The organism is Mesorhizobium sp. M1A.T.Ca.IN.004.03.1.1, assembly GCF_003997555.1.
GTDB lineage: Bacteria > Pseudomonadota > Alphaproteobacteria > Rhizobiales > Rhizobiaceae > Mesorhizobium.
Window position 1 is genome coordinate 464978 of record NZ_RZTV01000001.1, and the last position, 57671, is coordinate 522648.

45 protein-coding genes and 4 pseudogenes (1 of these 49 cut by a window edge) are annotated in these 57671 nt (G+C 63.9%); 19 read left to right on the plus strand and 30 right to left on the minus strand.

Going from position 1 to position 57671, the window contains the following annotated elements:
- Both EOD29_RS35770 and EOD29_RS02205 read right to left on the minus strand, forming a co-directional pair.
- Positions 1-2042, minus strand: a pseudogene (locus tag EOD29_RS35770) (translocation/assembly module TamB); the annotation flags it as partial.
- Positions 2042-3970 (minus strand): autotransporter assembly complex family protein, encoded by a 1929-nt coding sequence (locus tag EOD29_RS02205; RefSeq protein ID WP_127245823.1) that lies wholly within the window; start codon positions 3968-3970, stop codon positions 2042-2044. The pseudogene EOD29_RS35770 and the gene EOD29_RS02205, both read right to left, overlap by 1 nt.
- Positions 3971-4248: 278 nt before the next feature.
- On the opposite strand from EOD29_RS02205, the gene EOD29_RS02210 reads away from it, so the two are divergent.
- From EOD29_RS02210 to EOD29_RS02255, 10 genes are all read left to right on the plus strand, one after another.
- On the plus strand, positions 4249-9729 hold the full coding sequence (locus EOD29_RS02210; RefSeq protein ID WP_127245824.1) for an alpha-2-macroglobulin family protein: 5481 nt from the start codon (positions 4249-4251) through the stop codon (positions 9727-9729).
- A 163-nt stretch (positions 9730-9892) separates the two neighbouring features.
- On the plus strand, positions 9893-11983 hold the full coding sequence (gene pbpC / locus EOD29_RS02215; RefSeq protein WP_127245825.1) for a penicillin-binding protein 1C: 2091 nt from the start codon (positions 9893-9895) through the stop codon (positions 11981-11983).
- A 100-nt stretch (positions 11984-12083) separates the two neighbouring features.
- On the plus strand, positions 12084-12782 hold the full coding sequence (locus tag EOD29_RS02220; RefSeq protein WP_164763697.1) for a M15 family metallopeptidase: 699 nt from the start codon (positions 12084-12086) through the stop codon (positions 12780-12782).
- Positions 12783-12982: 200 nt separating this feature from the next.
- On the plus strand, positions 12983-14011 hold the full coding sequence (locus tag EOD29_RS02225; RefSeq protein ID WP_127245827.1) for a sulfate ABC transporter substrate-binding protein: 1029 nt from the start codon (positions 12983-12985) through the stop codon (positions 14009-14011).
- Positions 14012-14120: 109 nt separating this feature from the next.
- Positions 14121-14972, plus strand: a complete 852-nt coding sequence (cysT, locus tag EOD29_RS02230; protein ID WP_066990552.1) for a sulfate ABC transporter permease subunit CysT — start codon at positions 14121-14123, stop codon at positions 14970-14972.
- On the plus strand, positions 14965-15849 hold the full coding sequence (gene cysW / locus EOD29_RS02235; protein ID WP_067328919.1) for a sulfate ABC transporter permease subunit CysW: 885 nt from the start codon (positions 14965-14967) through the stop codon (positions 15847-15849). The genes cysT and cysW overlap by 8 nt, the downstream gene beginning before the upstream one ends.
- Positions 15850-15901: 52 nt before the next feature.
- A complete protein-coding gene (locus EOD29_RS02240) occupies positions 15902-16942 on the plus strand; it encodes a sulfate/molybdate ABC transporter ATP-binding protein (protein ID WP_095831663.1) in 1041 nt (346 codons plus the stop codon).
- A 201-nt stretch (positions 16943-17143) separates the two neighbouring features.
- Positions 17144-18133, plus strand: coding sequence for a sulfate ABC transporter substrate-binding protein (locus EOD29_RS02245; RefSeq protein WP_095824962.1), 990 nt, complete (start codon positions 17144-17146; stop codon positions 18131-18133).
- Between the two features lie 256 nt (positions 18134-18389).
- Positions 18390-18839, plus strand: a complete 450-nt coding sequence (locus EOD29_RS02250; RefSeq protein WP_127245828.1) for an Rrf2 family transcriptional regulator — start codon at positions 18390-18392, stop codon at positions 18837-18839.
- A gap of 95 nt (positions 18840-18934) precedes the next feature.
- A complete protein-coding gene (locus EOD29_RS02255; protein ID WP_127214000.1) occupies positions 18935-20086 on the plus strand; it encodes a hypothetical protein in 1152 nt (383 codons plus the stop codon).
- An 83-nt stretch (positions 20087-20169) separates the two neighbouring features.
- On the opposite strand, the gene EOD29_RS02260 is transcribed toward EOD29_RS02255, so the two are convergent.
- The 10 genes from EOD29_RS02260 to EOD29_RS02305 form a co-directional block, all read right to left on the minus strand.
- Entirely contained in the window at positions 20170-20652 is a 483-nt protein-coding gene (locus EOD29_RS02260) for a gluconokinase (RefSeq protein WP_127246128.1), read from the minus strand.
- Between the two features lie 80 nt (positions 20653-20732).
- Positions 20733-21719, minus strand: a complete 987-nt coding sequence (locus EOD29_RS02265) for an ABC transporter permease (RefSeq protein WP_095802329.1) — start codon at positions 21717-21719, stop codon at positions 20733-20735.
- Entirely contained in the window at positions 21716-22696 is a 981-nt protein-coding gene (locus EOD29_RS02270) for an ABC transporter permease (RefSeq protein WP_066990536.1), read from the minus strand. The genes EOD29_RS02265 and EOD29_RS02270 overlap by 4 nt, the downstream gene beginning before the upstream one ends.
- Positions 22693-24240 (minus strand): sugar ABC transporter ATP-binding protein, encoded by a 1548-nt coding sequence (locus EOD29_RS02275; RefSeq protein WP_127245829.1) that lies wholly within the window; start codon positions 24238-24240, stop codon positions 22693-22695. Before EOD29_RS02275 ends, EOD29_RS02270 begins: the two co-directional genes overlap by 4 nt.
- Before the next feature lie 75 nt (positions 24241-24315).
- Positions 24316-25440 (minus strand): sugar ABC transporter substrate-binding protein, encoded by a 1125-nt coding sequence (locus EOD29_RS02280; RefSeq protein WP_066990529.1) that lies wholly within the window; start codon positions 25438-25440, stop codon positions 24316-24318.
- Positions 25441-25735: 295 nt separating this feature from the next.
- Complete coding sequence (locus tag EOD29_RS02285; protein ID WP_067328901.1) at positions 25736-26764, minus strand: LacI family DNA-binding transcriptional regulator; 1029 nt, start codon at positions 26762-26764, stop codon at positions 25736-25738.
- 192 nt (positions 26765-26956) lie between these two features.
- A complete protein-coding gene (locus EOD29_RS02290; RefSeq protein ID WP_066990523.1) occupies positions 26957-27739 on the minus strand; it encodes an ATP-binding cassette domain-containing protein in 783 nt (260 codons plus the stop codon).
- A complete protein-coding gene (locus tag EOD29_RS02295; RefSeq protein ID WP_127245830.1) occupies positions 27732-29981 on the minus strand; it encodes an ABC transporter permease in 2250 nt (749 codons plus the stop codon). The genes EOD29_RS02290 and EOD29_RS02295 overlap by 8 nt, the downstream gene beginning before the upstream one ends.
- A gap of 81 nt (positions 29982-30062) precedes the next feature.
- Positions 30063-31145 (minus strand): substrate-binding domain-containing protein, encoded by a 1083-nt coding sequence (locus EOD29_RS02300; RefSeq protein WP_095802325.1) that lies wholly within the window; start codon positions 31143-31145, stop codon positions 30063-30065.
- Between the two features lie 235 nt (positions 31146-31380).
- Entirely contained in the window at positions 31381-32613 is a 1233-nt protein-coding gene (locus EOD29_RS02305) for an MFS transporter (RefSeq protein ID WP_245475185.1), read from the minus strand.
- 193 nt (positions 32614-32806) lie between these two features.
- On the opposite strand from EOD29_RS02305, the gene EOD29_RS02310 reads away from it, so the two are divergent.
- The gene (locus EOD29_RS02310; RefSeq protein ID WP_066992279.1) at positions 32807-33094 is read left to right on the plus strand and encodes a DUF3175 domain-containing protein; all 288 of its coding nucleotides are present in this window, start codon (positions 32807-32809) and stop codon (positions 33092-33094) included.
- A 46-nt stretch (positions 33095-33140) separates the two neighbouring features.
- On the opposite strand, the gene EOD29_RS02315 is transcribed toward EOD29_RS02310, so the two are convergent.
- Positions 33141-33917 (minus strand): FadR/GntR family transcriptional regulator, encoded by a 777-nt coding sequence (locus EOD29_RS02315; protein WP_095779401.1) that lies wholly within the window; start codon positions 33915-33917, stop codon positions 33141-33143.
- A 101-nt stretch (positions 33918-34018) separates the two neighbouring features.
- Entirely contained in the window at positions 34019-34915 is an 897-nt protein-coding gene (locus tag EOD29_RS02320) for an NAD(P)-dependent oxidoreductase (RefSeq protein WP_095783976.1), read from the minus strand.
- Between the two features lie 156 nt (positions 34916-35071).
- Between EOD29_RS02320 and EOD29_RS02325 the strand changes: the two genes are divergently transcribed.
- Positions 35072-36010, plus strand: a complete 939-nt coding sequence (locus EOD29_RS02325) for an NAD(P)-dependent oxidoreductase (RefSeq protein WP_095784042.1) — start codon at positions 35072-35074, stop codon at positions 36008-36010.
- Positions 36011-36028: 18 nt separating this feature from the next.
- On the opposite strand, the gene EOD29_RS02330 is transcribed toward EOD29_RS02325, so the two are convergent.
- Together EOD29_RS02330 and EOD29_RS02335 are read right to left on the minus strand one after the other, a co-directional pair.
- Entirely contained in the window at positions 36029-36796 is a 768-nt protein-coding gene (locus tag EOD29_RS02330) for a FadR/GntR family transcriptional regulator (protein WP_067328889.1), read from the minus strand.
- Positions 36797-36966: 170 nt separating this feature from the next.
- Entirely contained in the window at positions 36967-37956 is a 990-nt protein-coding gene (locus tag EOD29_RS02335) for a sugar-binding protein (RefSeq protein WP_127245831.1), read from the minus strand.
- Positions 37957-38407: 451 nt separating this feature from the next.
- Here EOD29_RS02335 and EOD29_RS02340 point away from each other — a divergent pair, with 451 nt between their 5' ends.
- Both EOD29_RS02340 and EOD29_RS02345 read left to right on the plus strand, forming a co-directional pair.
- The gene (locus tag EOD29_RS02340) at positions 38408-39151 is read left to right on the plus strand and encodes an ATP-binding cassette domain-containing protein (RefSeq protein WP_066992363.1); all 744 of its coding nucleotides are present in this window, start codon (positions 38408-38410) and stop codon (positions 39149-39151) included.
- 41 nt (positions 39152-39192) lie between these two features.
- A complete protein-coding gene (locus EOD29_RS02345) occupies positions 39193-40191 on the plus strand; it encodes an ABC transporter permease (protein ID WP_066992267.1) in 999 nt (332 codons plus the stop codon).
- Between the two features lie 123 nt (positions 40192-40314).
- On the opposite strand, the pseudogene EOD29_RS36975 reads toward EOD29_RS02345, so the two are convergent.
- Positions 40315-40416 (minus strand): annotated as a pseudogene (locus EOD29_RS36975) (amidohydrolase); the annotation flags it as partial.
- A 5-nt stretch (positions 40417-40421) separates the two neighbouring features.
- Positions 40422-41867, minus strand: a complete 1446-nt coding sequence (locus EOD29_RS02355; protein ID WP_127246130.1) for an MFS transporter — start codon at positions 41865-41867, stop codon at positions 40422-40424.
- A 111-nt stretch (positions 41868-41978) separates the two neighbouring features.
- On the opposite strand from EOD29_RS02355, the gene EOD29_RS02360 reads away from it, so the two are divergent.
- The 3 genes from EOD29_RS02360 to EOD29_RS02370 all read left to right on the plus strand — a co-directional run bounded on the left by EOD29_RS02360 (position 41979) and on the right by EOD29_RS02370 (position 45666).
- Positions 41979-42980 (plus strand): ornithine cyclodeaminase family protein, encoded by a 1002-nt coding sequence (locus EOD29_RS02360; protein ID WP_127216175.1) that lies wholly within the window; start codon positions 41979-41981, stop codon positions 42978-42980.
- Positions 42977-44482 carry a histidine ammonia-lyase gene (gene hutH, locus EOD29_RS02365; RefSeq protein WP_095802323.1) on the plus strand — a complete coding sequence of 502 codons (1506 nt, stop codon included), beginning with the start codon at positions 42977-42979 and terminating at the stop codon, positions 44480-44482. Before EOD29_RS02360 ends, hutH begins: the two co-directional genes overlap by 4 nt.
- A 194-nt stretch (positions 44483-44676) precedes the next feature.
- Complete coding sequence (locus EOD29_RS02370; RefSeq protein ID WP_127216177.1) at positions 44677-45666, plus strand: glycosyltransferase; 990 nt, start codon at positions 44677-44679, stop codon at positions 45664-45666.
- A gap of 102 nt (positions 45667-45768) precedes the next feature.
- Here the strand turns inward: EOD29_RS02370 and EOD29_RS38005 are convergent.
- From EOD29_RS38005 to EOD29_RS02430, 12 genes and pseudogenes are all read right to left on the minus strand, one after another.
- Positions 45769-45906, minus strand: a pseudogene (locus EOD29_RS38005) (3-methyl-2-oxobutanoate hydroxymethyltransferase); the annotation flags it as partial.
- Positions 45907-45909: 3 nt separating this feature from the next.
- Positions 45910-46224 (minus strand): MocE family 2Fe-2S type ferredoxin, encoded by a 315-nt coding sequence (locus EOD29_RS02380; protein ID WP_095824968.1) that lies wholly within the window; start codon positions 46222-46224, stop codon positions 45910-45912.
- Positions 46225-46270: 46 nt separating this feature from the next.
- Positions 46271-47364: pseudogene (locus EOD29_RS02385) on the minus strand (fatty acid desaturase family protein).
- Between the two features lie 5 nt (positions 47365-47369).
- Positions 47370-48284, minus strand: coding sequence for a sugar phosphate isomerase/epimerase (locus EOD29_RS02390; protein WP_095824970.1), 915 nt, complete (start codon positions 48282-48284; stop codon positions 47370-47372).
- 26 nt (positions 48285-48310) lie between these two features.
- Complete coding sequence (locus EOD29_RS02395) at positions 48311-49423, minus strand: Gfo/Idh/MocA family oxidoreductase (RefSeq protein ID WP_095824971.1); 1113 nt, start codon at positions 49421-49423, stop codon at positions 48311-48313.
- 94 nt (positions 49424-49517) lie between these two features.
- Positions 49518-50582: an ABC transporter ATP-binding protein gene (locus tag EOD29_RS02400; protein WP_067328874.1), complete on the minus strand. Its 1065-nt coding sequence runs from the start codon at positions 50580-50582 to the stop codon at positions 49518-49520.
- Positions 50582-51370 (minus strand): ABC transporter permease, encoded by a 789-nt coding sequence (locus tag EOD29_RS02405; RefSeq protein WP_127245832.1) that lies wholly within the window; start codon positions 51368-51370, stop codon positions 50582-50584. Before EOD29_RS02405 ends, EOD29_RS02400 begins: the two co-directional genes overlap by 1 nt.
- On the minus strand, positions 51370-52239 hold the full coding sequence (locus tag EOD29_RS02410) for an ABC transporter permease (RefSeq protein WP_127217374.1): 870 nt from the start codon (positions 52237-52239) through the stop codon (positions 51370-51372). Before EOD29_RS02410 ends, EOD29_RS02405 begins: the two co-directional genes overlap by 1 nt.
- Positions 52240-52267: 28 nt before the next feature.
- The gene (locus EOD29_RS02415) at positions 52268-53332 is read right to left on the minus strand and encodes an ABC transporter substrate-binding protein (RefSeq protein ID WP_095802315.1); all 1065 of its coding nucleotides are present in this window, start codon (positions 53330-53332) and stop codon (positions 52268-52270) included.
- Positions 53333-53370: 38 nt separating this feature from the next.
- Positions 53371-54345: a PfkB family carbohydrate kinase gene (locus tag EOD29_RS02420; RefSeq protein WP_127245833.1), complete on the minus strand. Its 975-nt coding sequence runs from the start codon at positions 54343-54345 to the stop codon at positions 53371-53373.
- A complete protein-coding gene (locus tag EOD29_RS02425; protein WP_127245834.1) occupies positions 54342-55373 on the minus strand; it encodes an ADP-ribosylglycohydrolase family protein in 1032 nt (343 codons plus the stop codon). The genes EOD29_RS02420 and EOD29_RS02425 overlap by 4 nt, the downstream gene beginning before the upstream one ends.
- 2 nt (positions 55374-55375) lie before the next feature.
- Positions 55376-56101, minus strand: a complete 726-nt coding sequence (locus EOD29_RS02430; RefSeq protein ID WP_066992221.1) for a GntR family transcriptional regulator — start codon at positions 56099-56101, stop codon at positions 55376-55378.
- Between the two features lie 194 nt (positions 56102-56295).
- Here EOD29_RS02430 and EOD29_RS02435 point away from each other — a divergent pair, with 194 nt between their 5' ends.
- Positions 56296-57153: a CoA transferase subunit A gene (locus EOD29_RS02435; RefSeq protein WP_095824977.1), complete on the plus strand. Its 858-nt coding sequence runs from the start codon at positions 56296-56298 to the stop codon at positions 57151-57153.
- On the plus strand, positions 57150-57671 hold the 5' portion of the coding sequence (locus tag EOD29_RS02440) for a CoA-transferase subunit beta (protein ID WP_127245835.1). The gene runs 279 nt beyond the window's last position; only the first 522 of its 801 coding nucleotides appear in the window; its start codon is at positions 57150-57152; its stop codon lies off the right edge, out of view. The genes EOD29_RS02435 and EOD29_RS02440 overlap by 4 nt, the downstream gene beginning before the upstream one ends.

The window sequence follows — 57671 nt, forward strand, 5'->3', positions numbered from 1 at the left end:
GGAACGGCCAGCGTCAGCGTGCCAACCGGCAGGAACTGGTCGTCGAGCGCGAGGTCGCCCGAAACCTTGTTGTCGCCGAGTGCAAGGCTGAGGCCCCTGATCGCGCGCTTGCCGGCGGCGGACACCAACGACGCCTCGATGTCGAGCGGCTGTTCCTCGACGCTGCCCGTCAGCGAGATATCGGCCGAGGGGTTGGCGATGTCGGCTTTGCCCTTCGCCGAGAGCTTGATGTCCTTCACCGTGCGGCCGGCCGCCGTCAGGCTGGCGCTGTCGGCCGACACCGAGAAATCCGGCGCCCAGCGCGGACCGCTGGCGGTTAGCGCGAAATTGACCCCGCCGGCAAGCGGCGTGCCCGCCAGCGACGACAGCGCCGATACATCGCCCAGCGTTCCCTTGACGTTTGCCTTGATATCCGAGCCTTGCGCGCTGGCGGTGCCGCTGGCGCTGAGCGAGCCGGAGGTGAGTTCCAGCTCGTTGGCCGCGAAAGCGCCTTCCGGATCGCGGGTCGCGGTAGCCGAGAATTTCACCCGTTCGCCAAGCAGCGAGCTGATCTGCGGCGGCAGCGCCTTCGATACGGCGTCGGCGTTCATCTTCAGCGTCATCGACAGGTCGGCGAGCGAGACGCCGGCGGTCAGCGCTGCATTGAGCGCATCGCTGCGCAACGTGCCCTGGTCGACGGTGACGGTGTCGCGGCTGATCGAACCGGCGAGATCGGCGGCTAGCTTGCCCGTCACCAGCGGCGCCAGGGTCGCCACGTCGGTCTTCAGGCCGGCGGCCGCGAGCTTGACATTGACCGGCCCGGTGCGGGTCGCGACGTCGAAGCCGTCGGAATGGACCTGTCCCGTCACATTGTTGAGCTGCGTGCCGCCGACGGCGATCGAGGCCAAGGAGGTGCCGATGTCGACTATCGGCGCCTTGCCGTCGCCAAAGGCGCGTGCGGTCGCCTTCTCGACCGCGACCAGGATCGGCACCGCGCTGGTGCCGACGTCGATGGTGACGGGCTTGTCCTTGGCGGAGAGCTCGACGGCAAGATCGCTGGCGCCCTTCGGGTCGACATTGCCGGTGGCCGTGCCGTGCACGGCGCCGCTCTCTACAATTGCGCGCTCGATATCGATCCCGCCTGTCGTGGTCGCCGTCCCGGCCACGTCGAAATTCGTCTTGCCGGCAAACAGCGACTTGAACTTCTCCGGCAGGAAGCGCTCGAATTCGCCGTCGCCTTTGGCCTCGATATAGTGGCCCCTGTCGCTCAACTGATGGCGGCCGGTGAGCTGGGCGACGATCTGACGGTCGACAACGAACGTGCCGATGCCGTTCCAATTGGCGAGCGGCCCCGTGCCGGAGACGACGATATCAACGGGGGGCGCATCGGGGAGCTTGAGCATATTGGCGATGATGCCGCCGGCCGGCTCCGACGCCTTGAGATCGAGGTCGAGCTTGTTGTCGGCCGGCGCGAAACGGACCTTGGCGTCGACATTGCCCTGCTTGCCGTCGCGGCGGGCGACTTTGAGCACCGTGTCGATCGCCAGCGGCGATGGATCGGCCTTGAGCGAACCCTTGGCGGCAAGTTCGGCAATGCCGCTGCCGGCGAGCTCTTGCCCGAGCGCGATCTCCGGCAGCTCGATCTCTTTGACGTCGATCGAGACCGGCAGACTGTTCGATGCGCCTTGCGACGGCTGTTGGCCGGCTCGTGGCAGCCGCGCCAACTCGATGCGCTCGGCTTCGATGCGATCGGCGCTGAAGTTGCGCGACAAAAGCGCCGTCGGCGACCAGTCGAGCGCCACCTTGCGCGCCACCAGCCAGGGCCCCGTGCGATCCTCCAGCACGACATGATCGAGCCTGAGCTGACCGGACCAGATGCCTTCGATACCGCTGACGGTGATCTTGCGGTCCTCGGTCGAGGCCAGCTTCGAGATCAGACCGGCGAGATTCTGACGACCGCCTTCGGTGCCGGTCAGCACGGCGAGGGCGCCGATCGCCACCACCAGCAGCAGGAGCAGCGCGTAAAGGCAGATACGAAGGATGCGCCAGAATATCCTCATCATCAGAACGCCTGACCGATGCCGGCATAGAGGCCGAAATGCGGATCGCCCGGATCGCGATTGAGCGGCACGGCGGCGTCGATGCGCAGCGGCCCGAATGGCGTAAGATAGCGCAGACCGACGCCGGCGCCGACCTTGACGTCGGAGAAATCGGGGAAGGATTTGATCGAGACCGTGCCGGCATCGACGAACGGAACGATGCCGATCGTGTCGGTGACGGCCATGCGCATCTCGACCGAGGTCTCGAACAGGGACAGGCCGCCGATCGGCTGGCCGTCGATGTCCTTCGGGCCGATACCTTGATAGGCATAGCCGCGCACCGAGCCGCCGCCCCCGGAATAGAAGCGCCTGTCGGCCGGAACATTCTGCAGCCCGGTGCCAACGATCGAGCCGAGCGTGGCGCGTTCGGCGAGGACGAATCTGCTCGCCGTATCGAGCGACTGGTAAGCCGAGCCTTCGCCCTTCAACTTGAGGAATGTCGCGCCGTTCAGAATGTCGTAGCTCGGCTCGGCATAGGCGAGCGCCCGGAAACCCCTGGTCGGGTTGAGCTTGTTGTCGCGGCTGTCATAGACATATTGCAGCGGAATGCTGGCGATCAGATAGGTGTGCTTGCCGAAGGCGTCGGTGATCCTCGAGTAGTCGAGGTCGAATTCAGCCGAGACCCGCTGCCTCTTGTCGAGGTCGTAGGAGACTCCAACGTCGCCCTTGACCGAGAAATGGTCATAGGCGTCGGGGTGCTCCAACACGGTCTTGACGCCGGTGAAGAACTTGGATGTCGGCCCGAGCACCCCCGGCTTCTCGAACATGATGCCGGCATTGTAGTTGAGCGCGGAAATGCTGTTGCTGCCGATGCCGCTGATGGAGCCGTCGATGCGCAGCTTCTCTGCCTGGCCGAACAGGTTGCGGTGGCCCCAATAGCCTTCGAGCCCCAGTCCTTCCGTGTTCGAAAACGTGCCGCCGACGCCGAAAAAGCGCGGCTTGCGCTCGCTCACCTGGACGTCGATCGGAATGTTGCCTTGGGCGTCGAGGCTCTCGCCCTCCTTGATGGTCACGCTGTTGAAGACTTCGAGCCCGAGCAGCCGATCGCGGGCATCGTCAATCTCTTGCGGCGAATATTGCTGGCCCCGCTTTAGGTCGGTCATGTATTCGGTGAAGTCGCGATCGACCTTTTCGGTACCCTCGACGGTGGTGTCGCCATAGCCGGCGACCGGGCCGGCTGCGACCGTCAGTGTCACGTCGAGCGTCGAGGTGTCATGGTCTGCGACGATCTCGCGATCCGTCACCTGGGCTAGCGGTCTGCCCTCTTCCTTGAGCGCTCGCACGATCGCCGCTTCGGCCTTGAGCACGGCACCCGAACTGGCGTCGCCGCCCGCGATCAGGCCGAAATCGGCGCTCGCCAGGCCGGCCGCGTCGCCTTTCAGTCTGATGTCGCCGAGGGTGAATTTCGGCCCGGCGGCGATGCTGACGACCACCGGAATGGGCTGCGGCCCCTTGAATTCGGCGTCCGGCGGCAGTTCGTCGATGGACTTGCCCTCTATGGTGATGGTGACCACGCCCTCGTAGCGGGCGTCGGCATAAAGGGCGGCAACCAGTTGCTCGCGGTCGCTGCGCGCCTTGGCCATCAAGCCGAGCGACCCTGATACCGGATGCTCCTCGTCATTTTTGAGCGCCGAGGCATCTTCCAGCTTCTTGACCAGATCCTTGTCGGCATCGGGAGCGTCCATGGTCACCGAATAGCGCAGCGGATCGACGATGTCGGCATCCTCGTCCTTGGACGAGCCCCAAAGCTTGATGCCGAAAATCTCGAAAGCAGCCGCCGGCCGCGCTTCGCCGGCGAGCATGGCCGCGCAGACGAGCGCCAAAAGCAGGGCGCGCGGAAGCCCGCGCCCTGGCGCGATCCCTCCTGACATCTGCGTTTCATACGCCGGCATTACGCTAACCTAGACGACAAAACTAAAATTGGAATGAAGTTCTGAAACGCTCGTAAAGGGGCCACAATCCAATTGTCTGAAATAGACCGGGCTTGGAATTCACACCTTTTGCGCCTTCGCAAGAAAGCGTGAACCCTTGTCCCATGGAGGTTCTGTCGAAATACCGGCCTGTGGCCGGCATGGAAACCGTTGGCGGGTTGAAAACCTGCCGCGTTCGGCGTTGACAAGCCTGTTTGATGCTTGATCATGCCCGGACGCTGCAATGTCGGGAGGGTGATATGGCAATGCGCGCGGCTCGTGGTTTCTCGTTCCTCATTCTTCTGTTCTTTGCCTTGAGCGGGGCCGCGCAAGCGGCCGAAGCCCGGCGAATCGTGACGACTGACAATTCCGACTATTTCGGTTTCGACCTCAGGTCCGACCAGAATGTCAGCCTCGACCAATGCAAGACCACATGCCTCGGCGATCCCGCCTGCCGCGCCTTCACCTACAACACCAAGGCCAAATGGTGCTTTCTCAAATCCGACTACAATCAGCTGAAACCCTTCAGCGGCGCCGTCGCCGGCAAAGTCGCAAACATCGATGGCGACCCCGATATCGGCGCGCCGCCTCCACTTGCCTTCTTCCCCAACTGGATGGCCGATCAGGCCCAGCAGTTCCGCAACAAGCTGACCGATCCGGCCTATGACAAGCCGACCGAAGGGCTGGCCGCACTTCAAGCCGCGGCCGAGCAGGCAGCGCTGACCGGCGACCATCGCCTGGCCATGCAGAAATACCAGGCGGCGCTGTCTGTCCTGCCCGACGACGGCGCGCTCTGGCTGGCGCTGGCGCGCGAGACGCTCGGCGTGCAGCCGGCTTCCAACACCTCCGAACCCTCTACCCTGCCGGCAAACGTCACCTCGGCCGCCTTCAACGCCTATAAGCTGGTGCGCACGGCAAAGACCCGCGCCGAGGCGCTGGCGCTGCTTGCCGCCGGCCTCGACAAGCGCGACCTTTTCCGGCCGGCCATTCAGGCCTATGAGGCGAGCCTTGCGCTGGTGAACTCGCCAGCCGTGCAGGCCGACTACGCCGACCTCAAGGCACGCAAGGGTTTCCGGGTCATCGACCATTCCGTCGATGCCGATTCCTCTTCGCCGCGCATCTGCGCCCAGTTCTCCGAGGACTTGGTGAAGACCGGCGTCGACTATTCGCAGTTCGTCACCGTCGACAATGCCGCTCCCAAGGCTGTCGAAGCCAAGGACAAGCAGATCTGCGTCGAAGGGCTTGAACATGGCCAGCACTATGACGTGACCTTCCGCGCCGGTCTGCCGGCCGCCATCGGCGAGACGATTGCCGCTCCGGTCGTGCTGTCGATCTATGTCCAGGACCGCGCCCCGTCCGCCCGCTTCACCGGCGACAGCTTCGTGCTGCCGGCCGGCGCCCGCCGCGGCATTCCGGTCGTCACCGTCAACATGAGCGCCGCCAAGATGAAGCTCTACCGCATCGGCGACCGATCGCTGGCGCAGCTTCTGTCCGGCTACCAGTTCCTGCATCAGCTCGACGGCTACGACATTTCCACCATTTCCGACCAGATGGGCGAGCCGGTCTGGGAAGGCACGCTCGACATCGCCAACGACCTCAACAAGGAGGTCACCACCTCCTTCCCGGTCGACAAAGCGATCCCGCAGCGCAAGCCCGGCGTCTATGTGCTGACCGCCCAGCCGGTCGACGACAAGAGCGACGATTATGGTTCGCGCGCCACCCAGTGGTTCGTCGTTTCCGACATCGGTCTGTCCACTTATACCGGCCAGGACGGTCTCAACGTCTTTGCCCGCTCGCTGGGCTCTGCCAAGCCGATTGCCGGCGCCGAACTGACGCTGCTTGCCAAGAACAATGAAATCCTCGGCACGGCGACGTCCGACGCCGAGGGCCATGCCGTTTTCAACCCCGGCCTGACGCGCGGCGAAGGCGGCATGGTGCCGGCGGTGCTGATGGCCAAGCAGGGCGACAACGACTTCGTCTTCCTCGACATGGGCCGCGCCGGTTTCGATCTGTCGGACCGCGGCGTTGCCGGGCGTGCCGCGCCCGGCGCACTCGACGTCTATGCCTGGACCGAGCGCGGCATCTACCGCGCCGGCGAAGACGTCCATGTCGCCGCCCTTGCGCGCGACGGCGCCGCCAAGGCGGTCGAGAACCTGCCGCTGACCTTCATCTTCACCCGACCCGATGGCGTCGAGAACCGCCGTATCGTCAGCGACGGCGCTTCCGCCGGCGCCCATGCCGTCGATCTGTCGCTCGAGCCTAACGCCATGCGCGGCACCTGGTCGGTGTCGATCTACACCGATCCCAAGCAGGCACCGGTCGCCAGCCATATGTTCCTGGTCGAAGACTTCGTGCCGGATCGCATCGAGTTCGACTTGACGGCCGACAAGAAGGAAATCGCGCAGGGCGAGACCGCCAATGTCAGCGTCGACGGCCGCTTCCTCTATGGCGCGCCGGCCGCCGGCCTCGCGCTTGAAGGCGAGATGACGCTGTCGACCACGGACAGCTGGGATCGGTTCAAGGACTTCATCTTCGGTCTCGCCGACGAGCAGTCGGCCGAACCTTCGGTGACGCCTTTGGCCAACCTTCCCCTCGTCGGCGACGACGGCAAGGCGACCTTCCCGGTCTCGATCGACCAACTGCCCTCCACGACCAAGCTGATCAACGCCAAGGTCACAGTCCGCATGCGCGAAGCCGGCGGCCGTGCCGTCGAGCGCTCGCTCGACATCGCCGTCCATCCGGAAAAGGAGATGATCGGCATCCGCCCGGATTTCGAAGGCGGCGAGGTGCCGCAAGGCGGAACGGCGAAATTCAGCATCATCGCCGTCGATCCGAACGGCAAACGCGAGGAGCTGAAGGGCGCGCAGTGGTCGCTGGTCAAGGTCGAGCGCAATTACCAGTGGTACCGTTCGAACAATTCCTGGAACTATGAAGCGGTGAACCTCACCAAGGCCGTCGCCAACGGCCAGATCGACCTGAAAGCCGACGGCGAGGCGACCGTGTCGCTTCCTGTCGACTGGGGCCGCTACCGGCTCGAGGTCGAGACGGCCGACCCCGATGGCCCGGCGACCAGCTATGAGTTCGACGCCGGCTGGTACGTCGCCTCGACCACTACCGAAACACCGGACGGCCTGGAGATCGCTCTCGACAAGGACACTTACGCCGCCGGCGAGGTGGCCAAGCTCAAGGTGTCGCCGCATTTTGCCGGCGAACTCCTGGTCACCATCGGCGCCGAGAAGCTGTTGAAGACCGTCACCGCTTCGGTGCCGACCGGCGGCAGCACCGTCGACATCCCGGTCGGCAACGACTGGGGAGCCGGCGCCTATGTCACGGCGACTTTGTTCCGGCCCGGCGATGCGCAGGAATCGCGCATGCCGGCCCGCGCAATCGGCGTCAAATGGCTGACCGTCGATCCGGGTTCGAAAAAGCTCACTGTTGCGCTTACGCCGCCTGAAAAGACGGCCCCGCGCCAGCAGCTGTCGATCCCGGTCGCCGTCAGCGGCGCGCAAGCCGGCAGCAAGGCCTATGTCATGGTCGCCGCCGTCGATGTCGGCATCCTCAATCTCACCAACTACAAGGCGCCCGATCCGGAGGACTGGTTCTTCGGCCAGCGCATGCTGGGTCTGGAAATCCGCGACCTTTATGGCCGCCTGATCGACGGTTCGCTCGGCACCACCGGCAAATTGCGGACCGGCGGCGACGGCGCCAACATGCAGTCGCAGGGCAGCCCGCCGACCGAGAAGCTGGTCGCCTTCTTCTCCGGCCCGGTCGAGCTCGATGCCAACGGCAAGGCGCGGATCGATTTCGACATCCCGCAGTTCAACGGCACCGTGCGCGTCATGGCCGTCGCCTGGACCAAAGAGGCCGTCGGCCATGCTCAAACCGACGTCATCGTGCGCGATCCGGTGGTGATCACCGCCGGCCTGCCGCGCTTCCTGGCGCCTGGCGATGCCGCGACCATGCGTCTCGACATCGCCGACACCGACGGCCCTGCCGGCGACTACAAGCTGTCGGTCACCACGACCGGCGATCTCTCGACCGGCGACAAGCCCCTGCCCGAGAAGCTGACGCTTAGCCAGGGCAAGCGGCAATCGCTCTCATTTCCGCTGATCGCGCAGACGGCGGGCGACGCTTTGATCACCGTCAAGCTCGCGCATGACGGCGGAACCGAGGTCGAGCAGACGCTCTACCTGCCGGTGCGCCCGGCGCAGCTCCCGGTCACCAACCGCATGGTGGTCGACCTGAAACCCAATGGCGGCGCCTTGCGCGTCGACAAGGAGCTGCTCGCCGCAAGCGTGCTCGACGGTGCTTCGGTCAGCGTCGGCGTCTCACAGGCAGCCGCCTTCGACGTGCCTTCGCTCTTGATGACGCTCGATCGCTACCCCTATGGCTGCGCCGAGCAGACAACCAGCCGTGCCTTGCCGCTGCTCTATGTCAACGACATGGCAAAAAGCATCGGCATGGAGAGCGATCCGGACCTGCATGGTCGCATCCAAGATGCCGTCTACAAGGTGCTGAGCTACCAGGCATCAAGCGGCAGCTTCGGCCTCTGGGGCCCGGGATCCGGCGATCTCTGGCTCGATGCTTATGTCACGGAGTTCCTGACCCGGGCACGCGAGCAGAAATACGACGTGCCGGCTCAGGCGATGAACCAGGCGCTGAACAACCTGCAGAACTCGCTTGGGTATGACCAGGACGTCCAGGATCGCGGCAGCGAGATCGCCTACGCGCTCTATGTGCTCGCCCGCAACAAGAAGGCCTCGATCGGCGATCTGCGCTACTATTCGGACACGCAGCTCGAGTCCTTCTCGAGCCCGATGGCTGTCGCCCAACTGGCCGCGAGCCTGGCGCTCTATGGCGACACCCAGCGTTCGGAGGCGACTTTCCAGACGGCCTTGCGGCTGGCGCAGGCAAGCACCGAATACGACTATTATCGCTCCGATTATGGCTCGCCCCTGCGTGACGGCGCGGCGATGCTTGCGCTGGCCGCGGAATCGAAGCCGGTGCCGAGCATCGTGCCGCAGCTGATCAGGCTGGTGGCGCGTGAACGCGCCGACGCCCGCTGGACGAGCACGCAGGACGAATCCTGGATGCTCCTTGCGGCAAGGGCGCTGAAGGAAGGCAACAATTCGATCACGCTTTCCGTCAACGGCGCGCCGCATACCGGCGGCTATTCCGATCGGGTTGCCGGCAACGATCTTGTCGACAGCCCGCTCACCATCGCCAACACCGGCACCACGGCGCTACAGGCCGTCGTCACCGCGGTGGCGGCACCCGTCGAGCCGCTGCCGGCCGGCGGCGACGGCTTCACCATCGATCGTACCTACTACAGGCTCGACGGCACCGAGGCGAACATCACCGAGGCCAGGCAGAACGAACGCTATGTGGTCGTGCTCAAGGTCTATGAGCAGAACAAATGGCCCTCGCGCCTGCTGATCACCGATCTGTTGCCGGCCGGCTTCGAGATCGACAATCCGAGCCTGGTGTCCAGCGCTCAGTTGTCGAACTTCTCCTGGCTGGCGCAGACCGACGCCGCGCATCTGGAGTTCCGTGACGACCGCTTCGTCGCCGCCTTCAATCCCAACGAAGGCGACGGCGACCGCAACATCACGCTGGCCTATGTCGTGCGCGCCGTGACGCCCGGCACCTATGCCCATCCGGCGGCGACGGTGGAGGACATGTACCGGCCGCAATATTCGGCCCGCACCGCCTCCGGCATGATGGAGGTCAAGGCGGAGTAAGTATTCCGACGCTGGCGATCACAAACATGGCGATAGCGCTGCCCCTCATCCGCCTGCCGGCACCTTCTTCCCGTGAAAGACGGGGAGAAGGGACAAGCTCCAGCGCTGACGCCCCCCTCTCCCCGTCTTTCACGGGAAGAGGGTCAGGGTGAGGGGCAGCACCATGCTCTCCAAAAGATTTTTGCGGCGCGCTGCCATAACGGCAGCTTCCTCCGCCGCCTGTCTTGCCCTTTCCGTCGCCGCTCTCTGGCAGCTCGACCGCGCCTTCCCGTCGCCACTGCCGGCGGCGCTGACGGTCTCCGCCGAAGTGCAGGACCGCGACGGCGAACTCTTGCGCGCCTTCGCCACACCGGACGGCTACTGGCGGCTTGGGACCCGGCTCGACCAGGTCGACAAGCAGTTCGTCGACATGCTGGTCGCCTATGAAGACAAGCGCTTCTGGGACCACCGCGGCGTAGACATGCTGGCGCTTTGTCGCGCCGCTGGGCAGTTCGCCACCAGCGGCCACATCGTTTCCGGCGGCTCGACGCTCTCGATGCAGCTTGCCCGTCTGATCGAGCCGCGCGACAGCCGCAGCCTCGCCTCCAAGGCGAGGCAAATCCTGCGCGCCATCCAGATCGAGCGGCGTTTGTCCAAGCGCGAAATCCTCGAGCGCTACCTGACACTGGCGCCCTATGGCGGCAACCTGGAAGGCGTGCGCGCCGCCTCGCTCGCCTATTTCGGCAAGGAGCCGAAGCGGCTGACCGTATCGGAAGCAGCCCTTCTGGTCGCGCTGCCGCAGTTGCCGGAAAAGCGCCGGCCCGACCGCAACCTCGACATCGCGCATGCCGCGCGCGACCGCGTGCTCACCCGCATGGTCTCGGCCGGTCTGCTCAACGAACGGGAGGCAGCGCGCGCCGCGCTCGACCACGTCTCCGGCCTGCGCCGCAAGCTGCCGGCATTGGCCGCGCATGCTTCCTACGCCATGCTGCCCAAGGCTGAACCCGGCAAGCCGCTGCAACTCACCATCCGCCGCAGTGTTCAGCAAGGGCTGGAGCAGGTGGCGAAAGAGGCCGCCAGGAAGCTCGGCCCACGACTTTCCGTCGCCATGGTGCTGGCCGATGCGCGCACCGGCGACATACTCGGCGAGGTCGGCTCGGCCGATTTCTTCGACGCCAGCCGCTCCGGCTGGATCGACATGACCAAGATCGTCCGCTCGCCTGGCTCGACGCTGAAGCCATTCATCTATGGGCTTGCCTTCGAGCAAGGCCTGGTGGCGCAGGAGACGATCATCGAGGACAGCCCCGCCGACTTTGGCGGCTACCGGCCGAAGAATTTCGACATGGGCTACCAGGGCGACGTCAGCATCAGGCAGGCGCTGCAGCTGTCGCTCAACGTGCCGGCGATCCGGGTGCTGGACGCGGTTGGTCCCGCACGGCTCACGGCGCGCTTCCGCCAGGCCGGCGTCAACCTGGTCCTGCCGCTCAACGAGGCGCCCGGGCTGGCGATCGGCCTCGGCGGCGCCGGGGTGACTTTGCGCGACCTAGTGCAGCTGTATACCGGCCTCGCCAATGGCGGCAAGATGCACGCGCTGCATGACGGCACCGAGCCCGCCGATGCCGAGCGCATCACCGCCACTATCCTCGACGACCAGGCCGCCTGGCAGATCGACGACATCCTGTCCGGCGTGAAGCCGCCCGAAGGTGCGGCCCAGCGCGGCATCGCCTACAAGACCGGCACATCTTACGGCTATCGCGATGCCTGGTCGGTTGGCTTCGACGGCCGCTATGTGCTTGGCGTCTGGGTCGGCCGTGCCGACGCCGGCCCGGTACCTGGCCTCTCCGGCTATGTTTCGGCCGCGCCCATTCTCTTCGAAGGCTTTGTCCGCTCGGGTTTGGCCAGCGTGCCGCTGCCCGGCCGGCCGCCGGGTCTCTTCAATCCCAAACGCGAAGAATTGCCGGTGACGCTCGCCCGCTTCGGCGCCGGCTCCGACGGGCTGGTGCAGGCAACGCCGACTGAACCGGCGCCCACCATCGTCTTCCCGCCGGACGGGGCTCGCGTCGACCTCGGCACCAATTCGGCGGACGCTTCGCCGCTTGTGCTGAAGCTGCAGGGCGGCCGCGCGCCCTTCCGCTGGCTTGCCAACGGCAAGCCGCTCGCGGGCATCGACCGCCGCCGCACCGCGACCTGGCAGCCCGACGGCACCGGCTATTCGACGCTCACCGTTATCGACGCCGCCGGGCGCGCGGCCAGCGTGAAGGTTTTCGTTGAATAGAAGCGGGCAAGCGATTCGGCGCGTTGCGCCTTTCAAGGATCGAAAGGCACTTCTCTCGAGGCTTATTGCGAAGCACACCCGTCCTTCAGCGGGAGCAGCTATAATCCTCCCGGCACTGGCTCTCCTGGCTGCCTTCTCCGCCCACGCCGACCCCCTGCCCGCCGGATTCGTCCGGCTCGCCGATGTCGATCCGACCATTCGCCAGGACATCCGCTATGCCGGGCTGGGAAACTTCCTGCAGCGCGAGGTCGACGGCTACGAAGCGCCGGTCTGCATCCTGACCGCGCCGGCGGCGAAGGCGCTGTCCGGCGTCCAGAAAGCAATGACGGCCGAGGGCCTCACGCTGATCGTCTTCGACTGTTACCGCCCGGCACGCGCCGTCGCCGACATGGTCAGATGGACAAGGCAAGGCGGCCCGCCCGATCCGCAATGGTATCCGAAGGTCGAGCGCGGCGACCTCATCGCCGAGGGCTATGTCGGCGAACTGTCCAGCCGCTCGCGGGGCTCGACCGTTGACCTCGCCGTCGCTGAGCTTGACAAGACAAGCCCGGCTCATTCCGCTTGCGGCGCGACTGACGCCCGCACGCTCGACTTCGGCACCGGATTCGACTGTTTCGATTCGGCGAGCGAGACGGCCCACCGCCCGCTGCCCCTCCAAGCGACGGCAAACCGCACGATGCTGCTTTCGGCCATGCGCGCCGCCGGCTTCCGCAACTATGCGCGCGAATGGTGGCATTTCACCCTCGCCGACGAGCCGTTCCCAAAGCAGCGCTTCGATTTTCCGGTGACCGCCGACTAGGGCACAGGACTTGCCCGGATCGCGGCCGGTTCTAATTAGGCCCGCTGACGAGGAACCACGCTGCTGGCAAGTGAGGAAGATATTTCCTCGACTGGCCGCCCCTCGGCGAAAAATTGCTGCAAGAAGATGAAAAAGGCAACATTGAGTGCATCTAATTTCTATAAATTCGCTAGAGTTCGGGCCGTTCAACGGAGGCGGAAATGACCAACCCTCATTTCGGGAAACTGCTCGGCGCGCTGGTCGCCACATCTGTCCAGTTCGGCTCGCTCGGTTTCGCATTTGCCGATACGACCATTCTGAATGTGTCCTACGACCCGACACGTGAGCTCTACAAAGCCTATGACGAGGCCTTCGCCGCGCACTGGAAGGCGGAGACCGGGGAAACCGTTACCATCCAACAGTCGCATGGCGGATCCGGCGCCCAAGCGCGAGCCGTCATCGACGGTCTCGACGCCGATGTCGTGACGCTGGCGCTCGAAGGCGACATCAACGCCATTGCCGCGAAGACGAAAAAGATCAATCCGGACTGGCGCACGAAGTTCGAGAACAACTCGGCCCCCTACACCTCGACCATCATCTTCCTGGTGCGCAAGGGCAATCCCAAGGACATCCATGACTGGAACGATCTGGTGAAGGACGGCGTCCAGGTAATCACGCCGAACCCGAAGACCTCGGGCGGCGCGCGCTGGAACTACCTCGCCGCCTGGGCCTATGCCAATGCCAATGACGGCAATGACGAAGCCAAGACCAAGGAGTTCGTCGGCAAGCTCTATGCGAATGTCCCCGTCCTCGATACCGGTGCCCGCGGCTCGACGGTGACCTTTGCGCAGAAGGGGCTGGGCGACGTGCTGATCGCCTGGGAGAACGAAGCCTATCTCGCGCTCGATGAATTCGGCGCCGACAATTTCGACATCGTCTACCCGCCGACCTCGATCCTGGCCGAGCCGCCGGTCGCCGTCGTCGACGGCAATGTCGACGCCAAGGGCACCCGCAAGGTCGCCGAGGCTTATCTGAGCTGGCTCTATTCGAAGGAAGCCCAGACCATCATCGCCAAGAACCACTATCGTCCGGCCAAGCCCGACCTGGTGCCTGCCGAGGATCTCGCCAAGCTACCGGCAATCAAGCTCGTCACCATCGACGATCCGCAATTCGGCGGTTGGAAGAAGGCGCAGCCTTATCATTTCGGCGACGGTGGTATATTCGACCAGATTTACAAGCCCGCCCAATGAAGCATGGCGGCCATGGGCCGGATGAAACCTGATTGGGTCTATTGTACGAGTGCCCGAGCCGAGGCGAAGGGCACTCTGGTCTGAGTAAGAAGGGACGATCCAGAACAGCATGAACACAGCACCCGCCAAGGCGGGGTGGCGGTTCAGACAGCCGAGTGTCATTCCGGGCTTCGGATTGACGCTCGGCTTCTCGCTTGCCTACCTCACGCTCATCATCCTCATTCCGCTTTCGGGGCTGGTCTGGCGTTCGGCCGCGCTCGGCTGGACCGACTTCTGGGCGATCGCCGTCGACCGGCGCACTCTCAATGCGCTGAAGATCAGCTTCGGCACCGCCTTCCTGGCCGCCGCGGTCAACGTCGTCTTCGGCACCATCGTCGCCTGGGTGCTGGTCCGCTACCGCTTCCCCGGCCGACGCATCGCCGATGCGATGGTCGACCTGCCCTTCGCCTTGCCCACCGCAGTCGCCGGTATCGCGCTCACCACACTCTATGCGCCGAATGGCTGGATCGGCCAGCTTCTGATGCCGCTCGGCATAAAGGTCGCCTACACCCCGCTCGGCATCGTCATCGCCTTGGTGTTCATCGGCCTACCCTTCGTGGTGCGCACCGTCCAGCCAATCATGGAGGAGCTCGACAGGGAGGTCGAGGAAGCTGCCGCCACGCTTGGCGCCAACCGCTTCCAGACCATCACTCGTGTGCTCTTCCCGGGACTGGCGCCGGCCATCGTCACCGGCTTCTCGCTCGCCTTCGCGCGCGGTGTCGGCGAATACGGCTCGGTCATCTTCATCGCCGGCAACCTGCCCTTCAAGTCGGAGATCGCGCCGCTCCTCATCGTCATCCGGCTCGAGGAATACAATTACGAGGCGGCGACCGCGATCGCCGCGATCATGCTGGCGCTGTCCTTCGTGATGCTTTTGGTCGTCAACCTCGTCCAGACATGGAGCCGCAAGCGCTATGGCTGATCCCGAGATCAAATCCTACGAACCGCATCACGAAAGCCAGTCGGCCGCGGTGACCGAAAGCAGGCCGGTGCGCTGGGTGGCGATGGGAATAGCCTTCGCCTTCCTCGCCGTCTTCCTGCTTCTGCCGCTGATCGTTGTCTTCCACGAGGCGCTTAGCAAAGGCATCGGCGCCTACACGGAGGCGCTTGCCAGCCCCGACACGCGCTCGGCGATCCGCCTGACGCTGCTGGTGGCGGCGATCTCGGTGCCGCTCAACCTCATTTTCGGCATCTCGGCTGCCTGGGCGATCGCCAAGTTCGAGTTCAAGGGCAAGGCCTTTCTGACCACCCTCATCGACCTGCCGTTCTCGGTGTCGCCCGTCATTTCCGGCCTGGTTTATGTGCTCCTCTTCGGGGCGCAAGGCCTGCTCGGCGCGTGGCTGAAGGCGCATGGCATCGTCATCCTGTTCGCCGTGCCGGGCATTGTGCTCGCAACCATCTTCGTCACTTTCCCCTTTGTCGCCCGCGAGCTGATCCCGCTGATGCAGGAACAGGGCAATGGCGACGAGGAGGCGGCCCTGTCACTCGGCGCCAATGGCTGGCAGGCCTTCTGGTATGTGACGCTGCCCAACGTCAAATGGGGCCTGCTCTACGGCGTGCTACTCTGCAACGCGCGCGCCATGGGCGAGTTCGGCGCCGTGTCGGTGGTCTCAGGTCACATTCGCGGCCTCACCAACACCATGCCGCTGCATGTGGAAATTCTCTACAATGAGTATAACGCCGTCGGGGCCTTCGCGGTCGCCTCGCTGCTTGCCGGCCTGGCTTTGGTGACGCTGGTCTTGAAAACACTTCTGGAGATGCGCTACGGCGCCGAGATTGCCGCGACACGCGGACATTAGATGCATGCCGCCCGAAACCGCGTAGCATGCATCAACTGATTGAGGGATCTGTATGGAAGTTCGCGTTGTCAACGTGCGCAAGGAGTTCGAGCGGTTTCCGGCGCTCCACGACGTTTCGCTCGACATCAGGTCGGGCGAGCTTATCGCGCTGCTCGGGCCATCCGGTTCCGGCAAGACGACGCTGCTCCGCCTGATCGCCGGCCTGGAGCGGCCCACCAAGGGCGCCATCTTCTTCGGCGAAGAGGATGCTTCGCAGAAGTCGATCCAGGAGCGCAATGTCGGCTTCGTGTTCCAGCATTACGCTCTGTTCCGACACATGACGGTTGCCGACAATATCGGCTTCGGCCTCAAGGTCCGGCACGGCGCCGCGCGTCCCTCGGCGCAGGAGATCCGCCGCCGCGCTTCGGAACTCCTCGACCTCGTCCAGCTGTCGGGGCTGGAAAAGCGCTATCCGGCGCAGCTTTCCGGCGGCCAGCGCCAGCGCGTCGCGCTCGCCCGCGCCATGGCCATCGAGCCCAAGGTGCTTTTGCTCGACGAGCCATTCGGCGCCCTTGACGCGCAGGTGCGCCGCGAGTTGCGCCGCTGGCTGCGCGAAATCCACGACGCCACCGGCCACACCACGGTCTTCGTTACCCACGACCAGGAGGAGGCGCTCGAACTCGCCGACCGCGTTGTCGTCATGAGCCAAGGTCGCATCGAGCAGGTCGGCTCGGCCGACGAGATCTACGACACGCCGAACTCGCCTTTCGTCTACAGCTTCATCGGCGAATCGAGCTCGCTGCCGGTCAAGGTTGACAATGGCGAGATCTGGCTGGCCGACCGGCCGGTCGGTCTGCAGGCGCCGCATGCGCAGTCGGGAGAGGCCCTGCTCTACTTTCGTCCGCACGATGTCGAGCTGCTCGACGGCTGCAGCGGCTGCATTGCCGGGACGGTCGCCGCCAGCCGCCGCGTCGCCGGCACAAGGCGGGTCGAGCTCGAGATCGGCGGCGAGCGTCAGCGCGTCGAGATCGAGCTGCCGGTCGACCATCCGGCGGCACAGAAGAGCCGGGTGGCTTTCAGGCCGAGGCGCTGGAAGCTTTTCCCGGCCTCCTGACCTATTTGCCGCCTGCCACGTCCAGGCGCCCGGTAGAGGAGCCGCGATGAATCAGGTTGGAAGAAAATCCTACCAAGCGGCTGTTCGGGCGGGAGATTTTCCCGCTGCTCGTGCGTCCCCCGGACCGCGTGCCTCGCGCAGCCAGGCTTTCCTTTTTATGGTCACACCATAGTTCTGATTGTCTGGAGGAGGACCGTTTTCATGAAGCGCTTATTGCTGGGTATTGCCACGCTTGCCGGCTTCGTCGTCCTCGCGTCCTCCCAAGCCTGGTCGGCCGACAAGCTGCTCAATGCCTCCTACGACGTCGGCCGCGAATTGTTTGCCGACATCAACAAGGCTTTCATCGCTGAGCATCCCGGCGTGACCGTCGATCAGTCCCACGCCGGAACCTCGGCGCAGGCTCGTGCCATCGCGGAAGGTTTGGCAGCCGACGTCGTCACCTTCAACCAGGTCACCGACGTCGATTTCCTGGTCAAGAGGGGTCTGATCTCCGCGGACTGGCAGAAGGATTTCCCAGACAACGCATCGCCTTTCTATTCGCTGCCGTCCTTCCTTGTTCGTGCCGGCAATCCCAAGCACATCAAGGACTGGAACGATCTGGTGCGTGACGACGTGCAGGTGATCTTCCCCAACCCGAAGACATCAGGCAATGCCCGCTATACCTATCTCGCTGCCACCGCTTACGCGAAGGAAGCCTTCAAGGGCGACGACGCCAAGGTGAAGGAGTTCATCGCCAAGCTGTTTGCCAACGTGCCGATCTTCGACACCGGCGGCCGCGCCGCCACCACCACCTTCGTGCAGCGCGAGATCGGCGACGTGCTGATCACCTTCGAATCCGAAACGCGCGGCATCCGCAGGGAATATGGCGACGACAAGTTCGAGCAAGTCACGCCTTCAGTCAGCCTGCTGGCCGAATTCCCGGTGGCGATCGTCGATAAGATCGCCGACGAGCACGGTAGCCGCGATCTCGCCAAGACCTATCTCGAATTCCTCTATTCGCCCGAGGGCCAGGACATTGCCGCCCGCAACGGCCTGCGGGCCCGCGACGCAGCAGTGGCCGCCAAATACAAAGCCGAGTTTCCCGACGTGCGCCTGTTGACGGTAGACGAGATCTTCGGCGGCTGGGATAGGGTGCAGAAAGAGCATTTCGCGGCAGGCGGCTTGCTCGATCAGGCCTATGGCAGCCGGTAGCGCTTACAATCAAAAGAAGTGGAAAGCCGTCATCGCCGTCGGCATCGCCGGCTTTTTTCAATCTGGAGCCGGCATCACCTTGCCGGCGAAATCAACGCGGCCAATGTGAAAAACATTACGAAGAATCAACGCGTTTGTGCCTAACCTGTGTCGACGAATTGTTGTGCCAAGCCGCGTAGCGCGGCCAAACTGTCATGATTTGCACACAAACAACCGCCAGATGCAGGCGATTGGGGTTTGATAAACTGAATCGGGCATGCTGACCAAAAAAGGCAAATACGGCCTCAAGGCCCTCGTGCATCTTTCCGGCCTGCCGGCTGGCCAGCTTGCATTCGTCAACGACATAGCGGTCGCAAACAACATCCCGAAGAAGTTCCTGGACGCCATTCTGGGCGAATTGCGCAATGCCGGCTTCGTCCAGAGCCGCAAGGGCAAGGAAGGCGGCTATCGCCTCGCCAGGCCCGCTTCCGAGATCAAGATCGGCCATGTCGTGCGCGTGCTCGACGGGCCGCTGGCGCCGATCCCTTGCGCCAGCCGCACGCAATATCAGCGCTGCGAGGACTGCGACGAGCCGACGTGCCAGGTCCGCCACATGATGCTGGAAGTGCGCCAGGCGATCGCCGACGTGCTCGACAACCGCAGCCTCGCCGCCATGCGCGACGCCGACAACGACGATTTCCCGGTCGAACTCACGTCGCAGATCTGACCGCTCAGCCGCGCCGTCTCGCCGTTGGTTGTCTGTCCGCGACAGACGCTGTAAATCGGCTGACGGATGGATCAAGGTTTGGGGGTATCTAACGCATGAGGCTGCCTCGGCTTGGCAAGTCCCGCAGGGCCAACCGGCAACCGTCATCCGCCAGCATCTATCATACCGAGATCATCGCCGACGTTGCAGTGCCGGAGCGCGGCGAGACCGTCCGCTTCTTCAGCCGCAAGCTCCTCCGCCCCGGCAAGTTGCGCAGCGTCTCCAACAAGGATCTGCGCGAAAGCCTGCTATCCATGTTCTATCTCGGGGTGGCGGCGGTGCTGCCGGTGGCCTGGTGGGCGCCGATCTGCGATTGGGTTTCGACGCTTCGACGCAAGCGTCATTTTCGCAAGGATTTCGCGCGGTATGATGTGGCGATCAAAGCGGTGCTTGGCGATGATGCCGACACGCGAAGCCTTTTCAGGGGACATCTCGCCGCCGCGCATCGCCGCCGTCTGATGCTTGCCGCTCATCTGGCGCCTGGCAGGCGCTGGTCGCCGGCGATCCGGCTGGAAGGCATCGACGGCTTGCGCGAGGCCTTGCAGCGCGGCCGCGGCGCCATCGTCTGGTGCGATCAGTTCGTCGCCCAGACCATCATGGGCAAGCGCGCCCTCTTCGAAGCCGGCATCGAAGCGCACCAGGTGAGCGTCAACTTCCACGGCTTTTCGGAAAGCAAATTCGGCCTGCATGTGATCAACAAGCCGCTGGTCGAGGTCGAAAACCGGTTTCTGAAGAGCCGCATCGTCTTTGAGCGCGCCGAAGCCTACCAGGTTACGGCGCGCATCCAGAAGGCGCTGAAGGAGAACGGAGTCGTGCTGATGACCAACACCATCCACGCGGGATCTACCTTCACCGAGAGCGCCATGGGCGAGCGTGGCTGGACCCACCTCGCCTCGGCGCCGGCGAATTTTGCGGCGCGCGCCGGCGCTGCGCTGTTTGGCATGTCGACCCTGGAGACAGTGCCCTTTCGCGAGTACCGCGCGATCGTCAGTCCCGAACTGAAGCCCAACGCTGTCCAGCCTGCATCCCGGCCGGCAAAGGACGTGGCGGCAAAGAACCTCGTTCTGCAAGCGGCCTATATCCTGCTCAAGCGCGACCGGCTGCTGGAAGCGGTCAAACTGCATCCCGAGCAGATGATGGCCTGGTCCAGCGCCAACCGGCTCACCGGACAGCAGGATCAAGCCGCGATCGGCGCCGACGCCGCATAATGCATTTCCCCCAGACGCGCAGCGGTTTTGGGTCAACGACATGCATCAGAACGAAGACTGAAAAGTGCGTCGCCTAAATCTGGTCAGCTCGAGGGGCTTGAGCTCAGTGCTTGCTTAAGGATGGCGACGACGCTCCGCGCGCCATCCGCCGTCACCGCCGGTTCGTCCGGCTCCGGTTCTTCCAGGGTCGCGAACTGGCTGTCGACCAGACTCGCCGGCATGAAATGGCCTTTGCGCCCCGACACCCGTCGCCGGGCAGTCTCGCGATCGATCTTCAGATAGAGGAAGACGATGCCCGGGCAAAAGCTGAGCAGCCGGTTCCGGTAGCTGCGCTTCAGCGCCGAACAGGCCGCCACCGGCTTGTGTCCCTCGCCGACCGAGGCTGCGATGCGCTCGCCGATGGCATCGAGCCAACCCTCGCGCAACGCATCCGTCAGCGGCTCGCCGCGCGCCATGCGCGCCACGTTTTTCGGCGGATGCAACCGGTCGCCCTCGATGAAGACGGCGCCCAGCGCCTCGGCCAGCGCTTCGCCCATCACCGTCTTGCCGCAGCCGGCGACCCCCATCACGACTATGGCCGGCGCTGACCGGATGTCGTTCAATGGAAACCTCCGACGGCTGTGACCTTACGATCCTTCATCCACAGTCAGCGGCTTGCCGGCGCACGGCCATAGAGCAAAAGCATGGCCACGATCACGACGCCGTAAATGATCTGCCGCCCCGCCTCCGGCATCTGCATGACCGACAGGATCGATTGCAGCAGCGTGATCAGGATCACGCCGGCGACGGTGCCAAGATATGAGCCGCGGCCGCCGAGGATCGAAGTGCCGCCCAGCACCACGGCGGCGATCGACGGCAACAGATAGGCGTCGCCCATCGACTGCGCCGCCTTCGATGCGTAGCCCGCGAGCAGGACGCCCCCGAAGGCCGAGAGCCCGCCGGAGACGGCAAAGGCAATCAGCACCACGCGGCGCGTGTCGATTCCGGAAAGATAGGCGGCGCGCTCACGGTTACCGATGCCGTAAACGACGCGGCCGAAGGAGGTGCGGGTCAGCACGAAAACCATTGCCGCCCCTATCAGCGCCCAGATGATCACCGCGTTCGGCACCCCCGGAATGGTGAAGCCGGTCGCAAGGTAGCGCATCGCCGCTGTCGCCGAATCCTGCGGCGAGAACCCGCCCGTATAGACCACCATCAGCCCTTGCGCGACGGCGTTGGTGGCTAGAGTGATGATCATCGAGGGAATGCGCAAATAAGCCACGCCGACGCCGTTGACGATGCCGATCGCGACCCCGCACAGGACGCCGAACGGGATGGCGAGCGCGACGCCGACCGGACCGTAGGCTGCAGCGGCACAGGCCATCATCGCGCCGGTCGCCACCGACCACGGCACGGAAAGGTCGATCTGGCCGAGCAGGATTACCAGCATCATGCCGGTGGCGATCACGCCGAGGAATGACGCGACCTTCAGCTGCTGCAGGAGATATTCCGGCGAGAGAAAACTGCGCGAATAGAGGCTACCTAGCAGAAGCAGGATAACGATGCAGGCAAAGGCGGTCGCCACCGCCGGATCGGCGCGGCGGATGAATTTCGGCATGCGGCTGGCGATGCCGCCAAGCGTCGTTTCGCTCACAGGAACCACTCCAGCCGGTTGCGCACCCGAAACAGCGCGAAGGCGCCGAGGCTGACCGCGATCAACAGGATGATGCCCTGGAACAGCGGCTGCCAGAGCGGGTCGAAATCGAAGACGAACAGCAGGTCGCCGATGGTGCGGAAGGCGAGCGCTCCGAAGATCGCGCCAATAGCGCTGCCTTTGCCCCCGAACAGCGAGACGCCGCCGAGCACAACTGCCGCGATCGAGAACAACGTGTAGGCATTGCCGCTCGCATAGGCAGCCTCGCCCGTATAGGTAAAGAAGGTGAGGAACAGGCCGCCAATCGCGGCAAGCAGTCCGGCCAGCGTGTAGGCAAGGAACTTGCCCCTGCGGATCGGCACACCCGACATATAGGCTGCCGTTTCGGACGAGCCCGCAGCGTAAGCGGCGCGGCCGAGCTCGGAGCGGCGGAACGGCACCCACACGACAAGCACGACGACGAACAGCGCCATCAGGCTTGCCGGCACGACGCCGAAGAAGCGCCCTGTCAGGAAATCGGCGACGTCCTCGTTGACCGATCCGCCGGGAACCGGTCGCAAAAGCAGCGCGAGACCGAAATAGACGGCGCCCGTGGCTATCGTGGCGACGATCGGCTGCAGGCGCCCGTAGATCACGATGGCGCCGTTGATCGCCCCGCAGACGAGCCCGGTGCCAAGCACAGCCACCAATCCGAACGCCGTCTCGAGGCCCGTGCCGATGACGAGCCAGGAAGCCATGCAATTGGTCAGCGTGAAGATCATGCCGACCGAGAGATCGATGCCGGCGGTGATCACAACCAGCGTTTGCGCCATCGCCACGAAGGCAAGCAGAACGCCCTTGTTCGCCGCTGTCTGCACGACATTGGCCGTGAAGCCGGCTGGATGATTGCCGCTGTAGATCGCGAACATGACGATGAAGATGGCGAACGCCAGCAGCGTCCCGCGCTGCTCGGCCAGCCAATAGCGCCAATCCTTCACGCGCCCTCTCCTTGCTCTGCCCGCTCGCTGCCGCCGTGGATATTCAGCGCGCTGGCGATCAGCGCGTGCTCGGTGATATCGGCGCCAACCAGCTCGCGCTTGATGGCGCCGTCATAAAGCACGAGCACGCGGTCGCAGCAGCCGATCAGCTCGTCATAGTCGGTCGAATAAAACAATATCGCGGCGCCGGCGTCGGCGAGCTTACGCATCAGCTGATAGAGCTCCTGCTTGGTGCCGACATCGATGCCGCGCGTCGGATCGTTGAGCAGAATGATGCGCGGCTGCCGCATCAGCCATTTGGCGATCACCACCTTCTGCTGGTTGCCGCCGGACAGCGCCCCGACAGGGATATCGAGCCCCGCCGTCTTGATGGCCAGCAATTCAACCATGTCATCGATCAGCCGCTGCTCGGCGGCACGGTCGATGACGCTGGCCTTGGACAGCCTGTCTAGTGCTGCGAAGGAAAGGTTCTCGCGCACCGTCATCGGCAGCATCAGCCCTTCCGTCTTGCGGTCTTCCGGGATCAGCGCCATGCCGATACGGTCATCGCTGGCGGCTGCCGGGCTGGCAATCGAAACCGGCTTGCCGTCGACCAGGATCTGCCCGGAAAGACCTCGCAGAACGCCGAAGAACGCCAGCAGCAGCTCACGCTGACCCTGGCCGTCGAGCCCGCCCAATCCTACGACCTCGCCGGCCGCAACCGAGAGCGAGATATTGTCCAGCCTATCGCTCCAGGACAGGTTGCGCGCCTCCAGCACAGGAGCTGCAACCGTCTGGGGCCCGGCCGGCTTCGGCGGAAAGATGTGGCTGTATTCCCGGCCGATCATCAGTTCCACGACTTCGTTGTCGCTCTTCGACCCGGCCGGATAGCTGGCGACATTGCGGCCGTTGCGAAACACCGTGCACTGGTCGGCAAGCTCGGAGATCTCGTTCATTCGGTGGGAGATATAGAGCAGCGCCAGCCCTTCCTGGCGCAACCGCTTCAGCACCTCGAAGACCTTCGCGACATCGGCGGCGGTCAGCGCCGACGTCGCTTCGTCGAGGATCAGGATGCGCGGCTTCCTGGCCAACGCCTTGGCGATCTCGACCATCTGTCGTCGCGAGAGCGGCAGGTCCTTGATCAGCGCCAGGGGGTGAATATCGGCGGCACCGGCGCGGGCAAGCGCCTGTTCCGCGAGGCGCCGTTGCGCCTTGCGATCGATCATGCCGAAGCGTTTCGGCGGGTCCGATATGACGATGTTGTCGGCGACGCTCAGCTCCGGAATGAGCGACAGCTCCTGGAAGATGCAGACGATGCCGGCCTGGTTTGCCGCGGCGGGCGAAGCAAATGTCACCTCGCGGCCGTCCAGGGTCATGGTACCTTCATCCGGCGCGACGACACCGGCCATGACCTTGATCAAAGTTGATTTGCCGGCGCCGTTCTCACCGAGAATGGCGTGGATGCTGCCGGCCGTGACGGTGAGATCGGCCTTTTCCAGGGCGCGCACGCCGCCATAGCGCTTGGATATGCCTTCCATGCGGAAGAGCGGAGCCGCGCCGTTCATCAGCCCTCCCCAGGCCAGTTCGTGATTGGCATCAAGCGGCCGGCGCCGCGGCTTCCGCGACGCCGGTCCGTCAGACTATTTGTTTTCCTTGGTCTGGCCCATGATTTCCTGCGCGGTGAAATTGATGCCGCAGGTCGGGAAGGAATTGCCGACGAAGAAATTGTCGGACTGATCGGGGAAGTAGTCCTGCCCTGCCTTGAAGTTCGGATCCTCGACGATGGCCAAAGGCAGCTTGACCGACTGCGGCACGACATTGCCTTCGAGCGCGGCAATCGCCGTCTTGATGGCAACGGCAACCTGCGCCGGGCCGGTACCGGCCGACGAACATTTCAGCCCGTCCGCCGCATGCGCCGCGCAGAATTTGCGGAAGCCGTTTTCCGTCTCGCCGCCGAACGGCACGAACGGATGCTTGGCGTCGATCATCGCCTGCACGATGCCGGTATCGCCGCCTTGCCCTGTGATGCCGTCGAACGGTCCGCTGGTGGCGATCGCGTCGGCCGTGGCTTTCTGCGCCACGCCGTCGTCCCACTTGCCGACGACTTCGGTGACATCCCATTTCTTGCCCGACGCGTTGAGAACCTCGTGAATGCCATTGTGCCGGTCGGTATCGACGGAGGTACCCGCGACGCCGCGCACCTCAAGCACTTTGCCGCCGTTCGGAACGTGCGAGACCAGCCATTTGCCCCACAATTCGCCGAGCCCCTTCTGGTCGACATTGACGTTGATGGCGTCCTTGGTGTCGAGGATGTTGTCGAAGGCAACCAGGATGACACCGGCTTCCTTGGCGCGCTTGATCACAGGCCCGAACGCGGTCGGGTTCTGGGCGTTGACGACGATCGCGTCGAAGCCGGAATCGATGAAGTTATTGATCGCCGAGATCTGCGCCGGCACATCCTCGCCGGTCGATACCACCTTGAATTCCTTCAGCTTCTTGGCGACGTCCGGCTGCGCGGCATAGGCTTTGGCCGTCTGGATCATCTGGATGCGCCAGGTATTGGCGATGTAGCCGTTCGCGAGCGCGATACGATAGGGCCCTTCCTTCTTCGGATATTTGAAGAATTGTGTGTCGGCCGCCCAGGGCGCGAAGCAGTCGGGCTCGGCCGAGGGCCCTTTGACGATTTCCGGATCGGCGATCGCCGACGAGCTCAGCATGACAAATGCAGTGGCGGCAACCACACCGCCAACAAGTGACTTGATCATCAGTATTCCTCCCAGTTGCAGTTCTGCTTGTTGATTAAGTCCTGGCGTTTTGGCCGGCACCTCCTGCCGCATCCAATCGCCTGCCGGCCGACCTTTGCCGCCCGCTGCCTCCTCTTGCCTCGCCTGAGGGCAATTCAGCAAACTATCATATTATACATAATAAACAAGTACGGACTGTTTTCTTATGTATAATAAACAGCGCCTCGCGTCTGCCATCTTATTGCTCGACGCAGAAGATGGTAGCGCTACCATGCAAGGTAGTAAACCGGCATTTGCACAGTCGTCTTTGCGTGTTTCAACGTGCGGTGCTCTCGCGGCGAATGAGCTCGAAACCGAGATCGACAACCCTCTGCTGGGGCCTCCGGCCCGCAATCGCCGCCAGCGCCATCGCCACTGCCTGCCGTCCGATTTCATAACGATGCGTGCGAACGCTGGTGACCGACGGGAACGCCGCCTGCATCATGTCGAGGTCGTTGAAGCCGACGATGCCGATGGCCTTCGGTACCGCGATGGCGGCGCGGCGACATTCGAACAAGACCCCCAGCGCGATATCGTCATTGTTGCAGAAGACGCCGTCGAGCGACGGCATCTTGGCCAGGGCATCGCGCAAAAGCTCGCGGCCGAGCGTCACGCTGGACAGTAGCGGCGTGGTGGTGACCAGGCGGGGATCGAACAGGCCGGCCGACTCCATGGCCGCGCGATAGCCGGCAAGGCGCCGCTGCGAGCGCGGGTCCATGCGCGCGCCGATGAAACCGATGCGCCGATAACCTGCCTCGATCAGGTGCTCGGTGGCAGCGCGGCCACCGTCGAAATGCGAGAAGCCGACCAGCATATCGACCGGATCGTGTCCGGTTTCCATCACTTGCACCACCGGGCAGCCGGCCGTCTCCAGCAGCTTTCGCGACTGCGGCGTCTGGTCGATGCCGGCGACGATAAGCGCCGCCGGGCGCTGCGAGGCGAACAGCTGCAGCAGCCGCTCCTCTTCCAGGCCCGAATAGTGGGTATTGCCCATCTGGATGCGGAAAGGGCTGTCCGAAAGACTGTCATAGATGCCGCGCACCACTTCGGCAAAGACATTATTGGTGAGCGACGGCACCAGCACGCCGAAGACCTCCGCGCGCGCCGAAGCCAATGCGCGCGCATTGGGGTCCGGGATGTAACCGAGCTCGTCGACGGCGACCTGTATCTGCCGGCGCAGATCTTCCGAGACCCGCCCAGGCTCGCGCAGCGCACGCGACACGGTGATCGCGCCGACGCCCGCCTTGCGCGCCACATCGGCGATGGTCGGGCGGCCGCCGCCGCGCCGCGAGCGCGGCCTTGTCACCGCCTTGTCCTTTTTGCACGAAAGGAGCGCAGCGGCGAGTTGACGATCAACAGTTTAGCCACAGCAACCATGTTTCGCAGCCCGTCCCATTCCGGTTGGGTCGCGCAGGCCATGGCCGTTGTCAAGCCGACGAATTTTGGTTCAGCCGACCCCCGGCAGAGGCGATAAACCCCGGGATCAATGCCTCGGTGGTCAGACTGCCCTCGCTTGATCGGCGGTAAGCGCCTGCTCCCGCGTGCCGGAGACGATGATCTCAAGGACCTCGTGCTCGTCGGTGTTCCTGACATGACGGTCGCCGACATTCTCGCCGCGCTTGAGCACCATGACACGGTCGCCTACGGCGAAAATGTCGACCAGCCGATGCGAGATGATGATCTGGGCAACACCCTGCCTTTTCAGTTCCAGCATGGTCTCGAGGAGCCGCGCGGTCGCCATCACCGAGAGATTGGCGGTCGGTTCGTCGAGGATCACGACGCGTGGCTCGAACGAAATCGCGCGGGCGATCGCCACGGATTGCTGGCGACCGCCCGACAGGCTCTCGACCTTCTGGAAAACGGAGTTCACGTCCACCTTGAGCCGCTTCAGCACGCTATCGGCTTCCGCGTACATCTTGCGGCGATTGACGAAAGGGCCTTTGCGCGGCCAGCGGCCGAGAAAGATGTTCTGGCCGACATCCATGTTTCCGCAAAGAGCGAAATCCTGGTAGATCATCTCGATGCCCGCATCGCGGCTCTCATGCGGACTCTTGAAGTGCACCGGTTGACCGGCGACGAGGATTTCGCCGGCGTCGCGCTGATAGGCGCCGGTCAGGATCTTCATGAGCGTCGACTTGCCGGCCGAGTTGTCGCCGACCAGTCCAAGGATCTCTCCGGGATAGAGCACCAGATCGACTTTCCGAAGCGCCTGAACGGCACCGAAGGCTTTTTCGATGCTTCGCATTTCCACGATCGGTTGAGGCAACGCAGCATCAGGCATGAATGGTTTCCCGGGTTCGTGCGCCTCGCGCGAGGCGGGCTCGCAGGCGACCGAAGATATTGGCCTGGCGCACCCAGATGTCGATCAGCACCGCGACAATGAGAATGACGCCGATGAAGACATTGATCCAATGCTGCGGCATGCTGAAGCCCTGGACATTGAGCTGCAGGAGCGCCCGAACGAGGGTGATCACGGCTGCACCGGCCAGAGAACCCAGCATGGTGCCGTAGCCGCCGAAGATCGACCCGCCGCCGATGATCACCGACGCGATGGCGTCGAGTTCGCGGAACTGGCCTGCAACGGGGTTGAAGCTTCGGAAATAGGCGACGTTGATGATCCCGGCCATCGTCGCGCAGAACGCCGCCAGCATGAGCGAGATGAAGCGCGCCCGGTTGGTGTTGATGCCGGCATAGGCGGCGGCGCGGATGTTGCCGCCGGTTGCATAGACCTTTTGCCCGAACGGCGTGTGGGCGAGCACGACGCCGGCAATCACGGCCACGAAGATCATCCAGATGGTCTGCAGGCTGACCACCTCGGCCAGTGTTCTGAGGATGCCATCCGGAAGCACGATGCTGAAGTGAAGGAGGATGTCATTCACCTTGCGGCCGAGCAAATTGTAGCCCTCCGGCCAGCCGGTAAGCTGCTGCCCGGCGACGAACCAGGCCGCGAGGCCGCGGGCGATGTAGAACATGCCAAGCGTTGCGATGAAGGCCGGCAGTTTCAAGCCAACGGCGACGACGGCGTTGACGAGGCCGGCAAGCATTCCCGCAAGCAGGCCCATCGCGATAGCGGTGACGGGGTCGGCACCCAGGACCTTCAGGAAATAGGCCGCCGCACTGCCGGCGAGCGCCAGGACGGCTCCGACGGAGAGGTCGATATCGCCGGCCGCGATGACATAGGTAAGCCCGACCGTGATCAGCGCCAGTTCCGTATAGTTGAGCAGGATCGCGAAAGTGTTGGACAGGTTCCACCAGTAATCCGGCCTGAGGAAAAGGCCCGTGAGCCACAGCACCACTGTCAGGATGACGGCGAGGGCATCGCGCCGGGCGAGGAACTTGCCGAACCCCGTTGCCGACAGTGCGATGTCGGTCGCCATCGCGCCCTTGGTCACCACGCCCTCGAGCGCGACGCCGCCGATCTCGAAGGCCGGCGGCGGCGGCCTGCCGCGCAGCCATGCCCAGAGGCGCGCCGCGACCTGCCGGCGGATGAGATAGGGTTCGATCAGCACGGCGATGACAAGCAGCAGTCCGAGGAAGACCGGAACCGCGCCCACTGGCAGGGAGTAGACGGCGTTGACCGTCACCTCCTCCTCGCCGATCTTGATGGTGCGCGTGATCGGCAAACCCTCGCGCAGCACCTTGTCGAGCAGAACGACCAGCATGGCGCCGAGGCAGGATCCGGCGACGCGGCCGCGACCGCCTAGAATGGAAGCGCCGCCGATGATCACCGCGGCGATGACGGTCAGTTCGCCGCTGACGCCGTAAAGCGGGGTCACCCCCTTGTCCTGAGCGGCCGACAGCAGGCCGGCAACGGCGGCGCAGAGCGACGAGAGCAGATAGGCACGGATGCGCACCCAGTTCGTCGGTATGCCAGCATAGACTGCTGCCTGCTCGTTGCCGCCCGTCGCAAAGGTTTCGTAGCCCCAGCGAGTGTTGGCGAGCACGTAGGCGCCGATCACGGCAACGACCGCGAAGATTGCGATCTGGTTGTTGAAGCCGAAGACGTTCGTCTCGCCGAGATGGAAGAAGAGCGGGGCCTCCTTCGCTTTTCCTGGATAGTAGATCGCCTGACCGTGCGTCAAGGCGAGGACGAAGCCGCGGCCGATCAGAAGCGTGGTCAAGGTGGCGATGAACGCCGGCACTTTTAGGATGGTAACGAGCACGCCATTGACGAGGCCGATCAACATCCCAAGAAGGACGCAGACGGTCACCGACATGACGATGCCGAGATCGGCGAAGCTTGGCGCGAACAGCCTCGCAAAAACGACGGCCACCAGGCCGTAGATGGAACCGACCGAAAGGTCGAGGTCCTTGTTGATGATGACGAAGGTCATTCCGACGGCGATGATGGCGACCCGCGAGGTATCGCGAAGCAGTGCATGGAACGCCTCCGGCGAGCCGAAAAACGTCGGATTGACGGCAGCGCCGCCGAGATAGATCAGCGCCAGCAGGGCAAGCAATCCCATTTCCCAGCCGCCGACGAGCTGGGGTGGAAGGCGACGAACGAGAGCTTCAGCGGGCATTCTTTGATAAAGGGTTCCGAAGGCCAAAATGCGCGGGAAGATACCAGCCCTCCCGCGCCGGGTTCAGTGTCGCTTTGACATTCAGTTCTCGAAACGCTTGCCGACCTTTCCAACGGTCTCCTGCGTCACGAGTTGGGCGCGCGTGTCGAGATTGGCGGCCGCGATGCCGCGATCGATCTGCAGATAGAGTTGCATGACCGGATAGAAGCCCTGCAGGAAGGGCTGCTGCCCGAGCGCGCCGGTCAGGTCGCCGCTCTTCAACGCATCCTGCTGCGCCGGACCGAGGTCGAACCCATAGGCGCAGATCTTGCCGGTCTTTCCGGTTTGGGCGACGGCCTTGGCCAGCGCTGGCGTGAACACGTTGTTGCCGGCGAAGGCGCCGACAACGTCACCGCGCGACTCGAACAGCGTCACGATGCCGTTCACCGGATCGTTCGGATTGGTGTCGATGCCGGTGTTCTCGGGACCTGCGTCGACCTTGAAGGCCTCGAGCTTGCCGGCATCCTTCAGGCCTTTGACGATCGCGTTGAAGGCCGCGGTGACGCGATTGTTCACCTCGATGTTGCCCATCGCGGTCGATGACGGCAGAACGATCGAGCCCTTCTCGATGCCCTTGTCCGCCAGGCACTTGACGAGTGCCTCGCCGGCGATCGCCGCGGCGGAGGCGTCCTGACCGGTGTGGCTGATGCCGCTGCGGTCGAGGATCGTGCCGTCGAAGGAATTGGTCGTTGCTACCGGTATGCCCTTGGCCGCGGCAGCCTTGACGATGTCGTTGTAGGCGCCGACCTGGGGCGTTGTCATGATCAGCCCGTCGATCGTCGGATCCTGCACGATCTGATTCAGGATTTCGATCTCGCGGGCCGGGTCGTCGGTCGGAGATTCCGAGCCGAGCAGCAGTATCTTGGCGCCGATCAGATTGCCGGCGGCGGTTGCGCCGACATAGACCGGATCGAAGAAGCCGTTGCCGGCCGTATGTGTGACGATGGCGAAGGTGAGATGGCCATCGGCCGAATGGAAATCCTTGGTGGTGGGGGCTTCCTTTGCGGCTTCCTCGAAGCTGTAGCCGCCGACTGCTTTCTCGACGCCGCCGGACTGCGCGAAGGCGGAGGGCACGCCGAGCAACAACGCCGCGGCGGATGCCGCGAGCGGGAAAGTACGTCTCATGATTATCCTCCCTTGCATTCAACGGGCGGAAGCCGTTCGAGCGCATTTATTCAGGAGATTTTCCGACTGCTTCCTCCCACTTTCGCAATATTCCGCCCAAAGCCTTTCCAAGTAAATAGCCTGCTGCACCCAGTATTCGGGCGCGACGCCATACGAAAGTGCACGGACGAGTATCACCTGACCCCACCTTTGCGCCGGTAGACAAGCTTGCAATGGCCAGGGTTGCCGGCGGAAATCAGGCCGGCGCTTCCGCGCCTCGCCTCGCCTTCCACATAAGCAGCAAAATCGCCGCGAGATTGACCAGGTTCCAGGCGATGCCGTTGAGGAAGGCGGCGGCATAGGAGCCGGTTAGATCGTAGATCCAGCCCGACATCCAGCCGCCGGCGGCCATGCCGAAGATCGTCGCCATCAGGACGATGCCGACGCGCTGGCCGGCTTCCTTGGCCGGCATGTAGTCGCGCACGATGATCGCATAGCAGGGAACGATGCCGCCTTGCGAGAGGCCGAACACCAGCGACACCACATACAGCGAGGCCAGCCCGTCGAAGGGAATATAGAACAGCAGCGACAGGCATTGCAGCGCCGAGCCGATGATCAAGGTTTTCACCGCGCCGATGCGATCGGCGAGGAAACCTGAGCCAATGCGGCTGACAACGCCCGCCGCCAGCATGATCGACAGCATGTCGGCGCCGCGCGCGACGCCGTAGCCGAGATCCATGCAATAGGCGACGATATGCACTTGCGGCATCGACATCGCCATGCAGCAGCCGAAGCCGGCAATCACCAGCAGCATCTGCAACGCCGCCGGCGACAGCGAGATTGGCTGCGTCGGCCGGCTTCCCGGCGAGCCATGGGTGGCTTCGCGCGGCGCGCCGCGGCGCAGCATCAGCACCAGCGGCACCATGGTAGCGAGGCAGAAGATGCCGATCGCGGCATAGGTGAACCGCCAGCCTTCGCCTTGCATGACATAGGGCATCACCGTCGGCCAGACTGCTCCGGCAAGATAGCTGCCGGATGCGGCCGCGGTCACCGCGACCCCGCGGCGCCGGTTGAACCAGTGCGAGATGTCGGCGATCAACGGGCCGAAGATCGCCGATGTGCCGAGTCCGATCAGAAGCCCCTGGACAAGGCTGAACGCAAGGATCGAGCTGGTCAGCGAGGCGAGCAGGAAGCCCGCGCCGAGCGCAATCGCAGAGACGAGCGCCGGGATCCAGTAACCCATGCGGTCGATGGCGCGTCCGACCAGCATATTGCCGGCGGCGAAGCCGACCATGGTCGCGGTATAAGGCATTGAAGCCGCGGCCCTGTCGACGCCGAATTCGGCCTGCACGGCGGGCAGAACGACGACCACCGCCCACATGCCGGCGCCGCCGATCGTCGACAAAAGCATCGAGACGCCGAGCCGTACCCATGCATAGGCGCTGTCGATGCTGGGGCCATCTGCCCGGCTGGAGACGGTTGTCGTCACACCTTTCCTGTCCGCGCTTGTTGGTGATCGGGCGGTTTCCACCCCAAGTATCGGCGCATTCCCGGTGCCGAGCAGCGCCACAAGGGACAAATCCGTGGCTCCAGAAATCGGGAACCGGCCATGCCGCCCAGAGTTTTTGCCCCAAGAGAGCGTTGTGCCCAAGGGGAGTTGTGCCCCAGGAAGGAGGTTCGCCATGACCGCCAGGAAAAAATGGTCGGCCGAAGTGACCGCGCACAGCGATGCGCTGGATCTCGAGGAGCACATTTTCGAATCCGACGATGCCAAGAGGATCGCCACCTCGCTGAAGCGCTCGGCTGAGCACAGCCATCGCCGCAAGGCTGAGCCGTTCCGATCCGCGATGTCGATGCTGAATTTCTACATCAACCGCGCCGGCAGGAACCTGCCCGAGAAGCGCAAGCGAGTTCTGGAAAAGGCCAAGGACGAGTTGCGCGTCGCTTTCGGGCGCGAGAAGGAAGACTAAGGACTTGTCGAGGTCGGACCGGGCCTCACCCGGGTATCGGTAGGCCTTAGCGCGAGCGGATGACGTCGTCGGTATTCGCGAGCAGCTTGCGCACGGCGTTGCGCGCAGCATCCGGCCGCTGCAGCCGGATGTTCCTCTCGATCGCTTCGTGCAGTTTCTGGGCGTGCTGCAGGTCGTCCAGCTCGCGTGTCGTATAGGCGAAGAGATGATTGAAGGCGGATTCGATCAGGACGCCCAGGGGCACCAGGAGATCGTTGCCGGAGGCCCGGAGAATGGCCAGGTGGAAGCGGGTGTCGGCGCGCGTCCGCTCCTGCAGATTGGTCGCCTCGCCCATCTCGCGGCAGGCCTGGCTGATCTCGGCCATCTGCTCATCGGTGCGCCGCATTGCGGCAAAAGCCGTCGCCTCGGGCTCGATGATGTGGCGGAATTCCTGCACCGTCTTCAGGAAGACTTCACGGTCCGGCGACGTCGCGTACCAGGAGAGCACGTCGCGGTCGAGCAGGTTCCAGCGCTCCTTCGGCTCAACCCAGCTGCCGATTTTCGGACGTGATGCCAGAAGGCTCTTGGCCATCAGCATCTTGATCGCCTCGCGCACCGCCGAGCGGCTGACGTCGAAAGTCTCCGACCATTTGGCCTCGTTGGGCAGGATGGTGCCCGGCGGGTAGTCGCCGCGCACGATCCGAAGGCCGATTTCGCTGGCCAGCGAGGTGTGCACGCTGGCACCAGGGATGCGCGGCGCGTCCGGCCGGCGAACGCCAGCCATACGCTCGGCGGATGCCGCTTTCGTCGGCCTCTTTTCGTTGTTCGGCTTTGCGTCCCGCATACGCCCAGAAAGTCCGGTTTTCAGAAGCTGTCAAGCGCGGCAAGGCCGCCTTTGCCGCTAGACGCCGCGCTGTGCACAGCTCAACCTATGTTTGTCGGCCCTCACGCTGTTTTGACGTATTTGCGCCAGCTGTGTTCGGGGCGGAAGCCGAGCACGTCCCGCGCCTTGCGGTTGGACAGTAGCGTCTCGAATTCACCGAGCTCGGCTTTCACCGGCACGCCTGGATAGAAACGCTTCAGCAGCTCGGCCGTCGGCAGATCGGACGAGGTCTCGTCATTGGCGGCGTTGAACACCTGATAGCCCAGCCCATCCTTCTCGATGGCGCGCAAGGCGATCTGGCCGAGATCGCGGGCGTCGATATAGCTCCAGGCAATGCGCTTGCGGAAACCGGGATCGGCAAACCATTTCGGGAACAGCGCATATTCATGCGGCTCGATGACGTTGCCGATGCGCAGCGCATAGATGTCGAAACCGCTGCGCAGCGCGAAGGCGCGCGCCGTCTTTTCGTTGACGATCTTGGACAGGGCGTAGCTGTCCATCGGATCGACGTCATAGTCCTCGTCGAGCGGGAAATGGGTCGGGTTGCGCGGCTCGTTGGCGAAGACCAGGCCGTAGGTCGTCTCGCTGGAGGCGATGATCACCTTGCGGATGCCGAGTTTCACCGCCGCTTCGATGACGTTGTAGGTGCCCATCGCGTTGATGCGGAACACCTCGTTGTCCGGGGTGATCATGATCCGCGGGATGGCGGCAAAATGCACCACGGCGTCGACCGGCTGTGCGCGCAGCGATGGATCGAATTCATGCAGCCCGGCATAGCTCGACAGCGCGTTGAACACCTGGCCGCTGTCGGTAATGTCGGTGATCAGCGTGCGCACCTTCGGGTTGTCGAGCGGCTTGGTGTCGATGTTGAGCACCTGGCAGCCATGCTCGACCAGATACTGCACGACATGGCGGCCGGCCTTGCCGCTGCCGCCGGTGAACATGATGCGCTTCGTCATTTTGCTCTCCACATTTCTCAAGGATTGTGTGTATTGTCAGACAATATGGCATTCAGCAACGGCCTGCCAACCGCGATCCGCGAAAACCTTCTCCAGCAATGCTCGCCGGCCGGTCGCGCCGGCGCCGACCATCAGGAAAGACAGGGACGAAACGACATGACCACCACCGCTGCCCGCGAAAACATCGGTTTCATCGGCCTCGGCCTGATGGGGCATGGCATCGCCAAGAACATCGTCGACAAGGGCTATCCGCTCACCTTCCTCGGCCGCAAGAACCGCAAGCCGGCGGATGACCTGCTCGGCCGCGGCGCAAAGGAAGTGGCCACGTCCAAAGAAGTGGCAGCGGCCTCCGACATCGTCTTCATCTGCGTCACCGGCTCGCGTGAGGTCGAGGCGATCATCCGCGGCCCCGGCGGGCTGAAGGAAGGTCTGAAGCAAGGCTGCGTGGTCGTGGATTGCTCGACATCCGACCCCGTCTCCACCGTCGCGCTGGCAGCCGAACTCAGGGCGCTCGGCGTCGACTATGTCGACGCGCCGCTCAGTCGCACGCCGAAGGAGGCCTGGGAAGGCACGCTCGACGCCATGGTCGGCGCGCCCGACGCGGTGTTCGCACGGTTGAAGCCGGTGATCGAAACCTGGGCCGGCCGCATCGTCCATATCGGTGACACCGGCGACGGCCACCGCATGAAGCTGCTCAACAACTTCATCTCGCTCGGCTACGCGGCGATCTATTCGGAAGCCTTGGCGCTGGCGCAGAAGGTCGGCATCTCGCCGCCCCGCTTCGACAGCGTGATCCGCAACGGCCGCATGGATTGCGGCTTCTACCAGACCTTCATGCGCTGGACGCTGGAAGGCGACCGCGACGCCCACAAATTCTCCATCGCCAATGCCTTCAAGGATTTGACCTATCTGGAATCGATGGCCGGCGCTGCCGGCATCGCCAATCCGCTTGGCAACGCCACCAAGAATTCGTTCGCGACCGCCTTCGCGGCGGGGCCGGCCGAGCAGTATGTGCCGATGCTGGCCACCCATATCGGCAAGCTCAACGGCGTCGACCTGATGCCGTCGAAGGACGGCAAAAAGCAGACGATCTGAAAGCCGCGGCCAAGCCTGTCAGCGTCTCGAGAGCTCGATCACCTCGTCGGTATTGGCGAGAAGCCTGTGCACCGCGCTTCTCGCCGCGGCCGGGCGCTGCAGGCGGATGTTCCGCTCGATCGCCTCGTGCAGGGACTGGGCCCGCCGCTGGTCGCTGTGCTCGCGCGTGACGAAGATGAAGAGATGATCGAGCGCCGATTCGATCAGTACGCCTAGCGGCACCAGCAGCTCATTGCCCGAGGCGCGCAGGATGGCGAGATGGAACCGCGTATCGGCGCGCGTGCGCTCCTGGATATGCGCCGCCTCCCCCATTTCGCGGCACGCTTGGCTGATTTCGACCATCTGCTCGTCGGAGCGCCGCAGCGCCGCGAAGGCGGCCGCCTCAGGCTCGATGATATGGCGGAACTCCTGCACCGTTCTGAGAAACACCTCGCGGTCAGGCGAGGTCGCGTACCAGGCGAGCACGTCGCGGTCGAGCAGGTTCCAGCGCTCCCTCGGCTCGACCCAACTGCCGATCTTGGGGCGGGACGCGAGCAGGCTCTTGGCCATCAGCATCTTGATGGCCTCGCGCACCGCCGAGCGGCTGACATTGAAGGTTTCCGACCATTTGGCTTCGTTGGGCAGGACAGTTCCGGGCGGATAGTCGCCGCGCACGATCCTGAGGCCGATCTCGCCGGCGAGCGATGCGTGCACGCTGAGGCCGGCGATCCGCGTCGCCTCGGGTCGTCGTATCGTGGCCGGCTGTGCAGGCTCGGCTAAGCGCTTTCCAGACTTTTCCCGTGGCATCCGCCTTCCGGTGCCTCCTGTCGCGGGCTCCAAGACGCCCGCAAAAACTCTGCCGGATAAGAAAATTCTGGCGCAAAAACTCTTGGCTCCGCCGCCCCGGCAAGGCCGCGCCCATAGTCCTGGCGAAAGGTGGAGGGGCGCCCTTCGAAGGGCGCCCCGGGGATCGAAGCCTACTTCTGGATGCAGGTGTCGACCGTATCCTTTGTGCATTCGTCGAGGCCGGTGAAGACCGGATCGTCGACCTTCTTGCCCTGGATGAGGTCGAGCATCACCGACGGCGCCTTGTAGCCCATTTCGAACGGCCGCTGGCCGACCAGTGCGGTCACAAGGCCCTCCCTGGCGATAGCCACCTCGTCGCCGATCGTGTCGGCGGCGCCGATGACGAACTCGTTCTTGGCGATCTTGTCGGCCATCGGCTTGAACAGGTCGCGATAGGGCTGCGGAGCGCCGAACAGCGGCCAGCCGCCCATGATGCCGAAAGCGTCGAGCTTCGGATTGGCGGCCAGGATGTCTGTCATCGCCTGCACGCCCTTGGCGCCGTCGTCATTGGTGAACACCGGGCAACCCGCCACTTCCGTCCAGCCGCCTTCGCCGGCGAGCGCGGGCAGGCCTTCCTTGCCCGACAGCGCATCGCGCATGCCCTGCGCGCGGCGCAGGATGTTGTCGGCGGCCGGATTGCCCTCGATCGTGCAGATCGTGCCGCCATTCGGCTTGGCCTTCTTGATGTATTCGCCGATTCGCTTGCCCATCAGATAGTTGTCGGTGCCGAGATAGGTCTTGCGAAGCGCGGCGTCTTCCTTGGCGAGATCGGCATCGACCGTCATGATCGGGATCGATGGATTGGCGCTCTTGATCGTCTGCGCGATCAGCGGCGCGTTGGACGGCGAGATCGCCATCGCGGCCGTGTCCGGCTTGCTCAGCATGTCCTGCACGATCTGTGCTTCGCCGGCCTCGTCCGAGGTCGATGCCGGGCCGGTGTAGAAGCATTCATACTCGGAGCTCGCGTTCTCCTTGTTCCACTTCTCGCAGCCCTGATGGATGGCTTCGAAGAACGGGTTGTCGAGGCCCTTTACGACAATGACGAGCTGTTTCTTGGCCAAAGCCGGCCCGGAGCCCAGCGCCATGGCGGCGACGGCGGCGAGCAAAAGTGATTTCCTCATATCAGTCCTCCCTTGAAAACAGACGGACACGACGTGCCCGCCACACCGATCGGCCCGGATGCAAGCAACACGCGGAATAGGCTCGAAAGTTCGTGTCTCAAGCCGGGCCGACAAGCATTTGCCGATCCGTTCCAGCTCGAATGGGCGCCGGCCGGATCCTGAATCTCGCCCACCGCGTCACGCCGAGCAGCGATTTCGCGACGGAAAAATTCTTCCTCCAATGCTAGCTAATAACGGCTCGCTGCCAACGTCAATTGCTATTTGTCCTACAAAACCGATTTTTCAACGGGACTCGAAATTAATCGCCCGACAATTGATTGACGCCCATGGCCGCATTTGCCTAAATGAGTCTATCGCACCTGCTCGGGAGGAGTTGGAGGCGCGAGGCCCCTGCGGCGCCGGCAATTATGGCAAGGCAGTCGAGGGACGAAAACGGGGAGGCTTAAGGCTGGTGTCGGTTCTCGAACTCGCCAACATCTCGAAGCATTTCGGCGCCATCCAGGCGGTGAACGACGTCTCGTTCACGCTCGAGGCCGGCGAGGTCGTCGGCCTGATGGGCGACAACGGCGCCGGCAAGTCGACGCTGGTCAAGATGATCGCCGGCAATTTCCGCCCCAGTCACGGCACGATGCACATGGACGGCAAGGAGCTGATCCTGCACAAGCCGGCCGAGGCCCGCCAGCACGGCATCGAGATCGTCCATCAGGACCTGGCGCTTTGCAACAATCTGACGGCTGCCGCCAATGTCTATCTCGGCCGGGAACTGCGCCGCGGCATCGGCCCCTTCCGCATTCTCGACTACGCCGCGATGTACAAGCGCGCCGGCCAGCTCTTTGCCGAACTGAAATCCGAGACGCGGCCGCGCGACCTCGTCAAGCAGATGTCTGGCGGCCAGCGCCAGGCGGTGGCGATCGCCCGCACCATGCTGTCGCAAGCCAAGATCGTGCTGATGGACGAGCCGACGGCGGCGATCTCGGTGAGACAGGTCGCGGAGGTGCTGAACCTGATCCGCCATCTGCGTGACCAGGGCATCGCCGTGGTGCTGATCAGCCACCGCATGCCCGACGTCTTCGATGTCGCCGACCGCGTCATCGTCATGCGGCGCGGCAGGAAAGTCGCCGACAAGAAGATCGCCTCGAGCTCGCCCGAGGAAGTCACCGGGCTGATCACCGGCGCCATCGAACAGGTTGCGTAATCGCGTGGATCAGGCGTCCAACGCCTCAGGAAAGGTCGATAATGGCAGTCACCCTTGACCAGACGATCGCGCAGAAGCAGCACACATTCTTCTCACGGCTCTTTGCCAACCAGACCTTCTGGGTGGTGATCGCGGTTATCCTCGCCTGCCTGTTCCTGTCCTTCGCGACCGACGCTTTCGCCACGCAGAAGAACCTCTTCAACATCACCCGCAACATCACCTTCGTCGCCATCGTGGCGCTCGGCATGACCTTCGTCATCATCACCGGCGGCATCGACCTGTCGGTCGGCTCGGTGCTGTGCCTGTGCTCGATGGTGCTGGCCGTCACCATGCATGCCGGTTATTCGATCGAAATCGGCATCCTGGCCTCGATCGTCACCGCTTTAGCCATCGGCGCCTTCAACGGGGTGCTCATCGCCTATCTCGGTTTCCCACCCTTCGTGGTGACGCTCGGCATGCTGTCGGTGGCGCGCAGCCTCGCCATGGTCGCCTCCAACAACACCGTCGTCTTCCAGTTCGGGCCGGACCACGACAAGCTGCTGGCGCTGGGCGGCGGCGCCTGGGTGTTCGGCATCGCCAATCCGGTGCTTTATATGATCCTTTTGGCGTTGATCACCGGCTTCATCCTGCGCTGGACCAAGTTCGGCCGGCATATCTTCGCCATCGGCGGCAATGAGCATGCGGCCACACTGACCGGTGTTCCGGTGCGCCAGATCAAGGTCGCAGTCTACATGATCTCGGCGCTCTCGGCCGGTCTCGCCGGCATCATCCAGACCGGCTGGCTCGGCGCCGTCACCACCAATCTCGGCAACGGCATGGAGCTGCAGGTGATTGCCGCGACCGTCATCGGCGGCGCCGACCTCGCCGGCGGCGTCGGCACCGCGTTCGGCGCCATCGTCGGCGCCGCCCTGATCGAGGTCATCCGCAACAGCCTCGGCCTGCTCGGCATCAACGCCTTTTGGCAAGGCACTTTCATCGGGGGCGCGATCATCCTGGCGGTGCTGTTCGACCGCATCCGTAATTTTAGGCGCAGCGATTAGAGAGCAAACCTTCCCTTCTCCCTTCTTGTGGAGAAGGGGAGACCCCTGCTCAGTCTGAAAATCCGCCCAGCTGGTCGGTGCGGAGCGGTCGTCATTCCTCCACGCCTTGACGGGGCCAGAGGCGATGAGCTCCGGGTCATTGCGATGCACAAAAGTGCCGAGCCCCGACAGTTTGCCGTAGAAGTTCGGTGCCGCCGCGGGCGTGCGCAGGCCGGCCTTCCAGGCCCATTTCAGTCCCGCCCGGTATGGCCTGAGACCTCTGCACCCGCATGGGCCGGAAGGACCAGAAAGCGCAGCGCTGCCACCAGCCCGATCAGGCCGATCACGAAAAAGGCGATCCTGAAGTCTATTAGGTTGGGCGCCGCGCCACTGCGCACGATCTGCGACAGGTTGAGGATCGCCGCGGCCACGGCCACGCCAAACAGCATCGCCACCTGCTGCAGCATGCTGGACAAAGTCGCGGCCGAGCTGCGCTGCGGCGCGCCGATATCCGCGAAGGCAAGCGTGTTGAGCGCCGTGAACTGCATCGAGCGCGTCAGACCGGCGACCAGCATCAACGCCACGACAAGTGCCAGCGGTGTCTGCGGCGAAATCACGCCGCACGCCGCGATTCCAAGCGAGGCAATCACCCCGTTGACCACCAGCACCCGGCGAAAGCCAAAGAGTCTGAGCGTCGGCGTGGTCACCGCTTTCATCCCGAGGTTGCCGAGGAAGTAGGCCAGGATCAGCAGGCCGGCGTCCACCGGCCGCATGCCGAAGCCCACCTGGAAGAGCAGCGGCAGCAGGAACGGCGTGGCGTTGATGGCGACGCGAAAGATCGTGCCCGCCGAGAGCGTCGAGATGGCGAAGGTCGGCACTTTGAAGGGGGACAGGTCGAGCAGCGGATGCGTCACCCGCCGCAAGTGCCGCACGGCGACCCAGCCGACCGCGACGCCGGCGGCAACCAGGCCCACTGTCGGCAGCATGCCATCCTCGGGATGCGCAAGCCGTTCCAGCCCATAGAGCATCGCGGCGAGGCCGAGCGCGGTGAGGAAGAATCCCGGCCAGTCGAGCGGCCTGGTCTCGGATTCGCGATCGCCCGGAACGAAGCGCGCGACAAGCAGCAGCCCGGCGAGGCCGAGCGGAACGTTGATGAAGAAGTTCCAGTGCCAGGACAGATAGGTGGTGATGAAGCCGCCGAGCATCGGCCCGATCACCGGCGCGAACAAGGCCGGCCAGGTGATCAGCGCCGTGGCGGCAAGCAATTCGGACTTGGCGGCGTTGCGCAGCACCAGGATGCGGCCGACCGGCGTCATCAAGGCGCTGCCGAGGCCCTGAACGATGCGGGCGGCAACGAATTGCGTCAGGCTCTGTGAGTAGCCGCAGGCGATCGACGCCAGCGTGAACAGCCCGATCGCGACGAGGAAAATGTTGCGCGCGCCAAACCGGTCGGCAAGCCAGGCCGACAACGGCACGAACACCGCCATGGTCAACATGTAAGCGGTGATCCCGATGCTCATCGCCACTGCCGGCACGCCGAAAGACTGCCCCATCTGCGGCAGCGACGTCGAGATGATCGTCGAATCCAGCAACTGCATGAAAAAGGCGACGGCAACGATCAGCGCGACGCGCCGCGCCTGGCGCGCCGCCGTCGGCACGAGCTGGGATACGGCCTCATTGTCGGGGATGCTGGTCATGACGCGCCGGTTGAACAGCATAAGGCTGAACCAGTCCAGAGCTTATCCAACAAACTTTCGTGTCGCCCCGCCGCCTGTTATGGATGAGCGCGGGCCGGACGAGGGAAATGCATGAAGCCGATCTATATCGACTACCTCAATGCTCTCGACATTGAAGCCCTTGGCCTGAGCGATGCCGAGATCATCGGCGCCGTCGAAGCCGGGCTCGTCGCCCAGGGCAAGGGCCAGACGGTGATCGAGCCGCGCGTCCATCTTGAGCCGGATCCGTCCTTCCGCGGTCATTTCAACGTGCTGCGCGGCTATGTGGCGCCGCTCGATGCGGCCGGCGTCAAGATCGTCGGCGATTATGTCGACAACTACCTGCACGCCCTGCCGTCCGAATTCGGCATACTCAACCTGTTCGACCCGCGCACCGGCGCGCCACGCGCCATCCTCGACGCCACCGTCATCACCGATATGCGCACCGGCGCGGTCACCGCCATCGGCGCCAAGCATCTGGCGAAGAAATCATCCAGGGTGCTCGGTCACATCGGCGCGCGCGGCACCGCCTACTGGAACGTGCGACTGCTCGATCACCTGTTCGACTTCGACGAGATCCGCGTCCATTCGCGCCGCCCCGAAAGCCGCGACGCTTTCGCCGCGAAGCTTGCCGCCGACCTCGGCAAGCCGGTTGTCGCCGTTGCCGACTGGAAGAGTTGCGTGGAAGGCGCCGACATCGTTGTCGAAGCCTCGCGGCTACCGGAACCGCAACCCCTGCTCAAGACCGCCTGGATCAAGCGCGGCGCGCTGGTCGTGCCCTATGGCACGATGAGCGCGGTGGAGCTTTCGCTTACCGACATCATGCAAAAGATCGTCGTCGACGACTGGGGTCAGTGCAAGGGCGGCAAGTTCGGCTCGCTGCGCGCCCATGTCGAGACGGGACGGCTTAGCGAGGCGACGCTGCATGCCGAGCTCGGCCAGATCGCTGCCGGGCACAAAGCGGGCCGGCAAAGCGACGGCGAGACGATCCTGTTCTGGCATCGGGGTCTGTCGCTCTCCGACATTGCGCTCGGCAAGGCGATGCTGGCCAAAGCCGCGGAACAAGGCATCGGCCAGAGGCTGCGTTTCGCATGACCCCGCTCGTTCTCACCGGCGCCGGCGTCAGCATCGAGGACGTGGCCGCCGTGGCGCGCAGTGCAGGCAAGGTCGAGATCACGCCGGCGGTCATCGAGAAACTCGGCAAGGCCCGCCAGGTCCTTGATGACGCCGCTGCCGGCGGCCAGCAGATCTATGGGCTGAACACCGGGCTGGGCGCCAATCTCGGCACGGCTGTCGAAGGCGATGCCGGTGCCTTCCAGCGCCAGCTTCTCGACGGACGCGGAGCTGCGGTGGGAAACCCATTGCCCGCCCAGCTCGTGCGCGCCGCAATGTTTGCCCGCATCGCCATGCTTTCCGCCGGCGGCTCCGGCCTGTCGCCGCATGTCCTCACCGCGCTGGTCGATCTGCTCAACGCCGGCATCCATCCGGTGATGCCGTCGCTGGGCTCGATCGGCGCCGGCGACCTGGTGCTGATGACCGCGATAGCCCACACGCTGATCGGCGAAGGCGATGCCGACTATCAGGGCAGGCGCATGCCTTCGGCAAAGGCGCTGATGATGGCGCGGCTTGCGCCAGTCAGCCTGGCACCGAAGGATGGTCTGTCGCTGATCAACGCTTCCGCGGTTTCTACCGGCGCCGGCGCGCTGGCGCTCGTCGACGCGCTGTCGGCACTCGAACAGCAGGAGCAGGCCGGCGCGCTCACCATGGAAGCGTTCGGGGCCAACCGCACCATCCTTGACCCGCGCCTGCATCTGGCGCGGCCGGCCGCCTGCCAGCAGGTAGCGGCAAAGGCGTTGCGCGACCTGCTCACCCGCGACGGGACGCCCGCGCCGACCACCCTTCAGGATCCGCTGTCGATCCGCTGCATGCCCTCGATCCACGGCGCGCTCATCCAGGCGATCGACCATGCCCGGCTCACGGTCGAGATCGAGCTCAACGCGTCCGCCGACAACCCGCTGGTGCTCGCCAACGACTCACTCGTGCTGTCGACCGGCAATTTCCACACCGCCTCGCTGTCGCTCGCCTTCGAGACGCTAGGTCTGGCGATTGCGCAATGCGCGGCGGCGTCGGCCGCGCGCTTCATCCAGCTCACCGGCTCAACCCGCCACGGCTTGCCGAAATATCTGTCGCCAATCGGCGGCGCGTCCGCCGGCTTCGTGCCGCTGCAGAAGACGGTGACGGCGATCCTGGCCGCCATCCGCCACAAGGCCAATCCGGTGATGCTCGACTTCCTGCCCGTGTCCGAAGGTGTTGAGGATCATGCGACGCAGACTCCCCTCGCCGTCGCCAAATGCGTCGAGATGATCGTACTGTGGCGGCGGCTGATCGCCCTGGAGCTTATGGCCGCCGCACAGGCCGTCGATCTTCGCGAAGGTCTGACACTTGCGCCGGCCACCAGCGCGATCCACGCGGCCGTCCGCGCCCATGTGCCGACGCTTAAGGAAGACCGGCCGCTCGGATCCCATGCCGATGCGCTCCATGCGGTGCTCGCCGACGGGTATTGGCTCCCTGCGGTGCACCAAATACTGCTCGACTAAACGAGATCAGGGCACCGCATCGTTGCGGACGATCGAGATCACCACCCGCCCAAGCCAACCCTCAGGCCAACTGGCCGCTCGCACCGAATCGGATGGCCGGGCTCCGCCGCTTATGGGCCCGCCGGACGGCGCCCTCGGCACCCTCTTGGGTTGCACGATGAGTTCGGATATGAAGAGCCAAGGGCATATAAGGGGTGGCTCAATTGCATCGTTCCTGCTTCGTCTTGGCGGCAGACGCAAAAAATTTCCCATACGCTGTTCTGGGCGCGCGGCGCATACTGGACGTATCTGCGCCTATCGACGGTTTCATCCTTCATATCGGCGCCGGAACTGAGGATTTGCCGGTCGCGGACCGATTGCTCGGGGCTGCCGTCAAGATCGTCGACGTGTCCGATCTCATGAAGGAATTCGATTTCGATCCCGGTCACCTCAGCGTAGCAACCTACATTCGCCTGCTTGCCGACAAGCTGGCGGTATTCGAGCCCTACGACAGGCTCGTCTATGTGGACACCGATGTTATCTTCAACCGGTCGATCACCGACTTGGCCGATGTTGAACTGAATGCCCCACTCTTGGCGGCCCATGACGAACAGACCTATTTCGATCCGAGCTGCCGTGAGTCTCTTGAGATGGAGCCCGGCTCATCGCATTTCAACGCCGGCATACTGGTGCTGAACATGCCAATGATCCGCGCCGAGGGGCTCTTGGAGCGGGCGCGCGAACTGGCGCTGCGGCGGGTACCGAAGCTCGATCAGGGAGCGCTCAACATAGCGTTTGCCGGACGCTGGCAAACGATGCATCCGCTCTGGAATCTGCAGACCAACTATTCCAGCCAGATACCCTTCAGTAGAGCCTTCGCGCGTCATTTCACCTTCGGAAAGCCGTGGTGGCCAAGCCCTGAAGGAGTGGAACTCGCCGCGATGGCGATCTATCGCAACCTGGCGAAAGATACGCCCTGGCTCGATCGGTTCAAGCGTCCGCTCTGGACGAGAGGTCTGCGCAAGCGATTGCTCCGCAAATTCGACGGCCTCTCCGGGATCATTCTCAACAAGGAAAAATACAGACGCCGTTTCCGATTCAACGCCGAACGGTGCACCGCCATTTTTGCCGCGCAGGCCGATCAGGGGATGATGGCCGCAACCTATCCGGAGGTCCTGATGGGCGTGGTCAAGCTACGGAAATAGGCGCCGATCTCTCGACGAAAGCTTACCGGCTCGGGCCGCGAGGCCGGCCCAATACCTGCCGCACTTGGCGGCGAACCCAGGCAGACCCATCGCAGTGCCCGTTCAGGCTCTTGCGTCCACTTTCTTCATGAAACGCCTGAGCTCGTCTGGATCCATATGCACGATGTGCCGGTCTTCCGGATAGGCGCCGCTGTTGACGTCGCCGACATTTTCCGAGAACGCCGCGATGCGCTCCGCTTGCCTTCAGCCGATATCGATCATCACCTTGCCGGCCTCGACCTTCACCGGATAGGTTTTGAGGTTGACGCAGACCGGCGCGCCCTTGGCCTGGCCAGTCTTATAGTTGAAGCGGCCATTATGCTTCGGGCATTCGATGATGTCGTCCATCACCAGCCCGTCGGCCAAATGCGCCTTTTCATGCGTGCAGAAACCGTCGGTGGCGAAGAACTCGTCGTCAGGCGAGCGGTAGATCGCGAAGGTGCGGCCGCCATGGTCGAAGCGGATCACGTCCTCCTCATCCACCTCGTCGACCGCGCAAGCTTCGACCCACTCCGCCATCGTCCTTCTCCTGATTGGGTTCGCACAACTGCCGCGCGCACCGACCTTATTCGGCAGCCGCAGCCGTTATGTCGAGATCGTGGAATCGCCGCGATAGGGCTTGGCCGTCGGCGGCAATTCGCGCTTGAGGTAATAGTCCTCGTATTTCAGCTGCCTGAGCAGCACCGGCCAGACCTCGCGATAGGCATGCAACATCGACGGGTTCGGCTCCGGCAAATCGTGCTTGATCAACTCATGCAGCTTGGGCAGCGCATGATAGGGCACCATCGGGAACATGTGATGCTCCACATGGTAGTTCATGTTCCAGTAGATGAACCGGCTGATCGGGTTCATATAGACCGTGCGCGTGTTGAGCCGATGGTCGGTGACGTTGTCGGCCAGCCCGATATGCTGCAGCAGGCCGGTCGTTACCATGTGCCAGGTGCCGTAGAGCCGCGGCAAGCCGATCAGCACCAGCGGTATCCATGACCCAAACGCGATCGCGACAGCGATCGTCGCGGCGTATACCGCGATGTGCCAGCGCGCCGCGATCACCGCCTTGTGCTGCTCCATCTCCGGAATGTAGCTCTTCTCGTCGTCCGACAGCTTGCCGAAGGCCTGGCGCACCAGCGTGGGCAGCGAATAGCGGAAGTCGAGAATGCCCGTGAAGGCGAGCGCAGCCTTGATGAGGTCCGGGGGCCGCATAACGGCGATCTCGGCATCGCGGCCGACAATGATCGTGTCGGTGTGGTGACGGGCATGGCTCCAGCGCCACTGCACCGGGTTTCGCATCAGCATGAACGAGGCGATGTGATAAACGACATCGTTCATCCAGCGCGTGCGAAACGCGGTGCCGTGCCCGCATTCGTGCCAGCGCGAGTCGCTCGACGAGCCATAGAGCACGCCATAGACGAACATGAATGGCACGACCCACCACGTGCCCCAGAACCAGACAATACCGGCGGCTGAGCCCAGGATCGCCGAGATCCAGATGACGCTATCGCGGATCGCCGGCCCGTCGCAACGCTGCATCAGCTCCTTCATCACCTTGCGCGGCACGTCGGTGTGGTACCACTCGGCCGATGCAAGTCCGGTCTCTATCGCAAGCCGCGTGCTCTCGCCGACAAGGCTGTAGTCGCGCTTCGTACCGGTGGTCGTCATCGTCATTAAAGCCCGTTGGCGCGGAATTTCCCGTCGAGGAATTTCTTGGCGCGCGGCACGTCCTCCTCGTCGAGATGCTCGATGATCACCGGGATGTTCGGGTGCTTTTTGCTGAGACGCTTGAGATAGAGATCGTAATTCAGCGCGCCGAGCCCCGGCGCCGGCAGTTCGATCTCGCCGACGCCGCGGAAGGTCAGCCCCTCATGCGCCTCCGCGTCGCCGATGTCGGCATGCTTCTCCGTCTTGTCGCCGCCCGAACGCTTCACGTCCTTGGCATGCGCGATTTTGATCTTGTCCGTCAGCGTGTCGAACACCTGGTTCAGCACTTGATCCATGCGGTCGATGTTGTGCGCCTCGAAATAGTTCGTCGGGTCCATCAACAGGCCGAGGCCGGGATGATCGACCTGAGCGAACATCCTGACCGTCTCCTCGACCGAGCCGACAACGTTGTTGACGTAGGTTTCGAGCAGGAACACCGCGCCGTGGTCGTAGGAGGTCTGGGCAAGATCCGAGATCACCTTGCGGCACTCCTCAAAACCCTCCTCGGTCTTGTTCTTCGGATGATGCACCCAGTCGGATTCGGTGTTGTAGGTGCCGGTTTCCGAGATCACGTAAGGCGAGCCGAAATCGCGCGCGTTCCGGATGATCTCCTTCAGGTAGGCAAGCCGCCGCTCGCGCTCGGCCCTGTCCGGGTGGATGATGTTCGTGTAGCCGGACACGCAGCAAACCGGCAGGTTGTGGTCGCGGAACGTATCGCGCACCCGCCTCGCCTTGTCCCTGGTGATCTGTCCGGCCGAGAGGTCGATATCCTTGAAATGCAGGTCGAGCTGCACGGTGTTGAAATCGAGCGCCCGGATGCGCCTGGCGACCTCCTCGAGCTCATACGGAAAATAGCCTGTGAAGATACCTGCCTGCATCATGAGGTGAAGTCCTCCCGATAAGCGATTCAATTGCCCTGTTTCTTAGTCGCCTGGTCGACAGGGATTTCGGACAGCCTGATGGTGCGGCCCTCCGCCATCGACCGGTAACCGGCCTCCACCAGCGCCATGGTGTTGACATTGTCGGCAACGGAAAGCGCCGGCGGCGTGCCGGTCTTGAGCGCATATTGCAGTTGCTCCATGACGCCGATGAAGGCATGCGGAAACCACATCGTCTCCCAGCTCGGGCTGACCCATTTGCCGCCGGTCGTCTCTGTCGAGGCGTAGGTCAGCGTCGAGGCGACGCCCTTCGGCCAACCGATCGTGCCCTTAGCGACACCCTTGGTGCCATCGACGCGCCAGTCGATATGCTGGTCGTCGGAATAGCCTTGCTGACGCGGGCCGGACCAGACGTCCTCCAGCGACACCGCGAGCACGCCGGAGGGAAAGCGCAGCGTCGAAACGGTGATGCCGTCGGAATGTTCGAACTTGGTGCGCGGATCCCTGCGCGTCAGCGTCGTGATTTCGTCAGGGTCGCCGAACAGGAAGCGCAGCACGTCGAGGTGGTGCACACTCATATTGGCGAGCGTCAGCCGGTCATATCCGGCGAGGAAGGTTTGCCAGTGCGGGATGGCATGCATGTCGATCTCGGCGAAGACGATCTCGCCCAGCGCGCCGCTATCGATGATCTGCTTCAAGACGCGCATCGACTGGTCGTAGCGCATGTTCTGGTTGACCGAGAGGATCTTGCCGGGGGCCGCCGCCTCGTCGCGCAGCTTCACCGCTTCCTCGACCGAGAGCGCCAGCGGCTTCTGCGCCAGAATCGCCTTGATGTGCGGCTGCTTCAGTGCATGGCGGATCAGCGCGGGCTGCTGGTCCGGCGGGAAGGCAAGGTCGACGATCTCGACGCGGCTGTCTTCGATCAGCCGCTCCGGCGTATCGCAGACGGTCGGAATGCCCCAGCGGCCGGCGACCTTTTCGGCATTCGTCCTGGTTCGTGAGGCGATCGCCACCACCGGAAAGCCGGCTTGCGCGTAGGCGGCGAGATGGCACTCGGCCATGATCATGCCGGCGCCGATGCAGCCGATCCGGTACTCCTTGACCCGGACTTTCACGTCCGGCTCGAAATCCATGCTCGCCATCCATTCCTCCCGTCGAGGACTGGATTTAACGCCAGGATCAGGCGGTCAGCCAAGGGCCGCGCCATCATTTCCCATCAGGGACCGGGGATCCGGCTTACGCCGCGATCAGCACCGTGCTCTCCGGCGACCAGCTGAGCATCACTTCTTGCCCTTCGGCCAGCCGCTCGGCGCCGGTGTTCTGGACAATGACCTTCACCGTCTGTCCATCGCGGTCGACGAAATAGGTGCTGTTGTTGCCGGCGAAGATGCGTTTTGAAACCTGGCCCCTGACCGTGTTGGCATATCCCGCCTCGGACGTTGCAGAGCCGGTTGAAATCTGGATGCGCTCGGGCCGCACGGCGCAGCTCGCCTTGGCGCCGGCCGAGAGAGACGCACCCGACGCAGCGGCGATTGCTGTACCGTCGGGCAGCCTGATGCCGTTGCCGGTCGCATCGCCGCGAAAGATGTTGGCGTCGCCGAGGAAGGTCGCGGCGAACTCGCTTTGCGGCCTGTCGTAGATCTCCTCGGGCGGCCCCTCCTGCACCAGTCGGCCGTCGCGCAATATGCCGATGCGGTCGCTCATCGTCAGCGCCTCTTCCTGGTCGTGGGTGACGAAGATGGTGGTGATGCCGATCTCGCGCTGGATGCGCTTCAGCTCGATCTGCATGTCGACGCGCAGCGCCTTGTCGAGCGCGCCGAGCGGCTCGTCGAGCAAAAGCACGCGCGGCTTGGTGACGATGGCGCGCGCCAGCGCCACACGCTGCCGCTGGCCGCCCGAGAGCTGGTGCGGCCGCCGGCCGCCGAGCTTGCCGAGTTGGACGAGATCCAGCGCCCGCTGCACTTCCGTAGCGACCGTCGCCTTCGGCTCGCCGCGCACCGAAAGGCCGAAGGCGACGTTGTCGGCGACGCTCATATTGGGAAACAGCGCATAGTTCTGGAATACCATGCCGATGCGCCGCTTCTCCACCGGCACGCGCTCGACGCTTTCGCCGCCGATGGCGATGCGGCCGGTATCCGGAAAGTCGAAGCCGGCGATCTGCCTGAGCAGCGTGGTCTTGCCGCTGCCCGAAGGCCCGAGCAGCGCATAGAAGCCACCGTCCGGAAAGTCGATCGAGACATGGTCCAGCGCCTTGTGCGCGCCGAAACTGCGGGAGACGTTCGATACCTGGACGCCGGCCATTATTTCTCTCCGCCGAATTTGAAGAAGCGCGCCGTCAGCAGCATGAGCGCCATCGACACCGCGATGATGATGGTCGACACCGCGTTGATCTCGGGCGTGAATCCCTTGCGGATCGCGGCGTAGATTTCGACCGGCAGTGTTGTCTGGCCTGGCGTCGACAGGAAATACGAGACCACGAACTGGTCGAAGGAGACAGCGAATGCGAACAGTCCGCCGGCGATCACGCCAGGCATGATCCAGGGCAAAGTTACGCGCACGGTAACCTGCCACTGATTGGCGCCGAGCGAACGCGCCGCTTCTTCCAGCTCCGGCGCGAAGGTTTGCAGGCGGGCCGACACGACCACGATGACGTAGGGCAGCGCCAGCGCGACATGGCCGAGCAGGATCGCGATGAGCCCGCGACCGATGCCGATGCCGAAGAAGAAGATCAGCATCGCGGTGCCGGTGATCAGCCACGGAATGGCGATCGGCGGGAAGAGCAGCGCCTGCAGGAATTTCTTGCCGCGGAATACGTAGCGATAGAGCGCTAGCGACGCCATCGAACCAAGCAGCGTTGAAAGGATCGTCGTGATGATCGCGATCTCGATGCTGTTCCAGGTCGCCGCGATCAGCTGGTCGTTTTGCGCTAGCGAAGCATACCAGTCCGTCGTCCACTCGAACGGCAGCTGGTAAAAAGGCGAGGCGTTGAACGACATCAGCGCCATGATGATGATCGGCAGATAGAGGAAGCCGAGCAACAGGAAGATGTAAAAGCGCCCGACCCATTCCAGAATGCGCGTCGTCGCCATCAGCCGGCCCTCCGCAAGACCGGTGCCGCGAGCGCCAGGATGACCAGCACTACGGCAAGCAGGATGAAGGAGAGCGCCGCGCCCAGCGGCCAGTTGAAGACGGCAACAAACTGGTCCTCGATGACGGTGCCGTAGAAAGTGCCGGTGCGGCCGCCGAGGATGCGCGGCTCCATGAAAGAACCCACGACCGGCACGAAGATCAGCGCCGCACCCGCGATCAGGCCGGGCATCGACAGCGGGATGATCACCCGCTTGAGCACCTGCAGCCGCGAAGCCCCGAGCGAGCGGCCCGCCTCGATCAGCGAGTCGTCGATCGCCTGCAGCGTGAGGTAACAGGTGAGCACCATATAGGGCACGTAGGAGTGCACCAGGCCGATGATGACCGCCGGGTAGGAATACATGAGATCGATATTGATCTTGAACGGCAAGACGGCATTGAGCGTGGTGTCGAGAATGCCGCCCTCACGCAGCACCATGGCCCAGGAGAAGATGCGCACCAGCCCGTTCGACCAGAAAGGCAGGATGACCAGCAGAAAGATCGCCTCGCGGCTGCGGCCTTTAAGAACCTTCGCCAGCACGTAAGCCGCCGGATAGCCGATAACGACGCACCAAAGCGTGACCTCGAGCCCGAGCCGCAGCGAGGCCAGAAGAAGCGTCAGATAAAGGCTTTGCGAGAAGAAGGCGGCGTAGTTGCCGAGCGTGAACGACCACTCCTTCCCGGCCATTGGCAGGTCGGTCATGAAGGAGAAGAACACCATGGCTGACAGCGGCAGAAAGATCGCCACCGTCAGCCATAGATAAGCGGGAAGCAGAAGCGGCAGGGCTGGCCGCAGTCCGCGGCGCGAACCGGTCGCGAGCTGCTCAGCCATGATGCCTCTCCTCCCCGTAAGACGCCAACTATTTCACGTTGACCTTCAGCTCCTGCCAAAGTGCCAGGTATTTCTCGCGCTGCTCATCCGTGACCGGCGCCTGGAACTGGATACGTTTGGCGACCTCTGGGCTGCCCATGACCTTTCGGTTGAAGGCGTCCTCGGGCAGTGCCTCGACCGCCTTGGTGTTGGCCGAAACCGGCGCGCCGACCTTGGTGACCCATTCGACATAGAATTTCGGGTCGATCATGTAGTTGATGAAGGCCTCGGCGCCCGCGACGTTCTTGGAACCGGCCGGGATGGAGAAGGCGTCCAGCCAGGCGACGGCGCCTTCCTGCGGGATGACCAGCGAGACCGGCAGCTTGAAATGCGTCTTGGCGCGGTCGGCGGAGCCGCTCCAATAGGTGCCGATATCGATCTGGTTGGAGGCAACCATCTGGTTCCAGTCGTTCTCCGAACTCCAGAAGGTCTTGATCTGCGGCATCAGCGAGGTGAGCTTCGCCTTGACCGCGCCCATATCCTTGATGTCGTTGATGTTCTGCCCCGATGCGATGGCGCCGAACTGCACCGCCTCGACGGCGTCGTCGCGGATGATGACGCGCCCCTTATGTGCTGGATCCCACATCTCGGCGATGCTCGTCGGCGGCTTGTCGAACGACTTCTCGTTGATGGCTAGAGCGGTCAGGCCCCATACCCACGGCACGCCATAGACCTTGCCGTCATGGTTCAGCATCGGCGAGCCGGCCTTGTCCTTGGCAATATCGGCATAGTTGGAGAGCTTCGACGTATCGATCGGCTGGATCAGCTTGCCGGCCATCGCCTGGTCGTTGAAGGCGGCGTTGATCATGACGACGTCGTAGAGGCCGGGATTGGTCCTCAGCTTGGTCAGCATCTCCTGTTCGGAGTTGAAGAAGTCATTGACGACCTTGTAGCCGGTCGCCTTCTCGAAGTTGGCGACCGCCCATGGCTCGTCGGCGCCGTAGCCCTTCCAGTTGAGCACATGCACTTCCTGGGCGGCCTGGGCGGCAAACGTGAATGCTGAGACGAAGACGGCGGTCGCCGTCAGAAAAGCGGTCAGTCTGGGCATGCGCATGTCTTTTCCTCTCATTGTTGGCCCGGTTGATGGGCTTGTTAAGTTGCAGTCGCGTCCTCCCGGCCATGCGCTATCGTTCCTTGATCGCGATGGCTTAGGAATTCCTGGATCTCACTGTCGGTCGGCGCGGACGAGCCGCCATGACGGGTGACGGAAAGGGCCGCCGCGGCGTTCGCATAGCGCGCCGCTTCGCAGGGCGACAGCCCTCGCGACAATGCGCTGACGAAGGCGCCGATATGCGTATCGCCGGCACCATTGGTGTCAACGGCGCTGACCGCGAAACCGGGGATCGCGCGCGTGCCGCCTTCTGCCAGCCGCACAAGGCAGCCGTGCGCGCCGGCGCGGATCACGACGCCCGCGGCTTTCGGGCAGTGTTCGGCCAGAAGCCGGATCGCGACGGTCTGCGCGTCGCCACGGCCGGCTATTGCGGCGGCCTCGTCGGCGTTGCAGCTCAGCCAGTCGGTGCGGGCAAGCACCCTTTCCAGGATCGGGCGCGGAATCTCCCCGATCACAGGCGTCGGATCGAAGACTACGGGAACTTCCTCCGGCAGCGCCTCGATCCAGTCGGCGAGCGCTTCGCGGCTGCCAGGGTAGCTCAACGTATAGCCGGAGGTGAAAACCCAATCGCCCGGAATGACTTGGACGGGCACCATCATGTCCGGTGTCAGCACGCTCTCCGCGCCCGGCCATGAGACGAAGGTGCGTTCCGCATCGCTGCTGATCATGGCGACGCAATTGCCGCTGTCCATCAAGGGTGACGGCGGCGTCAGGGTCTCGATGCCTTCAGCGGCGAAAGCCGCGCGCAGGAAGTCGCCGTCTGCCCCGATGCCAAGCTGTCCGCCGAACACCACCTTCATGCCGGTGCGGCTCGCCGCGACCATCATGTTGAAGCCGCCGCCGGCGACGCGCGAATAGCTCGTCGCGGTCTTTTCGCTGCCCGCCGCCGGGAGAGCGTCGATGCGATATACATGGTCGACCACCGCGCTGCCGACATGAACGAGGCGCCCGCTCATGCGGCGTCCTCCTTGCCGCCACGGGCCTTCGGCATGCGCGCCGCGACAAGATCATTGGCCAACGGCTCGACCTCCGCGAGATCGATGCCCTTCAGTCCCGCGATTTGATCTTGCGGCAGGCCCGACAGGCCCGAACAGGCGCCCGCCATGCCCGCGGCGATGGCGCCTATGGTGTCGGTGTCGCCGCCGAGATTGGCGCTGATCACTGCCGCTCGCCACGCATCCCCGTTGGCAACCTCCAGCACGGCGAATGCTGCAGGAATCGACTCCTGGCTGGCGACCCCCGTGCCGATCAGGTCAACGATCAACCGGATCGCCTCTTTGTCGCCCTTCCCGCGCACAAGTTCCTGCGCCCAGAGGATGCGTTCGGCGATGTCGCCGCCGGTGACCCAGTGACCAAGCGCGGCACCAAGCTTTGCCGCCGCGACGGCATGGCCGGAAGCAGCGCGCCAGTCGGCGCCCGAAACACCGAGACTGACCGCGGCAGCAACTGCGGCTGCGGAGGCAATCGCAATCGACGTATTGTGCGTAGCCCGGCAGGTTTCCGCGACTTTCGCAACCAGGGCATCGAGCGGCTCCGGGCGGATCATAATGCCGACCGGCGCAATCCGCATCGCGGCGCCGTTGGTGTCGCCAGTTCGCCCCGCTTCTTCCGCCGGCAGGCCGTTATTGATGGCGTCGATGGCCCGCTTGGTCGACGGTCCAAGCAGGTCGTAACTGCCACGCGCCTTGACGTCGCGCTCCCAGTCGAGCAGCGCGTTGACCCATCGCGCATGGTCGAAGCGATTCCCGGAGCTGACCAGGATGCGGCCGAGCAGCAGGGCCTGCTCGGTGTCGTCGGTGATGGCACCTGCCGGCAGCCCCTTCGACACCGGATGGTCGACGGCGGGCGCAACGAAACCCTCGACATGGCCATAGAGCTCGGCGATGCGGGCGGGCGACAGAAGCTGTGTCGGCATGCCCAGCGCATCGCCAAGCGCGCCGCCGATCAGCGCGCCCAACGCCCGGTCGATCGCGTCGGCCGCCATGCTCAGAACTCCAGATGCAGCGCGAAATGCGCCGGGTTGAGCAGGCTGGTGACGAATTCGATGGCGCGGCCGTCGGCGGCGCGCGTCAGCCGCCGCGTCCTGAGGAACGGCGTGCCCGGCGCGCAATCGAGGATGGCGGCATCAGCAGCGCTGAGCATCTCGATGTCGACCCACTCCTCGCCATGGTCGGACACCAGCCCTGCCCCGCGCAGCGTCTGGTGCAGCGAGCCTTCGCGAAGCCCGCGCAGCGGCACGTCTTCCAGCTCGGGCGACAGTGGCAGGCGGCTGCGTTCGATCGAGATCGCATGGCCGTCATCGGCATTGGTACGGACGCGATCGACGGCGATGAAAGACGAGCTCTCGACACCGAGCTTTGCCGCGAGCTCGGCATCCTCGATGATCTCGAGCCTAAGCGTCCGGGTTTCGGCATTGGCGCCCGCATTGGCGAGCGCGCGCGACCAGCCGATCGCGTCATCGACCGGCATGCCGTCGAAAGTGACGAAGGACCCGATGCCGACCTTGGTGGTGATGAGGCCGCGGCTTGAAAGCTCTTCCAGCCCTTTGCGAACCGTGTTGCGGCTGACCGAGAAGCGCTGGACGAGCTCGTTCTCGCTCTGCAGGCGATCGCCGAAGCCGAGCACGCCTGAGCGGATCTCGTGCTCCAGAACCGTCGCGATCTGCTCGGGCTTGCCCGTGCCGGGAGTGAGTTGCGTCGCGCGACGGGCCATATGGATACCTGTTCAATGAACCTGTATAATCCTGTTCATTAGCGTATGTGAGACAAAGCGTCAACGGCCAAGTCCCGCATGTCCCGATTGTTTTGCGCTGCACCTCGTTTGCCTGCAGGCATCCTCATAGTGACGCGAGAGGGGCGCTCTCATATGCTCCGATACGAACCTTCTAATCTCCGGAGCAATGGACGATGGTCAAGTTCCTGCCGCTGAAAAAGGCCGTTGCGGAGACTCTGCACGATGACGATACGGTCGCCTTCGAGGGCTTCACCCATTTGATCCCGACCGCCGCGGCCCATGAGGCAATCCGCCAGGGCTTTCGCGACCTGACGCTGATCCGCATGACGCCCGACCTGATCTACGATCAGATGATCGGCATGGGCATGGCCAAGAAGATCGTCTTCTCCTATCTCGGCAATCCCGGCGTCGGCCTGCTCAGGCGCGTTCGCGACGCCATCGAGAACGGCTTTCCGCGGCCGATCGAGGTCGAGGAGCACAGCCACGCCGGCATGGCCAACGCCTATGAGGCGGGGGCCGCCGGCCTGCCCTGCGCGGTGTTCCGCGGCTATCGCGGCGCAGGCCTTGCCGCCGTCAATGCAAACATCAAGTCCATAACCTGCCCGTTTACCGGCGAGGTGCTGGCCGCCGTTCCGGCGATCCGGCCCGACGTCGCCTTCATCCACGCGCAGAAGGCCGACCGCAAAGGCAATGTGCTGGTCGAAGGCATCATCGGCATCCAGAAAGAGGCCGTGCTCGCCGCCAAACGCGCGGTGGTGACCGTCGAGGAAGTGGTCGACAGTTTCGACGATCTCCACCCCAATCTCACGGTGCTGCCGAATTGGACGATCGCGGCAATCTCGATCGTGCCGGGCGGCTCCCATCCGTCCTACACGCATGGCTATTACGAGCGCGACAACTCCGCCTATCTCGAATGGGACGAGATCGCCGCCGACCGCGACCGCTTCCAGGCATGGATGCAGAAGAACGTCATCGAGAGCAGCGCAGACGACTTCGCGGCTCGCGTCGAGCATCTGAGGAAAGCCGCATGAGCGAGAATGATCTGGGCTTCACCCCCAACGAGATGATGACGATCGCCGCCAGCCGTGCGCTGAAGAACGACGATGTCTGCTTTGTCGGCATCGGGGCGCCGTCGGCCGCCTGCAATGTCGCGCGGCTGACCCATGCGCCGGACATCACGCTGATTTACGAGAGCGGCACCATCGGCACCGCGCCCCACATTTTGCCGCTGTCGATCGGCGACGGCGAATTGTGCGAGACGGCGGTCACCACCGTCGCGGTGCCGGAGATGTTCCGCTATTGGCTGCAAGGCGGCCGCATCTCGATAGGCTTCCTTGGCGCCGCCCAGCTCGACAAATTCGGCAACATCAACACTACGGTCATCGGCGACTATGCGCATCCCAAGACGCGGCTGCCCGGCGGCGGCGGCGCGCCGGAAATCGCCACCTCCTCGCGAGAGGTCTACATCACCATGGCGCAGTCGAAGCGCGGCATGGTCGAAAAGATCGACTTCTTCACCTCCTTCGGCCATGGCGAAGGCGGTGACCAC

Excerpts from the sequence above, each read along its gene's own strand:
- EOD29_RS02205 (WP_127245823.1), bottom strand. The coding sequence starts at position 3,970 with ATGCCGGCGTATGAAACGCAGATGTCAGGAGGGATCGCGCCAGGGCGC.
- EOD29_RS02210 (WP_127245824.1), top strand. The coding sequence starts at position 4,249 with ATGGCAATGCGCGCGGCTCGTGGTTTCTCGTTCCTCATTCTTCTGTTC.
- pbpC (WP_127245825.1), top strand. The coding sequence starts at position 9,893 with ATGCTCTCCAAAAGATTTTTGCGGCGCGCTGCCATAACGGCAGCTTCC.
- EOD29_RS02225 (WP_127245827.1), top strand. The coding sequence starts at position 12,983 with ATGACCAACCCTCATTTCGGGAAACTGCTCGGCGCGCTGGTCGCCACA.
- cysT (WP_066990552.1), top strand. The coding sequence starts at position 14,121 with ATGAACACAGCACCCGCCAAGGCGGGGTGGCGGTTCAGACAGCCGAGT.
- cysW (WP_067328919.1), top strand. The coding sequence starts at position 14,965 with ATGGCTGATCCCGAGATCAAATCCTACGAACCGCATCACGAAAGCCAG.
- EOD29_RS02240 (WP_095831663.1), top strand. The coding sequence starts at position 15,902 with ATGGAAGTTCGCGTTGTCAACGTGCGCAAGGAGTTCGAGCGGTTTCCG.
- EOD29_RS02245 (WP_095824962.1), top strand. The coding sequence starts at position 17,144 with ATGAAGCGCTTATTGCTGGGTATTGCCACGCTTGCCGGCTTCGTCGTC.
- EOD29_RS02250 (WP_127245828.1), top strand. The coding sequence starts at position 18,390 with ATGCTGACCAAAAAAGGCAAATACGGCCTCAAGGCCCTCGTGCATCTT.
- EOD29_RS02255 (WP_127214000.1), top strand. The coding sequence starts at position 18,935 with ATGAGGCTGCCTCGGCTTGGCAAGTCCCGCAGGGCCAACCGGCAACCG.
- EOD29_RS02260 (WP_127246128.1), bottom strand. The coding sequence starts at position 20,652 with ATGGGGGTCGCCGGCTGCGGCAAGACGGTGATGGGCGAAGCGCTGGCC.
- EOD29_RS02275 (WP_127245829.1), bottom strand. The coding sequence starts at position 24,240 with ATGAACGGCGCGGCTCCGCTCTTCCGCATGGAAGGCATATCCAAGCGC.
- EOD29_RS02280 (WP_066990529.1), bottom strand. The coding sequence starts at position 25,440 with ATGATCAAGTCACTTGTTGGCGGTGTGGTTGCCGCCACTGCATTTGTC.
- EOD29_RS02290 (WP_066990523.1), bottom strand. The coding sequence starts at position 27,739 with ATGCCTGATGCTGCGTTGCCTCAACCGATCGTGGAAATGCGAAGCATC.
- EOD29_RS02295 (WP_127245830.1), bottom strand. The coding sequence starts at position 29,981 with ATGCCCGCTGAAGCTCTCGTTCGTCGCCTTCCACCCCAGCTCGTCGGC.
- EOD29_RS02300 (WP_095802325.1), bottom strand. The coding sequence starts at position 31,145 with ATGAGACGTACTTTCCCGCTCGCGGCATCCGCCGCGGCGTTGTTGCTC.
- EOD29_RS02310 (WP_066992279.1), top strand. The coding sequence starts at position 32,807 with ATGACCGCCAGGAAAAAATGGTCGGCCGAAGTGACCGCGCACAGCGAT.
- EOD29_RS02315 (WP_095779401.1), bottom strand. The coding sequence starts at position 33,917 with ATGCGGGACGCAAAGCCGAACAACGAAAAGAGGCCGACGAAAGCGGCA.
- EOD29_RS02320 (WP_095783976.1), bottom strand. The coding sequence starts at position 34,915 with ATGACGAAGCGCATCATGTTCACCGGCGGCAGCGGCAAGGCCGGCCGC.
- EOD29_RS02325 (WP_095784042.1), top strand. The coding sequence starts at position 35,072 with ATGACCACCACCGCTGCCCGCGAAAACATCGGTTTCATCGGCCTCGGC.
- EOD29_RS02330 (WP_067328889.1), bottom strand. The coding sequence starts at position 36,796 with ATGCCACGGGAAAAGTCTGGAAAGCGCTTAGCCGAGCCTGCACAGCCG.
- EOD29_RS02335 (WP_127245831.1), bottom strand. The coding sequence starts at position 37,956 with ATGAGGAAATCACTTTTGCTCGCCGCCGTCGCCGCCATGGCGCTGGGC.
- EOD29_RS02345 (WP_066992267.1), top strand. The coding sequence starts at position 39,193 with ATGGCAGTCACCCTTGACCAGACGATCGCGCAGAAGCAGCACACATTC.
- EOD29_RS02355 (WP_127246130.1), bottom strand. The coding sequence starts at position 41,867 with ATGACCAGCATCCCCGACAATGAGGCCGTATCCCAGCTCGTGCCGACG.
- EOD29_RS02360 (WP_127216175.1), top strand. The coding sequence starts at position 41,979 with ATGAAGCCGATCTATATCGACTACCTCAATGCTCTCGACATTGAAGCC.
- hutH (WP_095802323.1), top strand. The coding sequence starts at position 42,977 with ATGACCCCGCTCGTTCTCACCGGCGCCGGCGTCAGCATCGAGGACGTG.
- EOD29_RS02380 (WP_095824968.1), bottom strand. The coding sequence starts at position 46,224 with ATGGCGGAGTGGGTCGAAGCTTGCGCGGTCGACGAGGTGGATGAGGAG.
- EOD29_RS02390 (WP_095824970.1), bottom strand. The coding sequence starts at position 48,284 with ATGATGCAGGCAGGTATCTTCACAGGCTATTTTCCGTATGAGCTCGAG.
- EOD29_RS02395 (WP_095824971.1), bottom strand. The coding sequence starts at position 49,423 with ATGGCGAGCATGGATTTCGAGCCGGACGTGAAAGTCCGGGTCAAGGAG.
- EOD29_RS02400 (WP_067328874.1), bottom strand. The coding sequence starts at position 50,582 with ATGGCCGGCGTCCAGGTATCGAACGTCTCCCGCAGTTTCGGCGCGCAC.
- EOD29_RS02405 (WP_127245832.1), bottom strand. The coding sequence starts at position 51,370 with ATGGCGACGACGCGCATTCTGGAATGGGTCGGGCGCTTTTACATCTTC.
- EOD29_RS02410 (WP_127217374.1), bottom strand. The coding sequence starts at position 52,239 with ATGGCTGAGCAGCTCGCGACCGGTTCGCGCCGCGGACTGCGGCCAGCC.
- EOD29_RS02415 (WP_095802315.1), bottom strand. The coding sequence starts at position 53,332 with ATGCGCATGCCCAGACTGACCGCTTTTCTGACGGCGACCGCCGTCTTC.
- EOD29_RS02420 (WP_127245833.1), bottom strand. The coding sequence starts at position 54,345 with ATGAGCGGGCGCCTCGTTCATGTCGGCAGCGCGGTGGTCGACCATGTA.
- EOD29_RS02425 (WP_127245834.1), bottom strand. The coding sequence starts at position 55,373 with ATGGCGGCCGACGCGATCGACCGGGCGTTGGGCGCGCTGATCGGCGGC.
- EOD29_RS02430 (WP_066992221.1), bottom strand. The coding sequence starts at position 56,101 with ATGGCCCGTCGCGCGACGCAACTCACTCCCGGCACGGGCAAGCCCGAG.
- EOD29_RS02435 (WP_095824977.1), top strand. The coding sequence starts at position 56,296 with ATGGTCAAGTTCCTGCCGCTGAAAAAGGCCGTTGCGGAGACTCTGCAC.